This is a genomic window from Acinetobacter sp. ANC 4973 (assembly GCF_002135275.1).
GTDB lineage: Bacteria > Pseudomonadota > Gammaproteobacteria > Pseudomonadales > Moraxellaceae > Acinetobacter > Acinetobacter kyonggiensis.
On record NZ_NEGM01000004.1, the window covers coordinates 230,687 to 276,273 of the forward strand.

Annotated in this window: 47 protein-coding genes and 6 tRNA genes (1 of these 53 cut by a window edge); 24 read left to right on the forward strand and 29 right to left on the reverse strand. The window is 39.9% G+C overall.

The annotated features are described in order from the left end of the window. The 11 genes from gspD to B9T30_RS07145 all read right to left on the reverse strand — a co-directional run. Nucleotides 1-197, reverse strand: partial view of a type II secretion system secretin GspD gene (gene gspD / locus B9T30_RS07095; protein ID WP_086184358.1) — the 5' end (the start) only. It extends 2,074 nt beyond the left edge of the window; 197 of the gene's 2,271 nt are visible here — the first part of the coding sequence; the start codon lies at nt 195-197; the stop codon falls past the left edge of the window. Between the two features lie 43 nt (nt 198-240). After that, a complete protein-coding gene (locus B9T30_RS07100; RefSeq protein WP_086184359.1) occupies nt 241-1,080 on the reverse strand; it encodes a type II secretion system protein N in 840 nt (279 codons plus the stop codon). After that, entirely contained in the window at nt 1,080-1,823 is a 744-nt protein-coding gene (gspN, locus tag B9T30_RS07105; RefSeq protein ID WP_086184360.1) for a type II secretion system protein N, read from the reverse strand. The genes B9T30_RS07100 and gspN overlap by 1 nt, the downstream gene beginning before the upstream one ends. 172 nt (nt 1,824-1,995) lie before the next feature. Beyond that, nucleotides 1,996-2,322: an H-NS family nucleoid-associated regulatory protein gene (locus B9T30_RS07110; RefSeq protein WP_004650666.1), complete on the reverse strand. Its 327-nt coding sequence runs from the start codon at nt 2,320-2,322 to the stop codon at nt 1,996-1,998. A 150-nt stretch (nt 2,323-2,472) separates the two neighbouring features. Beyond that, complete coding sequence (locus tag B9T30_RS07115; RefSeq protein WP_086184361.1) at nt 2,473-2,901, reverse strand: acyl-CoA thioesterase; 429 nt, start codon at nt 2,899-2,901, stop codon at nt 2,473-2,475. Nucleotides 2,902-2,913: 12 nt separating this feature from the next. Next, entirely contained in the window at nt 2,914-4,107 is a 1,194-nt protein-coding gene (locus tag B9T30_RS07120) for a hypothetical protein (protein ID WP_086184362.1), read from the reverse strand. 7 nt (nt 4,108-4,114) lie between these two features. Then, nucleotides 4,115-4,948 (reverse strand): hypothetical protein, encoded by an 834-nt coding sequence (locus B9T30_RS07125; protein ID WP_086184363.1) that lies wholly within the window; start codon nt 4,946-4,948, stop codon nt 4,115-4,117. Next, nucleotides 4,945-5,724: a uroporphyrinogen-III synthase gene (locus B9T30_RS07130; protein ID WP_086184364.1), complete on the reverse strand. Its 780-nt coding sequence runs from the start codon at nt 5,722-5,724 to the stop codon at nt 4,945-4,947. The genes B9T30_RS07125 and B9T30_RS07130 overlap by 4 nt, the downstream gene beginning before the upstream one ends. A 1-nt stretch (nt 5,725) precedes the next feature. Further along, complete coding sequence (gene hemC / locus B9T30_RS07135; RefSeq protein WP_086184365.1) at nt 5,726-6,643, reverse strand: hydroxymethylbilane synthase; 918 nt, start codon at nt 6,641-6,643, stop codon at nt 5,726-5,728. Between the two features lie 107 nt (nt 6,644-6,750). Next, entirely contained in the window at nt 6,751-7,491 is a 741-nt protein-coding gene (locus B9T30_RS07140) for a LytR/AlgR family response regulator transcription factor (protein ID WP_086165252.1), read from the reverse strand. A gap of 53 nt (nt 7,492-7,544) precedes the next feature. After that, a complete protein-coding gene (locus tag B9T30_RS07145; protein ID WP_086184366.1) occupies nt 7,545-8,699 on the reverse strand; it encodes a sensor histidine kinase in 1,155 nt (384 codons plus the stop codon). Between B9T30_RS07145 and argH the strand changes: the two genes are divergently transcribed. Both argH and B9T30_RS07155 read left to right on the forward strand, forming a co-directional pair. Next, nucleotides 8,690-10,120, forward strand: coding sequence for an argininosuccinate lyase (gene argH / locus B9T30_RS07150; RefSeq protein WP_086184367.1), 1,431 nt, complete (start codon nt 8,690-8,692; stop codon nt 10,118-10,120). The genes B9T30_RS07145 and argH overlap by 10 nt on opposite strands. Nucleotides 10,121-10,133: 13 nt before the next feature. After that, nucleotides 10,134-10,406 (forward strand): oxidative damage protection protein, encoded by a 273-nt coding sequence (locus tag B9T30_RS07155; protein WP_004650676.1) that lies wholly within the window; start codon nt 10,134-10,136, stop codon nt 10,404-10,406. Between the two features lie 502 nt (nt 10,407-10,908). On the opposite strand, the gene pgsA is transcribed toward B9T30_RS07155, so the two are convergent. From pgsA to B9T30_RS07175, 4 genes are all read right to left on the reverse strand, one after another. Then, a complete protein-coding gene (gene pgsA / locus B9T30_RS07160) occupies nt 10,909-11,496 on the reverse strand; it encodes a CDP-diacylglycerol--glycerol-3-phosphate 3-phosphatidyltransferase (RefSeq protein ID WP_004650677.1) in 588 nt (195 codons plus the stop codon). A 108-nt stretch (nt 11,497-11,604) separates the two neighbouring features. Further along, nucleotides 11,605-12,399, reverse strand: coding sequence for a thioesterase family protein (locus B9T30_RS07165; RefSeq protein WP_086184368.1), 795 nt, complete (start codon nt 12,397-12,399; stop codon nt 11,605-11,607). 104 nt (nt 12,400-12,503) lie between these two features. After that, nucleotides 12,504-14,309 (reverse strand): excinuclease ABC subunit UvrC, encoded by a 1,806-nt coding sequence (gene uvrC, locus B9T30_RS07170; protein ID WP_086184369.1) that lies wholly within the window; start codon nt 14,307-14,309, stop codon nt 12,504-12,506. 332 nt (nt 14,310-14,641) lie between these two features. After that, on the reverse strand, nt 14,642-15,055 hold the full coding sequence (locus B9T30_RS07175; RefSeq protein WP_086184370.1) for a PH domain-containing protein: 414 nt from the start codon (nt 15,053-15,055) through the stop codon (nt 14,642-14,644). 501 nt (nt 15,056-15,556) lie between these two features. Between B9T30_RS07175 and fadB the strand changes: the two genes are divergently transcribed. The 5 genes from fadB to B9T30_RS07200 all read left to right on the forward strand — a co-directional run bounded on the left by fadB (nt 15,557) and on the right by B9T30_RS07200 (nt 21,449). Next, a complete protein-coding gene (fadB, locus tag B9T30_RS07180) occupies nt 15,557-17,710 on the forward strand; it encodes a fatty acid oxidation complex subunit alpha FadB (protein WP_086184371.1) in 2,154 nt (717 codons plus the stop codon). Nucleotides 17,711-17,722: 12 nt separating this feature from the next. Next, a complete protein-coding gene (gene fadA, locus B9T30_RS07185) occupies nt 17,723-18,895 on the forward strand; it encodes an acetyl-CoA C-acyltransferase FadA (protein WP_086165259.1) in 1,173 nt (390 codons plus the stop codon). 169 nt (nt 18,896-19,064) lie between these two features. Continuing rightward, entirely contained in the window at nt 19,065-19,688 is a 624-nt protein-coding gene (locus B9T30_RS07190) for a PH domain-containing protein (RefSeq protein ID WP_086184372.1), read from the forward strand. A 181-nt stretch (nt 19,689-19,869) separates the two neighbouring features. Continuing rightward, the gene (locus B9T30_RS07195) at nt 19,870-20,568 is read left to right on the forward strand and encodes a hypothetical protein (RefSeq protein WP_086184373.1); all 699 of its coding nucleotides are present in this window, start codon (nt 19,870-19,872) and stop codon (nt 20,566-20,568) included. A 434-nt stretch (nt 20,569-21,002) separates the two neighbouring features. After that, on the forward strand, nt 21,003-21,449 hold the full coding sequence (locus tag B9T30_RS07200) for a hypothetical protein (protein WP_086184374.1): 447 nt from the start codon (nt 21,003-21,005) through the stop codon (nt 21,447-21,449). 156 nt (nt 21,450-21,605) lie between these two features. Here B9T30_RS07200 and B9T30_RS07205 read toward each other — a convergent pair whose 3' ends face one another. From B9T30_RS07205 to B9T30_RS07225, 5 genes are all read right to left on the reverse strand, one after another. After that, on the reverse strand, nt 21,606-22,064 hold the full coding sequence (locus B9T30_RS07205) for a hypothetical protein (protein ID WP_086184402.1): 459 nt from the start codon (nt 22,062-22,064) through the stop codon (nt 21,606-21,608). 270 nt (nt 22,065-22,334) lie between these two features. Continuing rightward, nucleotides 22,335-23,069 carry a class I SAM-dependent methyltransferase gene (locus B9T30_RS07210; RefSeq protein WP_086184403.1) on the reverse strand — a complete coding sequence of 245 codons (735 nt, stop codon included), beginning with the start codon at nt 23,067-23,069 and terminating at the stop codon, nt 22,335-22,337. A gap of 128 nt (nt 23,070-23,197) precedes the next feature. Continuing rightward, nucleotides 23,198-23,273: transfer RNA gene (locus B9T30_RS07215), tRNA-Phe, on the reverse strand. 135 nt (nt 23,274-23,408) lie between these two features. Next, nucleotides 23,409-23,484, reverse strand: a tRNA-Phe gene (locus B9T30_RS07220). A gap of 198 nt (nt 23,485-23,682) precedes the next feature. Then, nucleotides 23,683-24,060 carry a GNAT family N-acetyltransferase gene (locus tag B9T30_RS07225; protein WP_086184375.1) on the reverse strand — a complete coding sequence of 126 codons (378 nt, stop codon included), beginning with the start codon at nt 24,058-24,060 and terminating at the stop codon, nt 23,683-23,685. Nucleotides 24,061-24,156: 96 nt separating this feature from the next. On the opposite strand from B9T30_RS07225, the gene hisB reads away from it, so the two are divergent. The 5 genes from hisB to hisA all read left to right on the forward strand — a co-directional run bounded on the left by hisB (nt 24,157) and on the right by hisA (nt 27,608). Further along, complete coding sequence (hisB, locus tag B9T30_RS07230; protein ID WP_086184376.1) at nt 24,157-24,750, forward strand: imidazoleglycerol-phosphate dehydratase HisB; 594 nt, start codon at nt 24,157-24,159, stop codon at nt 24,748-24,750. Next, complete coding sequence (hisH, locus tag B9T30_RS07235) at nt 24,750-25,367, forward strand: imidazole glycerol phosphate synthase subunit HisH (RefSeq protein WP_086184377.1); 618 nt, start codon at nt 24,750-24,752, stop codon at nt 25,365-25,367. Before hisB ends, hisH begins: the two co-directional genes overlap by 1 nt. Before the next feature lie 134 nt (nt 25,368-25,501). Further along, nucleotides 25,502-26,020 carry a DUF805 domain-containing protein gene (locus tag B9T30_RS07240; protein ID WP_086184378.1) on the forward strand — a complete coding sequence of 173 codons (519 nt, stop codon included), beginning with the start codon at nt 25,502-25,504 and terminating at the stop codon, nt 26,018-26,020. Between the two features lie 106 nt (nt 26,021-26,126). Beyond that, nucleotides 26,127-26,807 (forward strand): 3'-5' exonuclease, encoded by a 681-nt coding sequence (locus tag B9T30_RS07245; RefSeq protein WP_086184379.1) that lies wholly within the window; start codon nt 26,127-26,129, stop codon nt 26,805-26,807. A 69-nt stretch (nt 26,808-26,876) separates the two neighbouring features. Beyond that, nucleotides 26,877-27,608 (forward strand): 1-(5-phosphoribosyl)-5-[(5-phosphoribosylamino)methylideneamino]imidazole-4-carboxamide isomerase, encoded by a 732-nt coding sequence (hisA, locus tag B9T30_RS07250; RefSeq protein ID WP_086165269.1) that lies wholly within the window; start codon nt 26,877-26,879, stop codon nt 27,606-27,608. A gap of 51 nt (nt 27,609-27,659) precedes the next feature. On the opposite strand, the gene B9T30_RS07255 is transcribed toward hisA, so the two are convergent. Further along, a complete protein-coding gene (locus B9T30_RS07255) occupies nt 27,660-28,211 on the reverse strand; it encodes a helix-turn-helix domain-containing protein (RefSeq protein WP_086184380.1) in 552 nt (183 codons plus the stop codon). Between the two features lie 88 nt (nt 28,212-28,299). Between B9T30_RS07255 and B9T30_RS07260 the strand changes: the two genes are divergently transcribed. After that, nucleotides 28,300-29,205: a DMT family transporter gene (locus B9T30_RS07260; protein ID WP_086184381.1), complete on the forward strand. Its 906-nt coding sequence runs from the start codon at nt 28,300-28,302 to the stop codon at nt 29,203-29,205. A gap of 31 nt (nt 29,206-29,236) precedes the next feature. Here the strand turns inward: B9T30_RS07260 and B9T30_RS07265 are convergent, their stop codons facing one another. The 3 genes from B9T30_RS07265 to B9T30_RS07275 are packed head-to-tail and all read right to left on the reverse strand — an operon-like array spanning nt 29,237 to nt 31,251. Beyond that, the gene (locus B9T30_RS07265) at nt 29,237-29,629 is read right to left on the reverse strand and encodes a DUF4870 family protein (protein WP_086184404.1); all 393 of its coding nucleotides are present in this window, start codon (nt 29,627-29,629) and stop codon (nt 29,237-29,239) included. A 30-nt stretch (nt 29,630-29,659) separates the two neighbouring features. Then, entirely contained in the window at nt 29,660-30,286 is a 627-nt protein-coding gene (locus tag B9T30_RS07270; protein ID WP_086184382.1) for a DUF1294 domain-containing protein, read from the reverse strand. A gap of 14 nt (nt 30,287-30,300) precedes the next feature. Continuing rightward, nucleotides 30,301-31,251, reverse strand: coding sequence for a homoserine kinase (locus B9T30_RS07275; RefSeq protein ID WP_086184383.1), 951 nt, complete (start codon nt 31,249-31,251; stop codon nt 30,301-30,303). A gap of 110 nt (nt 31,252-31,361) precedes the next feature. On the opposite strand from B9T30_RS07275, the gene hisF reads away from it, so the two are divergent. Next, complete coding sequence (hisF, locus tag B9T30_RS07280; protein ID WP_319830012.1) at nt 31,362-32,123, forward strand: imidazole glycerol phosphate synthase subunit HisF; 762 nt, start codon at nt 31,362-31,364, stop codon at nt 32,121-32,123. 366 nt (nt 32,124-32,489) lie between these two features. On the opposite strand, the gene B9T30_RS07285 is transcribed toward hisF, so the two are convergent. Next, nucleotides 32,490-33,107 carry a sterol desaturase family protein gene (locus B9T30_RS07285; protein ID WP_086184384.1) on the reverse strand — a complete coding sequence of 206 codons (618 nt, stop codon included), beginning with the start codon at nt 33,105-33,107 and terminating at the stop codon, nt 32,490-32,492. Nucleotides 33,108-33,210: 103 nt separating this feature from the next. Between B9T30_RS07285 and B9T30_RS07290 the strand changes: the two genes are divergently transcribed. Further along, nucleotides 33,211-34,209, forward strand: coding sequence for an AraC family transcriptional regulator (locus tag B9T30_RS07290; protein ID WP_086184385.1), 999 nt, complete (start codon nt 33,211-33,213; stop codon nt 34,207-34,209). A 133-nt stretch (nt 34,210-34,342) separates the two neighbouring features. After that, complete coding sequence (gene aqpZ / locus B9T30_RS07295) at nt 34,343-35,032, forward strand: aquaporin Z (RefSeq protein ID WP_086184386.1); 690 nt, start codon at nt 34,343-34,345, stop codon at nt 35,030-35,032. 534 nt (nt 35,033-35,566) lie between these two features. Here the strand turns inward: aqpZ and B9T30_RS07300 are convergent. Then, entirely contained in the window at nt 35,567-36,202 is a 636-nt protein-coding gene (locus tag B9T30_RS07300) for a peroxiredoxin (RefSeq protein WP_086184387.1), read from the reverse strand. A 339-nt stretch (nt 36,203-36,541) separates the two neighbouring features. Between B9T30_RS07300 and secA the strand changes: the two genes are divergently transcribed. The 8 genes from secA to B9T30_RS07340 all read left to right on the forward strand — a co-directional run bounded on the left by secA (nt 36,542) and on the right by B9T30_RS07340 (nt 42,948). Beyond that, the gene (gene secA / locus B9T30_RS07305; protein ID WP_086184388.1) at nt 36,542-39,268 is read left to right on the forward strand and encodes a preprotein translocase subunit SecA; all 2,727 of its coding nucleotides are present in this window, start codon (nt 36,542-36,544) and stop codon (nt 39,266-39,268) included. Between the two features lie 181 nt (nt 39,269-39,449). Continuing rightward, entirely contained in the window at nt 39,450-39,806 is a 357-nt protein-coding gene (locus B9T30_RS07310) for a hypothetical protein (RefSeq protein ID WP_086184389.1), read from the forward strand. A gap of 157 nt (nt 39,807-39,963) precedes the next feature. Beyond that, on the forward strand, nt 39,964-41,184 hold the full coding sequence (argJ, locus tag B9T30_RS07315; protein WP_086184390.1) for a bifunctional glutamate N-acetyltransferase/amino-acid acetyltransferase ArgJ: 1,221 nt from the start codon (nt 39,964-39,966) through the stop codon (nt 41,182-41,184). Nucleotides 41,185-41,334: 150 nt separating this feature from the next. Beyond that, nucleotides 41,335-42,402 carry a quinolinate synthase NadA gene (nadA, locus tag B9T30_RS07320; RefSeq protein WP_086184391.1) on the forward strand — a complete coding sequence of 356 codons (1,068 nt, stop codon included), beginning with the start codon at nt 41,335-41,337 and terminating at the stop codon, nt 42,400-42,402. Nucleotides 42,403-42,552: 150 nt separating this feature from the next. Further along, nucleotides 42,553-42,629: transfer RNA gene (locus B9T30_RS07325), tRNA-Pro, on the forward strand. A 46-nt stretch (nt 42,630-42,675) separates the two neighbouring features. Further along, a tRNA-Arg gene (locus B9T30_RS07330) sits at nt 42,676-42,752 on the forward strand. 40 nt (nt 42,753-42,792) lie between these two features. After that, nucleotides 42,793-42,868 (forward strand) — tRNA-His (locus B9T30_RS07335). Between the two features lie 3 nt (nt 42,869-42,871). Next, nucleotides 42,872-42,948, forward strand: a tRNA-Pro gene (locus B9T30_RS07340). Nucleotides 42,949-43,070: 122 nt separating this feature from the next. Here the strand turns inward: B9T30_RS07340 and B9T30_RS07345 are convergent. Genes B9T30_RS07345 through B9T30_RS07355 form a run of 3 tightly spaced genes read right to left on the reverse strand, consistent with a single transcriptional unit; the run spans nt 43,071 to nt 45,290 of the window. After that, complete coding sequence (locus B9T30_RS07345) at nt 43,071-43,550, reverse strand: OmpA family protein (protein WP_086184392.1); 480 nt, start codon at nt 43,548-43,550, stop codon at nt 43,071-43,073. 10 nt (nt 43,551-43,560) lie between these two features. Continuing rightward, nucleotides 43,561-44,784 carry a sensor domain-containing diguanylate cyclase gene (locus tag B9T30_RS07350; RefSeq protein ID WP_086184393.1) on the reverse strand — a complete coding sequence of 408 codons (1,224 nt, stop codon included), beginning with the start codon at nt 44,782-44,784 and terminating at the stop codon, nt 43,561-43,563. Then, complete coding sequence (locus B9T30_RS07355) at nt 44,784-45,290, reverse strand: YfiR family protein (RefSeq protein WP_086184394.1); 507 nt, start codon at nt 45,288-45,290, stop codon at nt 44,784-44,786. The genes B9T30_RS07350 and B9T30_RS07355 overlap by 1 nt, the downstream gene beginning before the upstream one ends. Between the last annotated feature and the right edge of the window lie 297 nt (nt 45,291-45,587).

Here is a 45,587-nt window from a genome sequence, read left to right on the forward strand (position 1 = left end):
ACATTGCCACGTACACGCGGATCAACAGCAAAGTTTTTTCCTGTAATATCAGCAACTTCATTAATAAATGCTGTTAAATCAGCGTCACGCAAATTAATTTTCCATGTTTGTGCATAGCTTGCCGTGCTCACCATAGCCATAAGCGGTGCAGCAGCGAATAAAGCCCAAACTGGACGATGATGATTAAATAAAGCCATAAAATTTCGTGCTTCCTAATCCTATAATGTGACGATGCATCACTTAAAAACTCTGTTGTATGGTCATCACCTGATCACCACGCTTTATTTCTATTTTAACTTGACCTTCACGTCGAGCCTGTTCCAACAATTGAGCATCACTTTGCCCCTGACCGACAGCCTGTCCATTTAAAGACATAATCCGATCACCGGGTTGTAAGCCCAGTTTGCTGCGTAATGCGGCAGGTGTTCTTGAAGTCACTTCATAGCCCTCACCTGCGGCATTCACCCCCATATCTTTTAAATATTGTTCCCGATCTTGCTGTATTTTTTGTACTGCTTGCCCTAATGCATTCTGTTCCTGACTCTGCTGCATTTGTGTCACTTGATTATGAGCAGATGATGGATTTTCTACAGGCTGAACAATTGATTGATCCAAACCATTTTCAATGCCTTTGAACTTTAACTCGCGGGTTGTGCCATTATTTTGGCGCAACAACACTCGATCCCAATACACTTGCGCAAGTTGGTAAGAGGTGTTGGCAATGTTTTCCCCCACCCGATAGCGATCCGCGACTTCATTCATCTTAATCACCGCAGAGGAAAACTGACTCGGGTAACCCACCATCACACCTTGCAAGACCAGATTGATGCTTTCATCGGCAGCCGCTGTTGCGCCCACTTCTTGAAATAATGCAAATGAAGCAATATTCGGGACTTGAGCTTGTTGCGAACCCAAGGGAATACGTTCGACTTGCATCACCTGAGGCGGCGCGACAAGCAACCAAAAAATACTCGCCAATTTCCAGCACAAATATAGAATAAGCAAAAGTAAAAGTATCGGAGCTGCCCGATCGGCCTGCTTCCAATTTAATTGTTGAATTTTTTCAATCCACTCACTCATTAGAAACCACCTTTAAATAAAGGCTGTCTCGAACTAATGACATAAGTGTCTAAACCTGCTTTCCCTTCATACGAAGGAATATTCATCAATAAACGCTGCGTCAATTGCACATCCAACATCAAGTTTTGATCAACAGCCAATGCCATCAGCTTTTGATCGCGCTGATCACGAATATCAAACATCAGTTTATTGTTTTCATCTGATAGCTTTCCTTTCAATGACGGTATATTCATTCGATCTTGACGTTGAGCATAGCTATAAATCAGCTCACCACCCGCCCATTGCAACTGACCGTCAGCCTGTGTAAAGCCCTGCTGTTTGTTAAAATTAAATTCAATATTTTGCAGTTGAATGGTATTGGTCGGCCACTGCCAATCCACCATATTTTTCAAAGTTTCAGGTGCAATTTGTCCATTCAAATCATGAATTGTTATTTTTTTGCCAAAACCATAACCGACTACACCATCAAGTTGTGTATGCCCACTATGGACTTCTAGCTGTGCCCCTAAACGCAACAAAAACAGATCCAATGGTCGTGTTTTCCAACTCAACGATCCTCGTAAATTACCTTGATGCCAATCTGCTTGTCCTTGCCAAATATTACCACTTACATTTTGCAAGACTTGGTTGTTTTTATAAAATTTTGAAATGAGCCAAGCCGCTGGTATTTGGAGTAATACAAAAATAAAAAAGACCAGGATAGCAAAGATCCACCACGCCATATATTTGGGTTTTTTTATCATCCCAGCACGACCAACATATCAATTATTCTTCCTTGAGCCACTATATTATCTTTCTACACACATTATGCATACTTTTTCCACAACGCCAATTCTAAGATATAAAAAAACCAAGCATAAATGCTTGGTTTTTTCAGTCTAATCCGCTTGGATGACATTCTTATGAATTTTGCAATTAGATCAGAAAGTCTTCCAATTTTGCACCATTTTCTAATTCAGCAACCAACCAACGCGGTTGTTTACCACGACCCGTCCAAGTATCCACAGGATTCTGTTTGCTACGATAACGTGGCTCGACAGACTTACGTGTACTTTTCTTGCGTTTAGTTGCACCAAACTCTAAAAGCTGCTCAATCGTCAAACCAACTTTATCTGCAATAGCTAAAATTTGCTGATAAGCATCTTCAATCGCTTGATCTTTTTTAGAAGCAATTAATGCTTCCGCTTCAACCTGTAAATGTTTTAACTCTTCAACAGATAAATTACTAATGTCTGGCATCATATTAACTCCAACTAGATTTTATATTTATTTATACAACGCCGACATAATATTTTTATTGCCTAAGATATACAATATAAAAATTTAAATTATCAACAATATTTAAACAGATTCCATACTTCTATATTTTAATTACTACATTTCTAAATATTTTTAAATTTGATGATTAACCATTAATTCAATTTTTGTCACTTTCTGCCGAATTATTTCAGGGATAGACATTTTAAGCATATTTTCTTTATCCACACAAACCATCACCGCTTCGCCTAATGCAACAATAGCCTGCTGCTGCTCACTCCATAATAAATAACTCATTCGAAGCGCACTATTACGCATTTCTTCTACACGTGCACCAATTTTAAGTTGATCTGGATAAAAGACTGGACGAATATATTTGCACTGATTTGATGCAACCACTGTATAAACATCATGTTGAAAAATATTAAGTTCATCCATATAACGAATGCGAGCACTTTCTATATAACGATAATACAGCACATTATTTACATGACCAAAAGCATCCATATCACCCCATGCGACTGACTGTATATGAATAATGGGATAATCTGACAGCATTAACATTAACTCTACTCGCTATATTTTAATTTCTACAAAATTTGCATTATTTTCAAATATTAAATTTAACTGTTTGATCAAATCATCCTGACCTTTTAAGGTAGACTTCACCCGTAAATAATTCATCATTACGTTATCTGGATATAATTCAAGCATTTTATTCGCTTCTTCTTCTCGCGCTGTCGCCGTATATATATGCCATTTCGCAAAGGAAAATACAGGTAAAGAAGGATATTTATTTTCCCAATATTCAATCCGCTGCTCAACCTTTAAATAATCAGGGTTTTGCTTTAATAATTGCTGTTGGAACCATAAATAAAAAACGTCTTGGTTAAATTGTTCATCTAATAAATGTAATGCCAAATCTTCATGTTGYCAAGCAGAAKACGGCATACGAGATAATACTTTTAACCATAACGTCTTTATCTCATAATTTCGATTATAAATTTGATCTGCTAAGTCTAAATAACGCTGTTGTAAGTTTTGTAAACTTTCCATATCTGCTTGATCAAAATCAAGTAATAACTGTTGTAGCCATGCTTGTTTGGTTTCGGTGCCTAAATGTCCATATTTAGTCGAACGCAAATACATCCATGGAAATTGAAGGGCAAACTTCCCCCATAGTGCTGTTAAACGTAAATCATAGGCACTTTTTACATCGTTTAACCAAGGTGAAAGTTCATGCTGATTTAAAAACTCAAGATGGGTTAAGGCTTGTTCACTGTCATTTTGCGCAAGGTAAATTTCAATCCGTTGAATTTCAGCCAATTCAAATGCCATGGCATTGGTTTGATTTAATTGTGCAAGTGCTTGTGGATATTGTTGCTGCATCCAATAGAGTCGTGAATCAATAATCCCTTTTAATAAACCCGATTGAGAAAAAACACCTTGAATAAATGCATGTTGGTCTTGAGCAGCTTCTAATAACCAAACCACCGCTAATTGCTCATAAGGATGCAAATTTTTAAAATTAAAAATGGTTTCTAATTTACGTTGCTCTCGGGTTAAATAACGCTTAATAAACAACCAAAATAATTGCGTCATTAAAGACAGCACAGCGAGAGAAATAAAAATGATCCAAATATTGGTTTGAATTTGCCATTCACGCCAATATAAATAGACATAACCTGCACCATAACCGTAACTTAAAACACTCAGTACTGCGATTATAATTAAACTAATAAAAGCATATGCAAGTAAAACCTGTTTCATTAATTTCTTACCCCAATAATGCACGCGTATTTAAAATTGGCGTAGGAATAACCGTAAATCCTTTTATTTTTTGGATATTTTGAATCAGTTGTCGTGACTTCTGATCGGGTAGCTGATTCAGTAGTTCAATCATTTGTAGCAGCGATTTTTGGTATTCTAGATACTGACCTTGTTGCAAAGCCTGCTGTGCAATTAATAATCGCAATTGCACTTCTTTTAAGATTAAAGGTCTTTGCATTAAAGCCACGGCGGGTTGCTTCGCAGGTTCAATCACAATCCAACGCTGCCAAAAATATTTATTTTGTGGTTGGCTTGCATTTAATTGTGGCGTCTTGATTTCTTGTGTTAATGCTTGATCAAGCTGACGCATAACCACATCGAGTTTTTCTTGCTGAGCAACTCGAGCACTCACAAATTGCTGAATCACCTGTTGATCTTTCTGAATCACCTGATGCAAACTTTGCTTCAATGACGGTGCCAAAGCATATTGCTCTAGATTACGATCGAGCTGCATGAGTTTATCTAAGGCATCATTAAATTTTTGCTGTTGCAACATAAATTCAATTAAATCCAGTTGCTGCTTCACAACAAAAATCGGATCTATGCTTGAAGGTTGTATTGTTGTTACATCAGGTTGATTTGGACTGACCGACGCATCTTTAACATTGACATGACGTTGTAAAGCCACGAGCTGGTCATTTAAATTTGCATTGCTTTGTTCAATACGGTGCAGACTATTGCTGAGTTCTGTCTGTTGTGCAGTAATTTCAAATACGTCATAACTTAATTTTAAAATCCAGAGCAGACCTAAAACGAGTAATAAAATGAAAATTTTCTTCATGTGTTCCCTTGCACAACTGCAATCTGCTGCAAAATTGAATCTGTTTTTAAATCAGATAATCGCGTGACATTAAAACATGCTTGATGATTTTTTTTATAATCTGAAACAACTTGATACAAGCGCTGCCCCAAAACCAAGTAATGCCCTTTGGCAATAATCTCATCTTTAGCTTGCACTAGATCAATCCAATTGATCCAGCTCGCTTCACTACTCACCACCATATAATATTGTTTTTCTTGTGCCAATTTAGCCAATAAATGAGGGAAATTCTGTTGGGTCAATATAGGGCAACGACGCTGATATAACACAAAATTGAGAATATTTATGCCTTGCTGTTTCAAATGATCCATCATAAACAGACGACCGCCTTCACCACGCCAAAAAGCAATACCCGTCCCCGCACTCAAGGTTTGTAAAATGGGCAGCTGTAACATTCCCTCTGATGTTTCCACCAAAGGAACTTCTGCCGTAATCCCATATTTAGCTAAAGCTTGCGCTGTCTTGTCCCCAACGGCAATCCACTGGATATGCTGAATAGCCTCAAGTGATAAAGAAGCTTTGCTTAAATAAGCCATCCCAATTTCAACCGCTGTTGGGCTGACCACAACAATCACCTGAGTAGCAGGCAATCGTTGATAAAGATCTGATAGGCTGTCTGACCAAGGCTGGGCCACCAATTCCAATAAAGGTAAATCCAACACTTCAATTTGAGCCATGCGTAATGCATGACTCAAATTTTCAGCACGATCTTGGGGACGTGTATTAATAAACAACATCTTAATAGAACGCTTTAAGCAAATCGCCTGCGCCTTGTTCAAGTAACTTTTGAGCCAGCGTTTCACCCAACTGTTCAGCTTGCTCAGGAGTGCCCTTAAGTGCAACTTTCAATAAAGTTGCACCATCAACACTACCGACACGACCTTCAATGTGGAGTTGACCTTGACTTAAAGCGGCATAACCTGCAATGGGCACTTGGCAACCGCCTTCCAAATACGCATTGAAAGCACGTTCTGCACGGACGCAAATATCGGTCTCATCATGTAACAGCGGCAAAATAAGATCCAGTACCGCTTGATCCGCAGCACGACATTCCAAGCCCAATGCACCTTGTCCGACGGCAGGTAAACTAATCTCAACTTGTAAGGTATGACGAATACGATCTGCCAAACCGAGGCGCTTTAAACCCGCACTGGCCAAAATAATGGCATCATACAAACCTGCATCTAATTTAGATAAACGCGTACCCACATTACCGCGCAAGTCAACAATTTCAAGATCTGGGCGCTGTTTTAAAATCTGGCATTTACGACGCAGACTTGAAGTACCGACTTTTGCCCCATGCGGTAATTCAGCAAAACTGTGATATGTATTTGAAACAAAAGCATCCAACGGATCTTCTCGTTCACAGATCACAGCAAGCGTTAATCCTTCAGGCAATGCCATAGGCACATCTTTCATAGAATGAACAGCTAAGTCAGCACGACCATCAAGCAATGCTTCTTCTAACTCTTTCACAAATAAACCTTTGCCACCAATTTTGGCCAAAGGCGTATCTAAGATTTTGTCACCTTGCGTCACGAAGGTCACCAACTCAACTTTAAGATCAGCATGCATTGCCTCTAAACGGGCACGAATATGTTCGGCTTGCCATAATGCAAGCGGGCTTTGTCGAGTTGCAATCTTCAAAATTTTCATAAATTTTAGAAACAGTCAATAAATGCGTTGTTCTAAACTTAACGTGCTGACTTAAAAATGCAAGTAAATTTGCGCACTTGTTGTCAGCAAAATCATGAACATCAGCTTTACATTTTCTGTATTCGCTCTCTTAAATGCGGCAAATGACGCCTGCTCACGGCCAAACGCTCCTCCAGTTCACGACAACGAACTTGATACTGTCCTGAACTAATCACTTCGAGTCCATCCAAAAACTGTACTGAAACCAAGGCATTTCGATGAATACGAATAAATTGATCGCCAAATTCATTTTCTAAGTCTTTTAAGGTTTCATCAATCAGTAAATTGCCATTCTTATGCCGTACCGTGACATATTTTTGATCTGCTAAAAAATAATAAATATTTTCCACAGGTACTAACTCTACACCTCGGTAGGTTTTCGCCACGATTTGATGGCGTTTTATGTTTAATTCGTCCATATCTTCTTTTTGTTTTAACGTGCTCATTTGTGCTTGAGTCAGTTTTGTTAAATGATCTAAAACCTGTTGCAATTCCTGCTGCATCACGGGTTTTAATAAGTAGCCCTCTGCATGTGACTTAAATGCATCTAAAGCATGTTCGTCATAAGCAGTACAAAAGATAATGGCGGGCATAAAATCAAGCTGACGCAAATACTGTGCACAACTCAAGCCATCCATTTCAGGCATTTGAATATCTAAAAGTACGACATCTGGCTCGTGAAATTGAGCCAGATCAAGCGCCTGCTGACCATGTGTGGCTGTTGCAACGACTTGATGCCCTAGTTGAGTGACTAAACGTGATAAGCGCTCTACTGCGAGAGGTTCATCATCACAAATTAGGATGTCCATTTCTCCTCCTTTCCCAGTCAACATCATTTTTTTTATAGGTTAACTATGATTTCTTATTTATATCGATATTGCACAACTGTGGTAAATATCCCCTTCCCTGCATAGGTCTGAAAGACCACACCGCGTCCATAATAAGCTTGTAAACGCTGTTTTACATTATCAACTGCAATTCCATTTCCTTGTCGTAATGTTATTTTATCCTGTGTGTAAGGGTTAGTAATGACTATATTGACTTGATTTTGCAATATTTCGACCAATATACTTATCGTACTCTTTGTTAAGAATTTTTCAACTCCATGAAAAATACTATTTTCAACTAAAGGTTGTAAAGTTAATAACGGAATTTGTATATGAGAAAAGAGAACTTCCTCATCATATTTCCATTCTACTTGCAATCGATCACCTAATCGAATCTGTTCAATGGCTAAATAACGCTGACACAGTTCAATCTCATCTCTTAATCTGACCAGTTTAAGCTCTTGAAAACTTGCACGAAATAACCGTGATAAATTCAATAACATTTGCTCCGCTTTATCGGGGTCGATGCTAATTAAACTAATCACACTATTCAAACTGTTAAACAGAAAATGTGGATGGATACGGGCTTGCATGGCTTGAACACGTGCATTGAGTTCACTATTTTGTTGTCGTGCCCATTGCTCGCGCAAATACAAATAGCGAAAACAAAATGTCCCAATCAGCACCCCATAGCCCAAATGTAACATCACACCATCAAATAAAATATCTGCTGTTAAATGATGCAAGTGAAAATTTTGTCCGAAATAAATCAAGCCATTGAGTGCAACAGTGGTCAGCAACAAAATAACTTGCAACAGAATAAAGCCAGTACATAACGCTTGTGCAAAACTTAAATGCTGAAATTTTTGCTGAAATCGTTCAATCAATGCGACAAAACACAGTAAAATCCAATTGATAAACAACATATATTGCAGCAATCGGTCTACACTTAAAGCACCCCATGATTGCGCTTCTGCTAAAGCTAAAATCATCGCCAAAATATTACTGGCAATAAATAATTCGATTAAATGTTGCCAACGCCCGATTTTCGTAAAAAAATAGGCATATGTCTTATTTCCCTTTGTATGAGCAAAAGTTTGGTCATCTTGTCCTTCGGCAAGTGAACCTGAATTTGTTATACTGTTCTTAGTTCTAATGCTTTTTATCTTATTGAGCCGACATGACCACATCTTCTAATTCCTCAAATCCGTCACAAACCCAAACTTCGGGTATGTGGGGCGGTCGTTTCTCTGAAGCTACTGACGCTTTTGTTGCTGAATTTACAGCATCTGTACAATTTGACCAACGCTTTTATAAACAAGATATTGCAGGTTCTATTGCACATGCAACCATGCTCGCAAAAGTGGGCGTACTGACTGAGCAAGAACGTGACGACATCATCACCGGCTTAACTGCAATTCAAGCAGACATTGAAGCAGGTAACTTTGAATGGCGCATTGATCTAGAAGATGTACACATGAACATTGAGTCGCGTTTGACTCAACGTATTGGGATCACAGGTAAGAAATTACATACCGGTCGTAGCCGTAACGACCAAGTCGCAACAGATATTCGTTTATACGTGCGTGACGAAATTGATGCGATTTTAACATTACTGGAAAAATTACAAAAAGGAATTTTGGGCTTAGCAGCTAAAAATACCCAAACCATTATGCCGGGCTTCACCCATTTACAAACAGCACAGCCTGTGACTTTTGGTCATCACTTAATGGCATGGTTTGAAATGTTAGTGCGTGATTCTGAGCGTTTGATTGACTGTCGTAAACGTGTCAATCGCTTACCTTTAGGTTCTGCTGCGCTTGCAGGCACAACCTATCCGATTGAACGTGAATACACTGCGGAACTGTTAGGTTTTGAAGCCGTGTGTGAAAACTCGCTGGATGCGGTTTCTGATCGTGACTTTGGCATTGAATTCAATGCGGCTGCATCGCTTATCATGATGCACTTGTCGCGTATGTCGGAAGAAATGATTCTTTGGACTTCTGCACAGTTCAAATTTGTCAATATTCCTGACCGTTTCTGCACAGGCTCTTCCATTATGCCGCAGAAGAAAAACCCAGATGTTCCAGAACTCATTCGAGGTAAAACAGGTCGCGTCTATGGCGACTTAATGAGTCTTTTAACCCTGATGAAAGGTCAGCCTTTGGCGTATAACAAAGACAACCAAGAAGATAAAGAACCCTTGTTTGATGCGATTGATACTGTTCGTGGTTCACTAATGGCATTTGCAGACATGATTCCTGCGCTTGTACCCAACATTGAAATTATGCGTGAAGCTGCACTGCGTGGTTTCTCGACCGCAACCGATCTGGCCGATTATTTGGTTAAGAATGGCGTGGCATTTCGTGATGCCCATGAAATTGTCGGTAAAGCGGTCGCACTGGGTGTTCAAGAGTCTAAAGATTTATCTGAACTTACACTTGAACAATTACAACAATTCTCAGATTTAATTTCTGAAGATGTCTTTGAAAAAGCCCTCACGCTAGAAGCTTCTGTCAATGCACGTAATCACATTGGCGGGACTGCACCTGCTCAAGTGGAAGCGGCGATTGCACGTGCTTATACTCGCTTAGAAAAACTTTACGCTTAAGGAAGAATGAGAGATGTCTCGACAGGTTTTTTGCCGTAAATATCAAACAGAAATGGAAGGCTTAGACTTTGCACCTTTTCCGGGTGCAAAAGGTCAAGAATTTTTTGAAACTGTATCTAAACAAGCTTGGCAAGAATGGCTAAAGCACCAAACGACGTTAATCAATGAAAAACGTTTAAATGTGTTTGAAGCAGATGCGAAGAAGTTTTTAGAAGAACAACGCGAAAAATTCTTTAGCAATGATGAGTCTGTGGAAAAAGCTGAAGGTTGGACTGCCGAAAAATAAGGTATGGCCTTATTTTTCTGTAAGACTAGCACGCTACACTGGCTTTGATTCTTAAAGTGTCTACAATTTAAGACTTAAAGCGATATTCATATCGCTTTGAATAAAAAGCTCCATTTAAATGGGGCTTTTTTGCTCTCTATTTGCACGAAATTCCGTTTTTAAGCGCAACAGTTCACTGGTTAGAACCCGAAAAGCATGGCGATGTTTCAGTCATTTTTTAACATTTAGAAATAACTGTAAACCAAAACTACATTTCTAAATAAAACGATACATTACAACACAATAACCTACATGACTCTAGAAACTCATTCCCTTATACTCAATCCCAAGAAGATGGTTAAACATCTTATAAAAATACAAGTATTTTCGATTTCAATTCTAGATTTCCCCCAAAATCTAGAATTTTTTTTGTCTCGGATTTTTTTGATGATTTTTAAAACCAATCCATTGAAATAAAAAACGCCTTCATAGAGGCGTTTTGACTAAATTCTTCAAGCGCAACTTAAGGCTGTTTAAGGTAAGGCCACGCGGCTTTTAAATAAATAAACATTGACCACAAAGTTAGAATCACAGCGGTATAGAGTAAAAGATAAGCTAAAGTTTCAAGCGGTTGCCAATTTAACAGGAACACTGAAATTGCAATCATCTGAAAAGCCGTTTTATATTTACCCACAGTCGATACTGCAACACTGGTACGTGCACCCAGTTCAGCCATCCATTCACGTAAAGCAGAAACCGTAATTTCACGTGAAATAATCACAATCGCGGCAAATGCCATCGAAATACTGGGTTGCCATTGCACCAAAACAATCAGTGCAGCTGCGACCATAAGCTTATCTGCCACAGGGTCAAGAAACCGACCAAATGCAGAGGTTTGATTGAGTGAGCGTGCCAAGTACCCGTCGAACCAATCTGTTATAGCTGCAACCACAAAAATAGCCGTTAAAATCATGTGACGAGTCATGTTACTGTCTTGCTCAGCAGCACCGATTATTGGTGGCCAATAAGCCACCAACAAAAAAACGGGTATTAAAGCTATACGCGCCAAAGTCAAGATATTTGGAATATTCAGGATTCGACCTGTAGTCATAGACACCGCCAATGTTCCCCTTTATGTACGATGAAAAACCACACATATTCTGAGAATTGATTCATCGTTAATTCAGACTCACTTTATACGAATTGCTATACAGTGTCACTAGGCAAACACGGTAACTGTCTGCCTAGAAATTGCAATCAATCTATTTTCCGCATCCCACAGATGTGCATATTCGGTGGAATAACCTTCTGCCGCATAGTCAGTAAATACTTTATATTTAAACCAATCGTATAATTGGTGCTGTACTGGATGAACATAAGTCACATGCCATGTCAGGGAACTGGCAGGTGCCAGTGTTTGAAACATCGGCAATACCCCCGGTGGCCAGATATCCAGTAAGGTCATCAGTTCTGCAACCGTCAAGTGATCATTTTCATGCTGCGCTGGATTAAAACGGAACCAGCCACCAAAATCAGGTTTCGCACTGGCAGTACAAGGATAATTGCCTTCTGCCCAGCACACATCAAATTGTTGATAACACTGTGGCATCGCGGCCTGCTGAGGAAGTTTAGCGAGGCTTTGTGGCTCTGGATAGATAGGCGCTGTTCGCTCTTGTTTTACTTGAATGCTTGATTCACGCTGTGTACCAAAACTGGCAATTAAAATACTTTGTACCGCATCATCTTGCCATAAACGCACTTCAATGGTGGTGACTGACTTGCCTTGTCTTAAAATTTCAGCCGTGAGTCGTGCCTTACGTTCTTGTACTGGACCAACAAAGGTGACACTGGTACTGAGTAAGCGTTTTGCTGGATCAGCGATGGTCACCAAAGCCTTTTGCATCATCATCCCTGCCACTAAACCACCATAAATAGTGCGTCCTTGTAACCAACCTTGCGGGATATTGACCCACTCATCTTGTTCAATTTCTGTGAATAATTGGCGCAATGACATGCTTTGTCCTTTATCGTTTTTGCTTTACGCTATCTTTCACTGATTTTGTAGTGTTGTGAATGATCAATGACTCATGCGTCAGTGAGCATTTTTGCTAATCGGCCCTAAATGGCTTCATGCAGAATTTTATAAATGGTTCTCGCCATGACTTCCCCCAGTCCAGATACCAGCATGAGCTCTTTTTCTGAAGCTTTCAGCACGCCTTGAATGCCACCAAAATGAGTCAATAAATCACGGCGACGTTTTGGCCCTAATCCTGGAATGGCTTCTAAAACCGAGCCACCGCGTTTTTTATCGCGTTTGGCACGATGTTTGGTAATGGCAAAACGATGGGCTTCATCACGCACCTGTTGAATCAAATGCAGTGCTTTATGGTCTTCTGCTAATTGAATTTTTGTGCCATCGGTGAAATGCAGCGTTTCCAACCCCGGTTTGCGCCCTTCACCTTTAGATACCCCCACCATAAATGCATCTAATCCAAGTTCTTGCATCACTTGCATGGCCATGTGCAATTGACCTTTACCACCATCAATCAAAAGTAAATCGGGCAACATGGCTTTTTTATAACGACGCGTCAGGGCTTGGCGCATGGCAGCATAGTCATCACCGCCAGTAATATCTTCGATGGAAAATTGACGATAATCACGTTTTCGCGCACCGCCAGTATCAAATACCACACAAGAGGCAATGGTGGCTTCGCCCATGGTATGTGAAATATCAAAACATTCTATCCGATCAATCGGTCGCCCCACCACTTGCTCAAGCTGATGAAAACGCTCATTCAATTCAAAATGGTTGGCCAGTTGCCCTTTAATCGCATGCTGAACATTCATATTTGCCAGCTCAAGCCACTCAGCACGGGTTTCTCGTACCTTGTGCTTAATCTGCACCTTTTTATCAAATGCCTGTTGTAGTGCTTGCTCTAATTCTTTGCTGTTTGGCAATTCGGTATTAACAATCAACTCATTGGGAACTTCATCTGCCACTTGAAAATAAAAGTTCGCCATAAAATCCGATAACATTTGTCCTAAATCATCGCCCAACATATCAGGGAAATAGCTTTTCCCACCGAGCATTTTGCCATTGCGGACATACATAATCTGCACACAGGTCACCCCTGCATGATAGGCAATCGCCAGAATATCGGCTTCCCCTTTGACTGTATAAATCGCTTGTTGTGACTGCACATCACGTAGCAATGCCATACGATCACGGTAAAATACTGCTTTTTCAAACTCCAAAGCTTCAGCAGCAGCTTCCATTTTGGCAATCAACTCTTGATTGAGTTCTTTAGTATCACCCTGTAAAAATCGTATCGAATTTTGAACATCTTGCTGATAATCTTCAGGCGAAATCAAACCCACGCACGGCGCGGTACAGCGTTTAATTTGATACTGCAAACATGGACGTTTACGCTGGGAAAAATAGCTGTTTTCACATTGGCGCACGTTAAAGAGTTTTTGTAAAACCAACAAGGTATCACGGGCATTGTATGCACTTGGGTACGGGCCAAAAAATTTACCTTGCTGATGTTTGCCCTTCCCCCGCCCACTGGCAATTCTTGGATATGGCTTGTCACTGGAAATAAAAATATAAACGTAGGATTTATCATCGCGCAACATAATATTGTACGGTGGTCGATGCAGCTTAATTAGATTTTGTTCAAGCAATAAGGCTTCAGTTTCGGAACGAACAATCAGCGTTTCAATGTCATAAATACGGGCCACCAACGCCTGTGTTTTGGGATGCTCGATGGTTTTTACAAAGTAGCTCGACACGCGGTTTTTCAGATTTTTTGCTTTGCCGACATACAGCAATTCACCATCTTTACCGAGCATGCGATAAACACCGGGCAAGGTCGTCATATGGGCTAAAATCTTTTCAATATTGTCACGTGCGTTTTCGTTCACGACAAACCTATAATCTAAATAGACATGACATGATGTGATGCTTTTACAGGCTTTTTCAAGCTTTAAATCGGTAAATCTAGTTTTACTGAAGGGAAATAAAAATATTTAACTTTATCAAAATGATGATCTATATTTTGCTACACGACATTTGACCCATCAATGACCTGCTGAATAAAAACCAATATGCAATGTGGATTGCATCCACTTAAAAGAGCATGACTGAACCTTTTTTATCATGCACTTTTTGAGATTGAACTTGCCAATCAACACATAATGCACCGTTCATTCCATTCAACACATCCAACTCAACGCTAAAAATTGCGCTGCAAAAACTATTGCAGTGTGATATTGAGTGCTTGGCAAAAGGCCTCTTTATTTCGCGGTGAAAGCAAAATAAATTTTGTTTGCCCATCTTTTAAATAATCAATCCGTAAACGATCTAAAGACAACGCTGGCGATGAAATGGAAAAATCTGTTTTTGTCACTTTTTGAATATTGGATAGCGGAATTTTCCATTTAAAAAATAAACAGGTAATGACCAATGTGTCTTTATCAATCACATATCGGGTATTCAGCACAGGCCACCAAATCAACACAATCGTTAACGCATAGACCACCGCAAATAATAGGTTTTGACTGAGCGTCCCCTTTGCATACATGGTCAACACTAGCTGTAGCAACAGACCAGACATCGCAATAAAAAAAGCTAAAATCCACCAATCTATTTTTGAACGAAACTTTTGCATAGGGCTTCCTTGGTTAGGCTTATATCTTACACAAAGCAAAGTCGATGAAACATAAAAGACCTATTTATTTTATGGATTTAAATTTTTTCTTTAAATTGTAATCTGGAAAATGCACGTACACCAAGCTTGATCCTACAGCGAAACATGCATCACGCCATGCTCTTTCAAAAAGGCAATTGACTTTTTTGACTAAAAACCAAGATAAAAACAGCTTGAAATTAAACTCAATCACCCAATATATAACAGGCTTAAAAAGTAAAAAATGTGAACTGAAACAAAAGTTTTATAACATTGCAATAAAATATATCTAAAAATGAACTGTTAAACATATGGGATTATTGAAAAAAAATTGATGACCCTTGCGTCACGGCTTGATACAACTTGTTATGTTCTTTTTAGATATAGTTATCGTAAGATTAGCGAAGTTTAATGTACGTGAAAACTGCGTACATACTTCAAAACATCAACTTAAGAAGTCCTCCAAAATAAAGGAGATCAGGCATGATCCACGCTGGCAATGCCATTACCGTCCAAATGCTTTCGGACGGAATTGCAGAATTCCGCTTTGACTTACAAGGTGAGTCGGTCAACAAATTTAACCGTGCAACCATTGAAGATTTTAAAGCCGCTATTGAGGCTGTAAAAGCCAATAGCGACGTTAAAGGTTTAATCGTGACAAGCGGTAAATCAACATTTATCGTTGGTGCAGACATCACTGAATTTGGTGAGAACTTTGCTCAGGGCGAAAAAGCAATTGTGGAATGGGCAATGCCTGTTCACGACATCTTCAATGCTTTTGAAGATTTAGAGCTTCCTAAAGTTGCTGCAATCAATGGTATGGCATTGGGTGGCGGTTTTGAGATGTGCTTAGTCTGTGACTACCGTGTCATGTCTGATGCCGCTCAAGTCGGTCTGCCTGAAATCAAACTCGGGATCTACCCTGGTTTCGGTGGTACGGTTCGTTTAAGCCGTGTCATTGGTATTGACAATGCAGTTGAATGGATGGCGATGGCTAATCCTAAAAAACCTGCTGCAGCACTAAAAGATGGTGCGGTTGATGCGGTTGTTGCTGCTGACAAACTTAAAGACGCTGCTATTGACTTGGTTAAACAAGCGCTTGCTGGTCGCGTAGACTGGAAAGCAAAACGCCAAGAAAAACTTGATCCTGTGAAGTTAAGCCCAATCGAACAAATGATGGCGTTTAACTCTTCTAAAGGTATGGTGCTTGCAAAAGCAAACCCAGCTCAATACCCGGCACCAAAATTATTATTGGATTCTTTACAAGCAGGTGCAAGCCTTCCACGTAACGAAGCCTTAAAAATTGAAGCTGAAGGTTTCGCTAAAGCTGCGGTAACACCACAAGCAGGCGCATTGATTGGTTTATTCATCAATGACCAAATTGTGAAAAAAACCTCGAAAAAACATGAAAAAGGTGCGCATCCTGTCAACCAAGCTGCGGTATTGGGCGCGGGTATTATGGGTGGCGGTATTGCTTACCAAGCGGCAAGCAAAGGCACACCAATCATCATGAAAGATATTGGTAATCCACAACTTGCACTAGGTATGTCTGAAGCGAACAAATTGTTGACCAAACAAGTTGAACGCAAAAAAATGACTGCTGCAAAAATGGGTGAAACCCTTGCACGCATTCGTCCAACTTTAAGCTTAGATGAGTTTAAAGAAGTGGATATCGTGATTGAAGCGGTAACTGAAAATCCGAAAATCAAAGCGGCTGTGCTTGCGGACACTGAAAAATCAGTGCGTGAAAACACCATCATTGCATCAAATACGTCGACCATTTCAATCACACGTTTGGCAGAAAGCCTACAACGTCCTGAAAACTTTGTCGGTATGCACTTCTTTAACCCAGTTCACATGATGCCTTTGGTTGAAGTGATCCGTGGTGAGAAAACGTCTGATGAAGCGATTGCGACGACTGTTGTTCTTGCTCAGAAAATGGGTAAAACACCAATCGTAGTCAACGACTGCCCAGGCTTCCTTGTAAACCGTGTATTGTTCCCTTACTTCGGTGCATTTGACCTTCTTCTTAAAGATGGTGCTGACTTCCAACAAGTCGACAAAGTCATGGAAAAATTCGGCTGGCCAATGGGTCCTGCTTATCTTATTGACGTTGTCGGTATTGATACAGGTGTTCATGGTGCTGAAGTCATGGCGGAAGGTTTCCCTGACCGCATGAAGCCTGACTACAAAGGCGCGATTGAAATCATGTACGAAAACAAACGTCTTGGTCAAAAGAATGACGTTGGTTTCTACAAGTACGAACTTGATCGTAAAGGCAAGAAAGCCAAAAAAGTTGATCCAACAGCTTATGAGCTTGTTGCATCTATGGCGACTACTGAAAAACACGAGTTTGATGCACAAGAAATCATTGATCGTATGATGCTGACTTTCTGTAACGAAACTGTTCGTTGCTTAGAAGACAACATTGTAGCGACTGCTTCTGAAGCGGATATGGCAATGATCATGGGTGTAGGTTTCCCTCCATTCCGTGGTGGTCCATGCCGTTACATCGACCAAACGGGTGTAGCTGAATACGTAGCACTTTGCGACAAATATGCACACTTAGGTAAAGCTTATGAAGCGCCACAAATGTTGCGTGACATGGCTGCTAACAACAAAAAATTCTACGGTTAAGGAGCAACGTGAATGGCTACTTTAAATCCACGTGACGTTGTCATCGTTGATGGCGTACGTTCAGCAATGGGTAAAACCAAAAACGGTATGTTCCGCAATGTACGTGCTGACAGCTTATCTGCTGAATTGGTTCGTGCTTTAGTTGCTCGTAACCAGTTTGATGTCAACGAAGTTGAAGACCTAATCTGGGGTTGTGTTAACCAAACCTTAGAACAAGGCATGAACATTGGTCGTAACATTGCGTTATTGGCTGACTTACCAAAAACTGTTGCAGGTCAAACTGTTAACCGTCTTTGTGGTTCATCTATGCAGTCTATTCATACTGCTGCGGCTCAAATTGCGACTAATCAAGGTGATGTTTTCATCATCGGTGGTGTAGAGCATATGGGTCACGTTGGTATGATGCACGGCATCGACCTGAATCCTGAAGCATCTAAACATTATGCAAAAGCGTCGAACATGATGGGCTTAACCGCTGAAATGTTAGGTCGCATGAATGGCATTTCGCGTGAAGAACAAGATGCGTTTGGTGTTGAATCACACCGCCGTGCTTGGGCTGCTACACAAGAAGGTCGTTTCAATAATGAAATCGTGGGTGTTGAAGGTCATGATCAAAATGGCTTCAAAATCCTATGCGACATCGACGAAGTTATTCGTCCAGACGCTAACCTTGAGTCATTCAAATCGTTACGTCCTGTATTTGATCCGAAAGGCGGTACGGTAACTGCGGCAACATCTTCAGCTTTGTCTGATGGTGCTTCTGCAATGTTACTGATGTCTGCTGAACGCGCTCAAGCATTAGGTCTTAAGCCACGTGCTGTAATTCGCTCTATGGCGGTTGCAGGTTGTGATGCTGCGATCATGGGTTATGGCCCAGTTCCAGCAACGCAAAAAGCACTTAAACGTGCTGGCTTAAGCATTAGCGATATTCAAACATTTGAATTGAATGAAGCTTTTGCTGCACAAGGCTTGTCTGTCATGAAAGGCTTAGGCATTTATGAAAAACAAGACCTGATCAACTTAAACGGTGGCGCAATTGCTCTTGGTCACCCATTGGGTTGTTCTGGTGCACGTATCACCACGACATTGCTTAACGTAATGGAACAACAAGATACGCAAATTGGTCTTGCGACTATGTGTATCGGTTTGGGTCAAGGTATCGCGACCATTATCGAACGTGTTTAATTCTTAAATCGTTTGAGATAAAAATCCTCGCTTTGGCGGGGATTTTTTTATTGCATAAAATGAAGTCTCGATCTTTTATTGAAAAGCTTTAAATTCAAAAACATGAACTAGACAGAACAACATGTAGCAAATTATTATCACGATTTCAACAAATAATAAGGTTCTAACAATGTTTAAAAATATGGCAGCCGATTTAATGGGAACAAGCGATATCGGTAAAATTATTGAACCGAGAGATTATGATAAGACTGATATAGATGACTATATTTTCCATGAAGACAATGAAAAAATATTTTTTCTAATCAAAGCTAAAACAGATGAATATTGTTTTACCAATACTGCTTTTATTCATCTTGATGGTACTAGTGCGGTGAGTAAAAAACGGACTTTAAATCGCTATCCATATAAACATTATCAGATCAGTCGAGTGTTACTTGAAACGGCCGGTACGATTGATCGGGACGTTGAACTCAAGTTCCAACTTGGAACAGCAACTTATTCAATTGATATTGAAAAATCACAAATTGAGAAAGTCCGTGATTTATATAAGGCACTATTTAGTATTGGCGAAGCATGCAAAGAAATTGAACGTCAAACATCAACACTGATGCAAACCCAACAAGCCGTGAATAATATGTTTTCTCTGCGTGAGCTGCCTGAACAAGTTGTACTTAACTTACCCGACATTATTTGCCAAACCACACTTCAAGTTGAAGAAAATCTGACTAAACGTCGTAAACAAATTGAAAACTATGATTTTTCTACAATTTTTGAACGCTATCTCAAACAATAAATAGCATTATAGAATTACCGTCAAATTGAAAAAATACAGTCTCAATCTGATTTAAACATTTGGAATATTTAATATTTTTTGTAAACATCCTCGCTTTTGTGGGGATTGTTTATTATTGTTCTATCAAGATTTTTATAAGTATTTATTACTATTTAATATTCAAAATACTGGGAGTAAATGGATGTTTATATCACTCGCAAAGACAACGATTAGTTTAGGGATCATTGGAACCATACTCACAGGCTGCGCAACCAAAACCCTCATCACCAAAGACACTCAAACCTATACCAGAACCAGCAAAGTTACGCTCGTTGAAGATACTGTGGTCGCTTTTGGCAAACCAGCTCAAACAACAACCAATTTACCGCAAAATAGTTTGGTCATTGCTGGACAAAAAAATAGCTATATTCTGACTCAAGGTGGTGCACAGTTTGTCAACTTAATCAGTAAACTTGACCCCAGCAATATCCAAATAACCAAAGAGCTACAATTTTTCTCTGAAAAAAATGATGGTCATTTTTCAGGAATCTTGCCTTTATCTTATGTCAAGTTACAAGAAGATATTAGCAAAAAGGATTTAGCATTTTTTATCGAAAATGGTGCAGAGGAATGTTCAACTTCAAGTGATAGACGCATGAATGCTCAACGCTTTTGCTTTAATTTAAAATTAGCAGGCGTGGTCTACCCTGTTGCGAACAATATTGCTTCGCTCAAGGCATTAAGCAAACCTTATCAAGTGACGATCTATACCAACAATCAAGAAAGCTATAAATCAAGTTCAAAAATGAATCCCTTAGAAAAATTGGTTTTACTGCCATTTGCGGTTGCCATTGATGTTATTTCTTTACCTTTTCAAGCGGCTGAAAAGATTTTTGATTAACTCAATTTAGGGCAGAATATTTTAGACATGATCAAATGTGTTTAATGCTCAAATCGTTTGAAATACCCCGCTAAGTGCGGGGATTTTTATTATGATTTAAAGACCTTTAAAGGTACGGTGAATTTCCCCTTTCCTTCACAAGTGATAGAAATTTTTTCATCTAAAGCAAACATTAGCGTCTCAAATTTTTCAAAACCATGCTTATTATGTTCTTGTGATTTCTCAGTATAACTTTGAATAAATTAACATCAGGTCATCGCAAACAATTAATAGCATGTAACCATTGCGCAACATCCTGTTATAACTCTGTAATTTTAGTGGAATATTCACACAATTAGAGGTGACTTATTCAGCATATGTCCAAACTTAAAAACAATAAGCGCTACCATACATCACTTCAAATATTCCACATTATTTATTCAGGATTGTGACTCATGAATGCTCTTCAAACTGCTATGGCACTGGTTTTCGTTGCAGCTACGACTTCAGCGATGGCGACTACACCTGTAGAAGCAACTCCAGCTGCAAAAGTTGCCACTATTCAAGCACAAGTTAAAGCAGATGCAGTTCAAACGACAACTGTTGCAAAGAAACAAGCCAAAACCACAGCGACTGCTGTTACAAACAAAGCGACTGAAGTGAAAGATGCGACTGCGCAAAAAATTGTTGCTGCAAAAGATGCAAGCATTACTCAAACTGCTGAAGTAAAAGATGCTGCTGTCGCACAAGCAACTGAAGCAAAAGACACTGTTGCTGCTGAAACAGAGGAAGTAAAACAAGCTGTAACTGAACAAGTTGCTCAAGCTGAAGAAAAAGTTGAAGCGGTAAAAACTGAAGAGAAAAAATCATTCTTCTCTTGGTTTAAAAAGAAAGCTGCGTAATTTCGGCTTAAAATCAAAGTATTGATAAAAAAGGATGCTATTCATTAGCATCCTTTTTTTAAATCAAAATATTCGTGTTTATGTAGATGGCAGCGCATCGTGCTATTCAGGGCAGTTACCGCTGGTTGGGACAGATGACCAATCTCATTTCACCCATCAACGATTGATCACACCAAATGAAAATTGCTCTCGACTAATTTGTACATTGGTTGCATTACGGTCTATACCAAAAGGTGCGAGCATAATATACAAACCTTCTCGGGGATCAGGAGATTGCAAACCTTTTGCAATTGCCAAAACATGTTGCTGCAATGCCAGTGGCAAGCTGTTTAAATCGGGTATTGGCCCCTCAGGCACAAGCTCTAAAGTGGTCACAATGGTTGGATCAACCACAAAGTTTTGAGTATCTAGCTGTATTTTCATGACTCTATGCTGCAAAGCTTTGACTTCTTGAGGATCTTCCTGATATTGAATCACCCCTGTTTCAGCTCTTAACTCAGGTTCTGCTAAAGTTCTTAACATCGGCAGTTCAACCGTATCGGCAAAAGTCGCAGAGATAGGAAAACTGACAGCAAGTGTAACAATCACAAAAGACGCATATTTTAGGAGATTCATGGTAGCTCTACTCAAAAAAATAAAAGTAAATAAACAACCTTCAACACCTGTAATTATATAATAAACCATCGAATGAATGACTTTTGTTCTGATCAATGGTTTTAGACAAATTCCAACTTTTGTTAAAAAATACTTTAATTTTTCCTCTTTAACGAGATCAAATCCTGCATCAAAAACACAACATTAAATTCACTAAAATTTTAAAAAATCATAATGTTAAATTCGTTGTACGACATGAATATCTTGTCTATAAAGCAACTCACTAAGACTTTATTTTTTCACTGTTCCTACACGTAGCAGTACAGGAAATGTTACATCTAAGTGTTCAGGTGCAGCTTTTAAGGCAGTTGAAATCAATTGAAGTGGATCATCAGAATGCTGCTCTTGATAATGTTTTAGTGCTGACCATGTATTTAAATAACTCAGCAATTGTTGCGCTGTCCATTGATAGTGTAAAGATAGCGCTGGTACAGCCTTTTCTTGAAAAGGAAATGGGATGGTTTGATAGAGTTCATCAATATAACGGCGCTCACTGTCCCAATAACCCTTTAAGGTTTCAAAATACAACTGTTGAATCAAATGATTCAGCGCAGCATCTTGCAGCTGAATTAAGCCATAGCCAATAGCCGCCACCACACCTTGCGGTTTAAGCACGCGTTTCACTTCAAGATAAAATGCCTCAAAGTCAAACCAATGTATAGCTTGAGCCACCGTGACCAAATCTATAGATTGCGTGGGAATACTGGTCTGCTCTGCCGCTTGCACTTGATAGCTGACATTGTCGAAATAAGGCGCATGTTGTAACTGGGCATCGCTGATATCGGTTGCCACCACATGATCGAAATACGGTGCTAATAGTTGGGTGAATTGTCCAGAACCCGCGCCACAATCCCATGCAAAGCTATTTTCAGGCACATGCTGTAAAATTTCTTTTAAAATCTGTATGGAATAATTTGGACGGGCTTGTTTATAAAGCAGACTATGCTGAGAAAAGAGATCTTTCATTGTTTTAATGTTCAAATCAATTTTTATAAAATGACTATACTCAGAAAAATAACCCACTGTCATGCAACTTGTCTAACAATTTTAAGCATAAAAAAACCCTCAAACATTGTTTGAGGGTTTTTTGAATATGGTGGCGAGACCCAGGTTCGAACTGGGGACACACGGATTTTCAATCCGTTGCTCTACCGACTGAGCTATCACGCCAATGCCGTGTATTAAGCCGTATCTCAGGACATTAGTCAATATAATTCATCACATTTTTATTTGATTGAATATTTTTTACCCAAAAAAAATCCCTGATGGGATCAGGGATTGAAATCTTTAAATAGATTTTAAATATGGTGGCGAGACCCAGGTTCGAACTGGGGACACACGGATTTTCAATCCGTTGCTCTACCGACTGAGCTATCACGCCAATGTCGCGTATTAAACAGTTTAAGTGTTTTTCAGTCAAGTTACTTTTGTGCTTTTTAAAACAACCGTTTATTTTTACAGCAAATTCATCCTGATTTGATTATTTTTTATTTAATACTCACTCTGTCATTTAACCTTTGACACTTTTTAACCCATAAAAAAACAGCTCAATGGCTGCTTTTTTATCATTCAATCCAGCTTAAATTTTTTCTAAATTGGCTAAGCAACGATGAATTGCGCCACACCCAGGTTCAAAGACTTTAACGCCTTTGGCTTCTTCCATACGACAAACTTCACTCACCAGCCTTTCCGCAACACCACGCCCACGGTTAGCAGGATGAACCACGATATTTTCCAAGGTCTTACTTTCCCCTTGTCCAGTGCACCAAATTGCCCCAATCACTTTAGTATTAAATTCTGCTGTGTAAACTAAGGTATACTGAGCCAAGTTTTGCTCTAGTTGTTCAATGGCATCCTGCCCATCACTAAATTCTGGGCTGGTGTCATACAGTCGCTCAAGCTGGCTGCGCACTTCGTCATTTTCTAGTGAAGTATAAGCATGTACGGTAATAGGCATTGATTAACCCTCCTGAGCAATCTAATATGCGGTGATTTCGTCACCGCGAAAAAACATTTTACATCATCATTTTTGACGTTTTTGAGGAACGTGTCTATGACGCAGCGTATCAGTGAAGTGGTAAGAAACACGAACGAAACCAAAATTCGAGTTCGTGTGAATCTTGATGGTACGGGTCAAGGCACCCTCAATACAGGTATTCCATTTTTAGACCATATGATTGATCAAATCAAGCGACACGGCTTATTCGATATCGACATTCACTGTGATGGTGATTTAGATATCGACGATCATCATACCGTAGAAGACTGTGGTATCACGCTTGGTCAAGCATTTGCACAAGCCTTGGGTGACAAAAAAGGCTTACGTCGTTATGGTCATTTTTATGCACCACTGGATGAAGCTTTAAGTCGTGTCGTGGTCGATTTATCTGGTCGTCCCGGCTTATGGATGGATATTCCATTCACTCGCGCACGTATTGGCACCTTTGATGTTGATCTATTCTCTGAATTTTTTCAAGGCTTTGTGAATCATGCGCTGATGACATTACACATTGACAACTTGAAAGGTAAAAATAGTCATCACCAAATTGAATGTGTATTTAAAGCCTTTGCACGCGCACTGCGTATGGCCTGTGAAATTGACCCACGTGCAGAAAACACGGTTGCTTCAACCAAAGGAAGCTTGTAATGACCCGTATTGCCCTTCTTGATTATGGCATGGGAAATTTACACTCTGCCGCCAAAGCCTTAGAACATGTTGGTGCAACTGTAGATGTGACCAATGATCCCAAACTGATTGCCCAAGCGGATAAAATTGTCTTTCCCGGGGTCGGTGCAATGCGTGACTGTATGCAAGGCATGCATGAAGCAGGTATTGATGACGTGGTACGCAATGCTGTATTCAACAAACCTGTGCTGGCGATTTGTGTTGGTATGCAAGCGTTAATGCAACACTCTGAGGAAAATGGCGGTGCAGATGCACTGGGTATTTTTGAAGGTAGCGTCAAACGTTTTCCCGATGTGGCCGGTTTAAAAGTACCCCATATGGGCTGGAACCAAGTGCATCAGGCAGACCCAAGCCATCCCATGTGGAAAGACATTGAGCAAGATGCACGTTTCTACTTCGTACATAGTTTCTATGTTGAACCGAAAAATGCCGATCTTGTGGCTGCAACCTGTGATTACGGTCTAGAATTCTGTACCGCAATTCATCAAGAAAACTTGTTCGCGACTCAATTCCATCCAGAAAAAAGTCATACCGCAGGTTTACAATTATTGAAAAACTTCGTGGAATGGGCTATTTAATTTTATTCTCGCAAAAAAGCCCGCATGATGCGGGCTTTTTTTATTGATGCACTATCTGCTGTTTAATCTTGGTTAAAAACCGATTATTATTTGACTGCTTGTTAAAATACCAACTAAAAAACTGGAACATAATAATGAATAATACTGTAAATGACTCTGTGCTGAATGCTGCTGGGCGCTTTAGTCGCTTTTCTTACCTTGGATGGAATGGCCTATTATTGCTTGTCATGATGCTTCTAGGCATTATCGTTGCCATAGCGCTCCCTAGTTCTGCTCCAGACACGAATCAAGACATGCCTGTCTTTGCCATGATTATTTTAGGCATACTGTATATTGCCCTCATTTACTTTAGTTTTATTTTCGCTGTTCGCCGCCTACATGACCGCAATCACAGCGGCTGGCTGTCTTTACTGATGCTAGTGCCTTTAGTGAATATTGGTATGGCGCTATATTTAACTTTTGCCAAAGGCGATGCGTATGCAAACCAGTTTGGTTTGCCAAGAGTAACGCGAACATGGGAAAAAGTTTTGGGTTGGATTTATGTGTTAATTTTCCCTATCGGCATTTTAGCCGCCATTGCGATACCCGCTTATCAAGACTATGTGCAGCGTGCTCATCAAGGGCAAATCGAAATACAGCAAAAAGCTGAGTAAAGCGATACATCAAACACAGCTCTAAAGTCTGCACTTGTGTAGGCTTTATTTTTGCCATTACGCTTAAAACACGTTAGTCTTCAAAAAAACTTAAGTTTTATTGCTAATGAATAATTTCAGCCTTCATCAAGTTTTACCCAGCAAAGAACAAATTCAACAATTACCTGTATTTCAAAATCTTCCATTACAACAAATTCAGGTGATTCACTCGCTGCAACAATGTCATGCCATTGAACAAGAACTCAAAACTTGTACCCTCTTCGGTTTTGACACCGAATCTAAACCGACCTTTAACAAAGGTGAAGTTTCAACTGGCCCCCATCTCATTCAATTGGCAAGTCGTGATCAAGCCTATTTATTCCAAATTAATCCTTCAATACTTGAGTTCCTAAAAGCGATTTTTGAAAATAAAAATCAAATGAAAGTCGGCTTTGGTTTAAAAAACGATGCTCACTTATTCCGTAAAAAAGGCATTGAACTGCATAATGTAATTGAATTATCTAAATGTTTTTCAGCATTTGGCTTTAGCAACCCAATGGGGCTTAAAAATGCTATGGCGCTTTTATTTCAAGTCAACTTCCCCAAAAGTAAAAAAATAAGTACGTCCAACTGGGCACGAAAAATACTGACCCCACATCAAATTGAATATGCAGCTGCCGATGCTTATGCGCCTGTACTGGTTTTTGAAGAATTATTACGTTTGGATCTATTGCCCAAAAGCATTCCCAGTCATTTATTAAAATTAAGCATGCAGCGGAACACAATAAAAGCTGAAACTGATGCTTAGAAAATTGGCAATATTTTGCTAAGATTGCAGATAATACATTCTTTATAAGATTTGGCTAGGAGCGCAAGCATGCTGATCATTCCAGCAATTGACCTGAAAGATGGCAAATGTGTCCGTTTAAAACAAGGTCGTATGGAAGACGATACCGTATTTTCTGATGATCCCGTTGCAACGGCACAGCATTGGGTCAATGAAGGCGCGCGTCGCTTACATTTGGTCGATTTAAACGGTGCTTTCGCAGGTACGCCAATTCATAAACCTGTGGTTGAAGCAATTGCACGCGCACAGCCTGAACTCCCTATCCAGATTGGTGGTGGCATTCGCTCACTTGAAACCATCGAACACTATTTAGATGCCGGTGTATCTTTTGTGATTATTGGTACTAAAGCCGTTCAAGACCCTGCATTTGTTGAAGAAGCATGTAAGAAATTTGCAGGTCACATCATTGTCGGTATCGATGCCATGAATGGTATGGTTGCAACAGATGGCTGGGCCAATGTGACTGACGTTAAAGCCACTGATTTGGCAAAACGTTTTGCCGATGCTGGGGTATCGAGCATTGTTTATACTGACATCGCACGTGATGGCATGATGCAAGGCGTGAACATTGAGCAAACGGTCAATTTGGCAACCTACTCAGGCTTACCTGTGATTGCATCTGGTGGCGTCACCAACCTAGATGATGTCCGCAACTTAAAAGGTCAACCAGGTATTTTAGGTGCTATTACAGGCCGTGCCATTTACGAAGGCACATTGAATCTTCGTGAAGCGCAATCCTTATGGGATAACGAAGCTCTCTAAGTTTACAGATGCTAAAAAGAGGTCTTCGGACCTCTTTTTGATGCTTCAAATTTAGTACACCACATTACGAATAAATTTCACTGTTTGATCACTTAGGTTCTGATAACAGTATTTTACTGCGCTGGAATACACCAGTGAATCTCCTGCTTGCAAAACCTTTGACGTACCCGCCACATCCAGTGTGAGCTGCCCTTCAATGACATACAGCATTTCATGCCAGCCTTGTGGATCAGGTTCTGCTTGATACTGCTCTTTGGGTTCCAGCGACCACACCCAAAGCTCAACGACTTGTTTTGCTGGTATAGATGTCATCAGCTTAGCAAAACTTTCTTTGCTTTTGCCTTGCCATGCCAATTCATTAATCACGGCGTGATCCTGCTGACTCAGGGGACTGACTAATGTGGCAAAATCGACCCCTAGCCCACTCGCAATTAAACTCAGTTTGGCGAGACTAATATTATCCTGACCCGATTCAATGCCAGCAATCATACGTCGACTCACCCCAGCTAAATCAGCCAACTGTTGCTGGCTTAAGTGCTTCAAATCTCGAAAATAGCGTACATTATGACTGACATGTTGTAAGACTTGGCTGGGTTGACTCATATTTTTTTACTCAAAACCAATGCGCACTATATTGCACAAAAGATAAAAATGAAGCAAGATACGTGCAATATATTGCACAAACATTCAAATGAACACTGCACTCGCCCAACATAACAAAGCACCTCAAGTGGCTTTAATCCTGATCACCCTCATTTGGGGAGGGACATTTTTAGCCGTACAATATGCACTCAATTATAGTTCTCCAATGTTTTTTGTCGGCTGTCGTTTTTTAGCAGCAACGATTATGATCGGATTACTGTCCCGATCTCATTTAAAAAGCTTCAGCAAACAAGACCTGTATGCAGGCAGCTTAATTGGGTTCACCATTATGCTGGGTTACGGCAGCCAAACCATTGGCTTACAAAGTATCAGTAGCAGTGAATCGGCTTTTTTAACTGCGCTGTATGTGCCCTTAGTCCCCATTTTACTGTGGTTGATTTTCCGTAAACGTCCTCATGTGATGACATGGATGGGGGTATCGTTTGCCTTTATCGGTTTAGTCTTTCTCACTGGTAATGGTCTACAGCAAATTTCACTTAATTTTGGGCAAATTTTGACGCTGTTAGGTTCAATTGCCATTGCACTGGAAATTATCCTGATCAGTTATTTTGCAGGAAAGGTGAATATTCAACGTGTTACGGTCATTCAACTGGCCATAGCATCCTTACTGGCTTTTGCATCCATGCCTTTGGTGGGTGAACAGCATTTACCTTCATTTTCTTGGACTTTGGTTGCAGTCACAGTTGGATTAGGCTTAGCCAGCGCACTAATTCAATTGACCATGAACTGGGCTCAGCGTTCTGTTGCGCCCTCTCAAGCCGCAATTATTTATGCAGGGGAACCCGTTTGGGCAGCACTCTTTGGACGAATTGCAGGAGAACGTTTGCCTGCCATGGCTTTATTGGGTGGATTATTGGTGGTGATCGGAGTGATTTTAAGTGAATGGAAGCCTAAATTTTTGAAGAAAATACGGAACAAAAAAGAGTTCCAATAGAACTCTTTTTTGTTTAAACATTCAAATCAAACTACTGATACATCGCTTGATTATCATTTAATCGAATCATACCGCGAATGGCACGATAGACAATCCAAATCCAAGAAATCCCAACCACTAGAATACAGAAGGTGGTTGCAATAAGGGCAACACCTGCGAAAAGATCGGCATTTTCACCAGTAAAAAACAAGAAAAAGAAGGGAATAAAAGCAATAATATTCCAAAATAAATACCACCAAAAGGTGCGAATTTGCCAAGTAAAGTGACTTGCAAAAATAGAACCACGGACATCATTGCGTTTGACATAATTAATAATCAATGCCACTACCGCCAACAATCCACCAGAAAAAATAGCAATAATATAAAGGATATAGAGCACTAAAGTCAGCGTACGATTAGCATCTTTATCAATAGAATAATTCATTGTTATACCTTTTAAAGTCGTCATTCTCTTTTAAAACTTTAGGACATTTAAAGGAGAAATGAGCCATAGAATCAAAAGAATGTTTAAAGCTATGGTACAAAAATAAATCTTTCTAAACGGTTGTTTTTCTGTTTTATGTCGCAATTTTTCTTGTGCCAACCACGCTGTAGGCCAGCCGCCAAGAAAAGATAAAATATGTAAAGTCTGTTCAGGTACACGGCGATTGCCCTGTAGCGCTGCTTCTTTATCTTGTGCATACATCCAATAAGTCATGGCGTTGATAATACTAATAAACAACAATACCATTCCATTAAGTAATCCAGCGATGCTAAAAACGGCCAGTGCCAAGATATAAGCAATACACGCGATTTGCATCGCTTTTAATTTTTGTTGTTGCTGTCCATTTGCTTTTTTCAGTTTAGTGACTTTTTCCTGCATTTGTGAGGCTTTAAGGTAGGTTACTTGTTGCGCACGGAAACGTCCCTGTCCATCCAATAAGACTTTGTATTCCAGTGCACAGCCCACGATAGGTCGTGGCCCTTGACGCGCAAAATCTTTAATATGTAAAAATACGCGATCTTTCGTCGCCTCATTCGGTTGAATAAAGCCATAGCCTTTTTCATCAAACCATTCGACTAAGCGACCCTGATCACGCATGTTCACTTCCCTATTTAAGCCGTAACAAACTTTAGTCGTTCTATAAGCATATTACGCATCTCTTGTGGGTTTTTCTGCAAAATATCACCCCCAGTTCGTCCCTGTTGTGTATTTTTTTGTGCGACTTGTAAACGCATAAGCCAGAAACGTGCAGCAGCGATTGCCAAATAAATTTCCAAGCATGCTTTTTCATCATCGGTTAATGGACGCACCGTTTCATAAGCTGCTAAAAAAGCCTGCGCTTTGACTTCATTTAAATGAACTTCAGGATATTCGGTACAGAAGTCATTTAAAGTAATGGCAATATCAAACAGAAACTCATCTTTATTGAGTTCGTAGAAATCTAGAATCCCGTTGAGTTGATTACCATTAAATAAAGTATTATCCCGAAATAAGTCGGAATGAATAAAACCTGTCGGACGATTTGGATAGACCGCAGTCAGTGCATCATACAAACCAAGGACTTCACTCAATAAAATAGCATCCGCAGGATTTAAAGTCGGTTTTAATTCTTTAGCGACTTGTAACCAATAATCATGGTTGCGATACTCTGCCCGTTCAAGTGGAAAGTCTTGTAAAGCGACATGTATTTTTGCCTGTGCAATGGCAATGGCTTCTGCCTGTTCTAAAGTTGACGGCATCGGGTGTTCACCCATCATGCGTGGCGCAATTTGCGCAGGCTTGTCTTTCAGGCTATGAATCGCTTTACCCGCATAATTTAAAGGTACGGGTACTGCCAAACCATGTTGAGCTAAATGCTCAAGTACAGGAACCAACTCTGCTGCACCTTGCTCATCCATTTCTTCAAATACAGTCAGTACATACTGCATGGCATTTTTAGCAACCAAAAAATAGTTTGTATTTTGAATACCGCCTTGAATGGGAATCAGATCAACGACCTCTAATCCATAAGGTGCTGCAAAAGTCTGAACTTCCTGTAAAGTCAAAGTGGTATAAACCGACATAGAAAACCTGCAAAAAAACTTACATAATTTTGCTAGAATACCCGCTCCCACTACCAAGGTGTAGCACCTTCGTGGCGAAGTTTCATAATCGACTGTTATTTTTGGAAAAAATTATGCTTGCTAAACGTATTATTCCTTGCCTTGACGTAGATAATGGTCGAGTAGTGAAAGGCGTTCAATTCCTTGATATTCGTGATGCAGGTGACCCAGTTGAAGTTGCGCGCCGTTATAATGAACAAGGTGCAGATGAAATTACCTTCTTAGACATTACCGCAACATCGGGTGGTCGTGACACCACTTACCGTACTGTTGAACGTATGGCTGAAAGCGTATTCGTGCCGTTAACCGTGGGTGGTGGTGTTCGTAAAGTCGAAGATATTCGCTTATTGTTAAATGCTGGCGCAGATAAAGTCAGCATTAATTCCGCTGCGGTGTTTAACCCAGAATTTGTTCAAGAAGCATCTCAACGCTTTGGCGCGCAATGTATTGTGGTGGCCATTGATGCGAAAAAAACGGGCGAGAATAAATGGGAAATTTTCACCCATGGCGGTCGTAAAGCAACGGGAATTGATGCCATTGAATGGGCTGTAAAAATGGCTGACTTTGGCGCAGGCGAACTGCTGATTACCTCGATGGATGCTGATGGCACCAAAGCGGGTTATGATCTTAAATTGATGCGTCAAATCAATGATCGTGTCACCATTCCAACTATTGCATCAGGTGGTGTCGGATGTTTACAGCATTTGGCTGATGGTATTTTACAAGGTGGTGCAGATGCCGTTTTAGCTGCCTCTATTTTCCACTTTGGTCAACACACCATTCCTGAAGCAAAACAATATCTTGCAGCTCAAGGCATTGAAATGCGTCTTTAAGCTTTTACTGTTTTACTGATCTAAAAGGAGTGTTTTAACAACACTCCTTTTTATTTTAAGCATGATCAAAATTTTACGATAAAAAAAAAGGAGCCTTTAAGACTCCCTATAAACTCAAAAAACGACAGCGCGTGGTTTCTTGCAATCTCTAAACCATACCATAAAGCATATATACCCTAACCAACTCAAGGACATTACAACTTTGCAGTGCTGCAAATATAGATCAAAAAATCAACACAATATTGACCATTCATGCCAAAAATATTGACAAATCGCGACAACAACACCCAAATGGACTGAAGAATTCACTAAATATCAATGGATAGAATCAACACCATTAAACGCAAAATTTAAGAAAACTTATTTTTATACCTCTACCTTAAGCTCCAATTTAGCCACTTTTTCTACCCATTTAGCTGGGAAATAACGTTCTGCTACAAAATTGAGTCCTTTTGCAATCGGTTGCGGAAGTGCAATACCCAACGGATTTTGTTCTTGTAAATTTTCTGAAGAAATGACCCGTGTACCCAAAATATAATCAAACCACGGTTTGGTCACACACCAATTGGCATCCTGATTCGAATTCATATGATGGTCATAGTGCCACGGGATTTTTTTCATTGCCCAATCTGGCTCTAAATGGGCACGACGATGAATATAATAATAATTACATGCACTATAGACCGCAGCCGCAGCCATCCCCTTCGATACTGGATAAAACAATACACTGCTCACACCAGCCACCACGGCTAAAGAAACAATTTCATTTTTAGTTCGCCAATTTGAAATACCTTGCACATAACCATCATCATGAAAGTCTTGTTTACGCACTTCACGATGGTGTTCCCAATGTGACTTCATACTGTCTGGTACTGGGCTATAACGTGGTTTTCCACTACGATGCGTACCATGCAAAATATACTTATGCGCAACCCATTCAAAGCCATTGGCCACCACGAGCCCAACCAAGAAACCTTTCCACATTTTATTTTCTCCTCTTTCTTATTGAATATACTGAAGGAAATGTGCTAAATATTGACTGTGAAATAAAACTTCATTGACAAATTACGACAACAAAAAGATTAAAATGCAGCAATTTAAGGATTACACAGGCTCGGTTTACGGTGGACTTGGACATTTACTTTATGCTTATAGCCAAGCTCAAGGCTTAGCTATTTCTGAAAAACTGCAACAAGTTCAAAATTTAGAACGCTTTGACTATAGTCTTTGGCGCGACTTACTGACAGACATAGAACAGCATGTTCAAGTCCCTGCACTGGGTTTAAGTATTGCTGAATATGTACAACCGAAACATCTGGGGATCATTGCTTATATTGCACTGTCTTGTAATACCTTAGGTGAGGCTTTGTATCGTTATCATGACTTTCATCGTCTGCTTTACGATGGTAGCCCTTTGCAGGTCAATATACAGGGAAACTATTTAGCCATTAATTGGGGGGAAATTCCCTTCAACCTTACCACTCAAGTGACCAATGAAATTGCGATTGCATTAATGCTGCAATTTCTTCGCCTTTTTATGGAATTTGAAACGGTTCATATCCATGAAGTTCATTTCACCCATCCAGCTCCGAAGAATGTTGCTTTATATGAGCAATATTTTGGTTGCAAAGTCCGCTTCTCCCAAGCCATCGCTCAAATTATTTTACCCATTCAAGAGCTGGCAAAACCTTTTCGTCAAGGAGATCAAACCTTACAGCAGTTGCTGATGCAGCAAGCACAAGCCTTATTAGAAAAACTGCCTCATTGCACACAGCTCGATCAGCGTATTCAGCAGGCCATTTTAATGGGCTTACAAAAAAACCTGTATCAGATTCAACCTATCGCCAACCAGTTAAATATGTCGGTACGACAACTCCAGCGCCATTTACAGCAACAAGGCACAACCTATCAACAACGTATGCAAGAAGTTCGGCATCTATTGGCAGAACAATATTTAAAAGATCCACATTTAGGTCTACAAGAAATCGCGTTATTGCTCAGTTACTCGGAACAAAGTGCTTTTCAACGTGCTTTTAAACAGTGGACAGGTTCGACCCCTCAACAATGGCGCAAACAACAAGATTAAAAATATCGCATGATGGTCATGCTCGTGTCATGTTTATTCATCATGTTGTGATGAATAAAGACTCAATTTTTCGATAAATATAAAATATTGCATCGAATTATTCAAAAATATATAACAAAATCTGGAGCATAAAATGCATAAATATCTTGCTGAATTAATTGGAACATTTTGGTTAGTCTTTGGTGGATGTGGCAGTGCCATTCTTGCAGCAGCATTCCCCGAACTCGGTATTGGCTTTACAGGTGTGGCACTTGCCTTTGGTTTAACCGTCCTTACAGGTGCTTACGCTTTAGGTCATATTTCAGGTGGGCACTTCAATCCTGCTGTTAGTGTTGGCTTATGGTTCGGAGGGCGTTTCGATGCCAAAGACCTCATTCCCTATATTATTTCCCAGTTGATTGGCGCAACTTTAGCAGCACTGGTTTTATATCTTATTGTACAAGGTCAAGCTGGATTTACCGGTACAGGTGGTTTTGCCAGCAATGGATTTGGTGACTTATCGCCAGGAAAATATTCAATGACTTCAGCTTTAATTATTGAAGTGGTCTTAACTGCTTTTTTCCTGATTATTATTTTAGGTTCAACAGATAAACGTGCACCAGCAGGGTTTGCACCTATCGCGATTGGTCTGGCTTTAACGCTGATTCACTTAATCAGTATTCCTGTCACCAATACCTCTGTTAATCCAGCGCGAAGTACTGGTGTGGCATTCTTTGCAGACACAGCGGCTTTAAGTCAACTTTGGTTATTCTGGGTAGCCCCTATTTTTGGTGCGATGATTGGTGCACTCATTTATCGTATGCTGGCACCTCAACCAGACTAATCGTATCCTACATAAAAAAGCTCATTAGATATGTAATGCCAATCAGTTAAGGGTTTTAGAAATAAAGTCCTTAGTTTTTAGTTGTTCATGACGGAGTCTTATATTTTTAAATCAAATACTTGGAGCTCATCTATTACTTTGGATAAGCCCAAAGTAATCAAAGGCATTTGTCATCCGCAAAACTCGCCAAATACCTTTTATTGATTAATAAATCGCAGAAACCTTACTTTTTTAAAATAGTTTTGCCTCGAACAGTTGCGGATGACGTTTCCGCGTGTCGAATAACATTATGAATTTAAAAAATAAAAAGCCAGTCAATTTCTTAACTGACTGGCATTAGTCATTAGACAGGCTGTAGAACAATCAGGATTTGGCTCGTCATGTAAATCCTGTATGTGTTGCATGTGATGTTGGCTTTATTTTCTTTACTCCGTACTTCGCTTGTCTTGCGACAAAATAAGACAGTGTCTTATTTTTTAACTCGAAGCATAGCTTCTCGTCTTGCGTTCGGGCAAGACAGTGCCTTGCTGATCCTCACTCAGGTTGTGGGGTTAAACGCAAATATGGTTTAACCGCTGTATAGCCTTTAGGGAAGCGTTGTTTGATTTCATCTTCATCCTTCAGTGAAGGCACAATCACCACATCATCACCGTGTTGCCAATTGGCAGGTGTGGCAACTTTATGCTGATCTGTCAGTTGTAGCGAGTCTACGACACGTAAAATTTCATGGAAATTACGTCCTGTTGATGCTGGATAGGTAATGATTAAACGAACTTTTTTATTTGGATCAATAATCACTAAAGAACGTACAGTAAGCGTTTCACTGGCATTTGGGTGAATGAAATCGTATAGGGTTGAAACTTTACGGTCTTGATCGGCAAGAATGGGGAAATTTACCGTGGTACTTTGAGTTTCATTAATGTCGTTAATCCAACCGTGATGCGATTCAACATCATCGACAGACAGGGCGATGGCTTTCACTCCGCGTTTGCTAAATTCATCTTTCAGTTTTGCAGTAAATCCAAGTTCAGTGGTACATACAGGGGTATAATCAGCGGGATGGGAAAATAAAATCCCCCAATGATCACCCAAATACTCATAAAAATTAATCAAGCCTTCACTCGAGTCTTGCTCAAAATTCGGTGCAGTATCGCCTAAACGTAATGTCATTTTTATCGCCTCAAATTATTTGTTATGAACTTTGCTGAGATCGAATATGGCGCATTTCTTTTGCCAAGGAAAATAGCATTTTTATATTTCTTTATGCATATATGGAATATAGCAGCTGGATTTGATTTGTAAAAACTGTATAAATGACGAATTCTATGACTATATTGGTTGTTTAAAATTTGTTACATTGATTTCCCTTGGCTGTCACGTGCTAGAACGAGTGCGCAGAATTTTTTTATTGGTTTTGTCTAAAGCCCTTGTACTTCAAATTTCTAGCACCATAATAACGACTGAGAAAAAATTTATTCATTTGACAAGCAAGATTTAGAGAGTCTATTCATGTTGGCAAGTCTGATCGGAGGCATCTTCGGTACCAAAAATGAGCGCGAACTCAAACGCATGCGTAAAATCGTAGATAAGATTAATGCGCTCGAGCCGACGATATCTGCACTAAGCGATGCAGACTTATCTGCTAAAACTGAAGAATTCAAACAACGATATAACAAAGGCGAAAGTCTGGATAAATTATTGCCAGAAGCATTTGCTGTTTGTCGTGAAGCGGCAAAGCGAATCATGGGGATGCGCCACTACGATGTACAGTTGATTGGTGGTATTACTCTTCACGAAGGTAAAGTTGCAGAAATGCGTACCGGTGAAGGTAAAACCCTGATGGGAACTTTAGCGTGTTATCTGAATGCGATTAGCAGTCAAGGCGTACATGTCATTACGGTGAATGACTATTTGGCACAACGTGATGCCGAGCTAAACCGCCCATTATTTGAATTCTTAGGCTTAAGCATTGGTATTATTTACTCGATGCAGAATCCGACAGAAAAAGCTGAAGCCTATCGTGCTGATATTACCTATGGTACCAATAACGAATTTGGCTTTGACTACCTTCGTGACAACATGGTGTTCTCACTGGCTGAGAAAAAACAGCGTGGTCTTAGCTATGCCATTATCGATGAGGTCGACTCGATCTTAATTGATGAAGCACGTACACCCTTGATTATCTCGGGTCAAAGTGATGACTCTTCACAATTGTATGCTGCAATTAATAGTATTCCACCTAAACTTCGTGCACAGAAAGAAGAAAAAGTTGCCGATGGTGGACACTTCTGGATTGATGAAAAACAACGTTCAGTTGAAATGACTGAAGTTGGTTTTGAAACAGTGGAAGATGAACTGATTGGTATGGGTTTGTTGGCAGAAGGAGAAAGTCTTTATTCTGCTGCAAACTTAAACTTGGTTCATCATGTGACTGCGGCAATTCGTGCGCACTATCTATACCAACGCAATGTTCAATACATCATTCATGATGGTGAAGTGATTATTGTCGACGAGAACACTGGTCGTACTATGCCGGGTCGCCGTTGGTCAGAAGGTTTGCACCAAGCAGTTGAGGCCAAAGAAGGTTTAGAAATTCAACCTGAAAACCAGACATTGGCAACCACGACGTTCCAGAACTATTTCCGTCTTTATAAAAAGCTTTCTGGTATGACGGGTACAGCCGATACTGAAGCTGCGGAAATGAAAGAAATTTATGGTTTAGATGTGGTATTAATTCCAACACATCGACCAATGATCCGTAATGATATGAACGATTTAATTTATTTAAATCGTAATGGTAAATACGATGCCATCATTCAAGAAATTCAAAATATTCATGAAGCGGGTGTTGCGCCAATCTTGATTGGTACAGCGACCATTGAAGCCTCGGAAATTTTGTCTGATAAATTAAAAGAAGCAGGCATTATTCACGAAGTATTGAATGCGAAACAACATGAGCGTGAAGCCGATATTATTGCGCAAGCAGGTTCACCCAATGCGGTGACCATTGCCACCAATATGGCGGGTCGTGGTACTGATATTTTGCTCGGTGGTAACTGGAAAGCCAAACTGGCCAAAATTGAAAATTATACGGTTGAAGATGAAGCACGCTTAAAAGCCGAATGGGAACAACACCATGAGATGGTGCTCAGTTCTGGCGGTTTACATATTATTGGTTCAGAACGTCACGAATCACGTCGTATTGATAACCAGTTGCGTGGTCGTGCAGGTCGTCAAGGTGACCCAGGTGTTTCACGTTTCTACTTGTCATTAGAAGATGACTTGATGCGTATCTTCGCGGGTGATCGTGTTGTCAGCATGATGCGTGCAATGGGCTTACAAGAAGACGAAGCCATTGAACATAAAATGGTGTCACGTTCAATTGAAAATGCGCAACGTAAAGTAGAGGCACGTAACTTTGACATTCGTAAGAACTTGTTGAAATACGATGATGTGAATAATGAACAACGCAAGATCATTTATTCACAACGTGATGACGTACTTGCTGAAAGTACTTTGCAAGATTACATTGAAGAAATGCATCACGAAGTGATGAAAGGTGTAATTGAAAATTATATTCCACCTGAATCAATTCATGATCAATGGGATATTGCAGGTCTAGAACGTGCCTTACGTGATGACCTCGGTATTGATTTACCTGTGAACCAATGGTTGGAAGAAGATCGTCGTTTAGATGAAGAAGCCTTGGTTGCACGTATTTCTGATGAAATTGTGACTCGCTATCGTAATCGCCGTGAACAAATGGGTGCTGAATCTGCGGCCATGCTCGAACGCCACTTTATGCTCAGTGCTTTGGATCGTCATTGGAAAGACCATTTGGCAGCCATGGATTACTTGCGTCAAGGGATTCATTTGCGTGGTTACGCACAAAAGAACCCAGAACAAGAGTATAAAAAAGAAGCATTTAACTTGTTCGTGAACATGCTGGCTGTGATTAAATCTGATGTGATTACCGATCTTTCACGTGTGCATGTGCCTACAGCTGAAGAACTCGCTGAAATGGAAGCACAGAAACAGGCACAAGCTGAAGCAATGAAATTGAGTCTTTCCCATGCCGAAGTGGATGGTTTGACAGGTGATATCACATTGTCAGAAGACAACACTTTCCAATTCAGCGCTGTTGATGAACACAATATCATTCCACCTTCAAGCCGTAATGCCGCTTGCCCATGTGGTTCAGGTCTAAAATACAAGCAATGTCACGGTAAAATTTAATTTTACCTTGATTACACAGCCACTTTAATGATTGCTCTGCTGGATTAAGCGACAATAATAAAGTGGCTTTTTTAATTCAATTTGGATATGCAATTTAGTTTTTCAATATGTGAATATGTTTGCAGAGAGCGAAATTAAATGGTATTTAGTTGCATATCTAACTCTGAAAAGCGGAAAGACAATGAAAAAAGTATTACAAACATTGATGATTGCAGCTTTAGCGCTTCCTACTTTGACTTTTGCAAATACGGCTCAAACCACCACTGTGGATAAAGTGCAAGCTGCTCGTGGGGCAACCACCGCTCAAGCAGTGGTTAAAGATGACAACATCACAGTAATGAGCCCGCGTACAGGGATTCGTTATACTTTTGCGAATCCGAATCAACGTCCAGTTATCTTAAAGACTACAGCAGTAACTGCTGCTAATGCAGCAAATGTAAATCGTATTGTGGCTTCTAATCCAGCATTATCCACAGCGAGTCAAGAAAAAGCGAAACAGGCATTATTGTCAGAATCTGCACAATTAGCTTCAAACTAAGTGCAGTTTCTTTTTTAGACCAGTCTTCGGACTGGTTTTTTTATGCTTTGAAAGTGCAATTCAATAAAAAATAAATCAAACAAAGTGTTCTGCTCGATTTTTTATTGAATTTCTACTAAGCTGTCATTTTATCACGCACTTATTTGGAAGTTTAAAAATGGCGGTGGGCGACGTAACAATGCCACAAATGCATGTGGTTAAAGGTGTAAAAATTGGTTCAGCTGAAGCTTATGTACGCTATCAGAACCGACGTGACCTTGTCATTTTTGAATTTGCAGAAGGTTCAAATGTTGCGGGTGTATTTACTCAAAATGCATTTTGTGCCGCGCCAGTCCATGTATGTAAAGCACATCTTCAGCTTGGTAATCCACGTTATTTAGTGATTAACACGGGCAATGCCAATGCGGGTACAGGCAAAATTGGGATGGCGAATGCTGAAGCAACCTGTGCAAAATTGGCTGAGCTTGCAGGTGTATCTGCAACCGAAATTCTGCCTTTTTCAACAGGTGTGATTGGTGAGCAGCTTCCTTTAGCGCGTTTATTGACGGGTTTACAACCTGCACTCAATACACTGAAAGATGATGCTTGGTTCGATGCCGCAACGGGCATTATGACGACAGATACTTTGCCTAAAGGTACATCTGAACAATTTGAGTTGGATGGTATCCTCTATACCATGACTGGTATTTCTAAAGGCGCAGGCATGATTCGTCCAAATATGGCGACCATGTTGGGTTATGTAGCAACCGATGTCCCGATTAGTCGTGAATTGGTACAACAACTATTAAAAACCACGGTGAATGTTTCATTTAATCGTATTACGATTGATGGTGACACCTCAACCAATGACTCCTGTATTTTTGTTGCTACAGGTCAAGCGGGCGGCACAGAAATTACATCAGTAGCTGATGCTCGTTATACGGTGGTTCTTGATGTTCTCACCCGCGTGATGAAGCGTCTAGCACAACTGATTGTACGTGATGGGGAAGGTGCGACTAAATTTATGACTGTTGCCGTGGAAGGTGGAGCAGATACGCAAGAATGTTGTGATATTGCTTATAGCATTGCGCATTCACCCTTGGTTAAAACGGCTTTCTTTGCATCCGATCCTAACTGGGGACGTATCCTTGCAGCGATTGGTTACGCGGGTGTTAAAAATTTAGACGTTGAAAAAATCCAAGTTTGGTTGGATGATGTACAAATCTGTAAAGATGGTGGTGCAGCAGCGGACTATACGGAAGAAGCTGGTGCACGTGTTATGTCTCAAGCTGAAATGACCATTCGTGTCGATTTAGGGCGAGGACAGGCAAAAGATACGGTCTATACTTGTGATCTTTCTTATGACTATGTCAAGATCAATGCGGATTACCGTTCTTAAGTCTGGTTGAATGAAAGGTCTCCGTTGTGAGGCTTTTTTGTAATGTAAAGTTTTTAATGCTTGATCAAAAAAGCATGATGCCATTTTGATCAGTGAATTGAGTGTATTGCTTGTAAGTGAACAGGCACTAAGGATAGAGAAGACGTTTTTATGAATGATGCGACCAATTTAATTGCCAATGAGGCTAAATCGATTGTGCAGGCGCATTTAGATCGTTTAGGCGAGCCTAAAGATATTCATTTGAGTGATGAGGTCAAACAGGAAAAATTTGCGCAAATTCTTGCAGAACTCAAAAAATGCGATGCTGTCCTTGTTGCACATTACTATTGCGATCCTGAAGTTCAAGAGTTGGCTGAACTGTCGGGTGGTTGTGTTTCAGACTCATTAGAAATGGCGCGTTTTGGCCGTGATCATGAGGCTTCAACCTTGGTGGTTGCTGGTGTGAAATTTATGGGGGAGACCTCAAAAATTCTTTCTCCAGAAAAAACGGTGCTTATGCCAACTTTAGAAGCTACCTGTTCTTTAGATTTGGGTTGTCCTGTAGAGGAGTTCACAGCATTCTGTGATGCACATCCTGATTATACTGTTGTGGTTTATGCCAATACTTCTGCTGCGGTTAAAGCACGCGCGGATTGGGTGGTTACTTCAAGCTGTGCGGTTGAAATTATTGAACATCTAGATAGCTTGGGTGAAAAGATTATTTGGGCGCCAGATCAACATCTGGGGCGCTATATTCAAAAGAAAACTGGTGCGGACATGTTGCTTTGGGACGGTGCTTGCATTGTGCATGAAGAATTCCGTGCGCGTGGCATTGCTAATATGAAAGCATTGTATCCAGATGCAGCAGTATTGGTGCATCCAGAGTCTCCAGAGTCGGTGGTCGATGTTGCCGATGCTGTCGGTAGTACTTCTCAACTGATTAAAGCCGCACAGACTTTACCAAATGAGCGTTTAATCGTCGCAACGGATCGTGGCATCTTCTACAAAATGCAACAAGCGGTGCCGCATAAGATTTTGATTGAAGCACCAACAGCAGGTGAGGGGGCAACTTGTCGCTCTTGTGCACATTGTCCTTGGATGGCAATGAATGAATTGGATGGGATTTTAGCAGTTTTACAAAACTCTGATCAAGAAATACACGTTGACCCAGTGCTGGCAGCACGGGCTAAATTGCCGCTAGATCGCATGTTGAACTTCAGTGCGAGTTTAAAACGCTAATATTTGTATATAAAATGTCTAACATGCTTGATAAATATACATTTGAAGCGATTTTTTGATTTTTTTTGAATATAGGTGTTGACGTTATTAAGCGTCACGCCTAGAATGCACACCGTACCGCACGATGTGTAGTACGAAGCTAAGATGAATCGGAGCATGGCGCAGCTTGGTAGCGCACCTGGTTTGGGACCAGGGGGTCGTAGGTTCGAATCCTACTGCTCCGACCAATTCTTCAAGGCGAAGGTTTAATGATATTTTGGTATCATAGGTCATGCGCCTGTAGCTCAGTAGGATAGAGCATCCGCCTTCTAAGCGGATGGTCACAGGTTCGAATCCTGTCAGGCGCACCATTTGGTAGCTTGATATTTTAGAATCTAAAATGTTGTAACGGTGGATGTAGCTCAGTTGGTAGAGCCCCGGATTGTGATTCCGGTTGTCGTGGGTTCGAGCCCCATCATTCACCCCAATTCGGAGCATGGCGCAGCTTGGTAGCGCACCTGGTTTGGGACCAGGGGGTCGTAGGTTCGAATCCTACTGCTCCGACCATCTTTAAAAAGATGATATAAATAATCCGCTTAAATGCGGTTTTTTTATGCCTAAAATTTGTAGAGTTTAATGTGAAAAAATAAAACCCTCTTGAATGGGAGGGTTTTTGTATAAAAAAATAATTACGGAATAATAATGATATTCACACGACGGTTGATTGCTCGATTTTCATTGGAATTGTTTTGCACTAAAGGTTGGCTTGGGCCACGTCCAAAAGTTTGAATATTTTGTTGCTTATAGCCAGCTTGAATAAAAACATCAGCAACATTTTGCGCGCGTTTTTCTGAGAGTGTTTGGTTATAACTTTCATTACCAATATCATCAGTATGCCCAATGATTTTTAATTTATCTAAATCATATTTTTGCAATTGTGAAGATAGTCGGTTGAGTGATGCTTTGTGTGATTCTTGAATTTCTGTGCTGTCAAAACCAAACAAGAGTTTTTCGGGGAGTGCGAGTGTCCAGCCTTCATTTGTTAGTGAGAATCCCTCTTTTTTTAACATATGTACTTGTTTGTAGTTGAGCTGACCGAGATTCATACATGCTGTTAAAAAAGTACAGAATAAAATAGTGAAAGTTGTCTTGATTATTTTGACATGCATCTGCTTGGGCCTATGTGTTATTTAGGTTAGGGGAGATAAACCAGTGGTGCGGTAACGTTTTTGCGCGATACATTGCACTGTCGGCTTGAGTAATGAGTTCTTCTGGAGATGTTGCATTTTTTGCAAAAGCAATCCCAATACTGAAGCTGAAATGAATTTCAGATTTTTCGAAAATAAGCGGTGCTTTACTGCAACTTAGCAAATGTTCACAAATGCTGGCTAATTGTTGAGGTTGTTGAATATTGTGGACAATAATCGCAAATTCATCTCCACCAAGGCGAGTAATAAAATCATTTTGCCGTAAGTTGGATTTTAATCGCTTTGCCATTTCTTGCAGTACTGCATCACCCGCTAAATGGCCATATTGGTCATTAATGTCTTTAAAGTTATTGTTATCAATAAAAAATAAAGCAATATGTTCTCGGTGTTTAGAGTCGAATAAATTGAATAAAGTTTGATAAAAATAATGTCGGTTGGGAAGTTGGGTGAGTTCGTCGTGATGTGCTTGATGGCTGAGTTTAATATTTTCGGTTTGTAACTGTTGGCTTGACGTATGAATTTTTTCTAACAACTCATTGAAAGCAATATTAAGCTCTTGAAATTCTTGTATATCTGAGTCTGCTAAGCGTAATTGATAGTTTTTTTCTTCACTAATCATCTGTGCTGTTTCGACAATTGGCTGTAGTGACTTCATCAGGTGTTGATAGAGGGTGCTGACAGACCAGAAAAGAACAGCAAGCATCATGAGAAAGCCTAATGCTAAACCCAATAGTAGTTTGTAAAAGAAACTCACTAAAGCGGATGAATTACCATAAACAATTAATTTGCCATAATTTTCTTGGTCATGTTGTATGTTGATGGTTGCGGGTTGATTGAAGAAAAGGTGATCTAAAATGACCTGACTTGAGAAGGTTGGGTTTTCAGTATGTTTGATCTGTGCAAGTGCGTTATTTTGATTGTCTAAAACTTGAATCGAGCGAATGGGATATTGTTCTGAATATTCTGCAAGGATTTGTGTAATTGTAATTTGGTCTTTAAAAACAACCGCGGGTTGAATACGTTCACCAAGAGCTTCCGACAAGATATGTAAGTTACGATTGGCGTAAGTCTCCATAGTATAAGTGGAAATTACCGCAAAAATTATGGTGCAACTTGTAAAAGTAAGGATAAAGATGGTGAGTTGTGAGCGTTTAAATAGCTGCTGTAGCGAGGTAATGCTGTTTATTTTTTTCATTATTGCTGCTCACTTGGCTTTGCTAAAAGTAAAACGCGCGGATCAATATGAACTTTAGATTGACTTAGACTTTCTAAATTGATTTTAAAGCTTAAATACTTATTTTTTTTATAAAGGCAAAAAGCACTTCCTATCTCGCAATTAAGATTATTTGTACTAATGGATAGTGCGGGATAGCGCACAGCTGTATTGAGAAGATGTTGTTCTTCTTGGGCTGTGAGTGAGGAAAAGATGATTGCTTGGCAAGAGGTGCTTGCCAACTCATTGGTGTTGATTGAGTAAATTTGATATTGCAGATTGTTTTGTTGGTTGTGGATTTTAAATTGAGTGGCAAGTGCTTCATTGCTAATGATGCAAATATTGGATGGGGTACTTAATTTTGAATAACTTAGAATTGAAAAAGTTGTTGCAGCAATACCGTTATTTTGATGAGGAGCGGCATAGCTTGGGCTGATGTATGACAATGCTAGTAAAAATAGGATAATTTTTTGTTTTAGTGAAGGCATTTTGAAGGGGTTTTAAGCTGGGATATATAGTAAGAATGAGTTTAACTAAAAAAAGAGTATAAAAATAGTGATAAAAACGGACATTAAGTAATCAAAAAAAAGCTTTTTTGTAGAATAAACACTCATCCGATAAAGAAAGTTAAAAAAAGGGGTTGCATGGGAAATTTTTTCCCCTATAATGCGTATCCATCGGCGGTGATGTTAAATAAAACCTCTGGTAAATCAATGAGTTGGTTGGATTGTTAAGATTTCGAATGAGATTTTAAGATTAGATTTAAACTTGGGTTTGTCGGAAAA

Coding starts and splice junctions, on each gene's coding strand:
- nadA (WP_086184391.1), top strand. CDS start 41,335: ATGAATGATGCGACCAATTTAATTGCCAATGAGGCTAAATCGATTGTG.
- B9T30_RS07275 (WP_086184383.1), bottom strand. CDS start 31,251: ATGTCGGTTTATACCACTTTGACTTTACAGGAAGTTCAGACTTTTGCA.
- B9T30_RS07290 (WP_086184385.1), top strand. CDS start 33,211: ATGCAGCAATTTAAGGATTACACAGGCTCGGTTTACGGTGGACTTGGA.
- B9T30_RS07300 (WP_086184387.1), bottom strand. CDS start 36,202: ATGACATTACGTTTAGGCGATACTGCACCGAATTTTGAGCAAGACTCG.
- B9T30_RS07115 (WP_086184361.1), bottom strand. CDS start 2,901: ATGTTAATGCTGTCAGATTATCCCATTATTCATATACAGTCAGTCGCA.
- B9T30_RS07205 (WP_086184402.1), bottom strand. CDS start 22,064: ATGAATCTCCTAAAATATGCGTCTTTTGTGATTGTTACACTTGCTGTC.
- B9T30_RS07285 (WP_086184384.1), bottom strand. CDS start 33,107: ATGTGGAAAGGTTTCTTGGTTGGGCTCGTGGTGGCCAATGGCTTTGAA.
- B9T30_RS07245 (WP_086184379.1), top strand. CDS start 26,127: ATGAATAATTTCAGCCTTCATCAAGTTTTACCCAGCAAAGAACAAATT.
- hisH (WP_086184377.1), top strand. CDS start 24,750: ATGACCCGTATTGCCCTTCTTGATTATGGCATGGGAAATTTACACTCT.
- B9T30_RS07350 (WP_086184393.1), bottom strand. CDS start 44,784: ATGAAAAAAATAAACAGCATTACCTCGCTACAGCAGCTATTTAAACGC.
- B9T30_RS07100 (WP_086184359.1), bottom strand. CDS start 1,080: ATGAGTGAGTGGATTGAAAAAATTCAACAATTAAATTGGAAGCAGGCC.
- B9T30_RS07195 (WP_086184373.1), top strand. CDS start 19,870: ATGTTTATATCACTCGCAAAGACAACGATTAGTTTAGGGATCATTGGA.
- fadA (WP_086165259.1), top strand. CDS start 17,723: ATGGCTACTTTAAATCCACGTGACGTTGTCATCGTTGATGGCGTACGT.
- fadB (WP_086184371.1), top strand. CDS start 15,557: ATGATCCACGCTGGCAATGCCATTACCGTCCAAATGCTTTCGGACGGA.
- gspN (WP_086184360.1), bottom strand. CDS start 1,823: ATGATAAAAAAACCCAAATATATGGCGTGGTGGATCTTTGCTATCCTG.
- B9T30_RS07110 (WP_004650666.1), bottom strand. CDS start 2,322: ATGATGCCAGACATTAGTAATTTATCTGTTGAAGAGTTAAAACATTTA.
- hisA (WP_086165269.1), top strand. CDS start 26,877: ATGCTGATCATTCCAGCAATTGACCTGAAAGATGGCAAATGTGTCCGT.
- B9T30_RS07355 (WP_086184394.1), bottom strand. CDS start 45,290: ATGCCTTCACTAAAACAAAAAATTATCCTATTTTTACTAGCATTGTCA.
- aqpZ (WP_086184386.1), top strand. CDS start 34,343: ATGCATAAATATCTTGCTGAATTAATTGGAACATTTTGGTTAGTCTTT.
- pgsA (WP_004650677.1), bottom strand. CDS start 11,496: ATGACTACAGGTCGAATCCTGAATATTCCAAATATCTTGACTTTGGCG.
- B9T30_RS07240 (WP_086184378.1), top strand. CDS start 25,502: ATGAATAATACTGTAAATGACTCTGTGCTGAATGCTGCTGGGCGCTTT.
- B9T30_RS07270 (WP_086184382.1), bottom strand. CDS start 30,286: ATGCGTGATCAGGGTCGCTTAGTCGAATGGTTTGATGAAAAAGGCTAT.
- hisB (WP_086184376.1), top strand. CDS start 24,157: ATGACGCAGCGTATCAGTGAAGTGGTAAGAAACACGAACGAAACCAAA.
- secA (WP_086184388.1), top strand. CDS start 36,542: ATGTTGGCAAGTCTGATCGGAGGCATCTTCGGTACCAAAAATGAGCGC.
- B9T30_RS07165 (WP_086184368.1), bottom strand. CDS start 12,399: ATGTCATTGCGCCAATTATTCACAGAAATTGAACAAGATGAGTGGGTC.
- B9T30_RS07210 (WP_086184403.1), bottom strand. CDS start 23,069: ATGAAAGATCTCTTTTCTCAGCATAGTCTGCTTTATAAACAAGCCCGT.
- B9T30_RS07155 (WP_004650676.1), top strand. CDS start 10,134: ATGTCTCGACAGGTTTTTTGCCGTAAATATCAAACAGAAATGGAAGGC.
- B9T30_RS07130 (WP_086184364.1), bottom strand. CDS start 5,724: ATGTTGTTTATTAATACACGTCCCCAAGATCGTGCTGAAAATTTGAGT.
- argH (WP_086184367.1), top strand. CDS start 8,690: ATGACCACATCTTCTAATTCCTCAAATCCGTCACAAACCCAAACTTCG.
- hemC (WP_086184365.1), bottom strand. CDS start 6,643: ATGAAAATTTTGAAGATTGCAACTCGACAAAGCCCGCTTGCATTATGG.
- B9T30_RS07225 (WP_086184375.1), bottom strand. CDS start 24,060: ATGCCTATTACCGTACATGCTTATACTTCACTAGAAAATGACGAAGTG.
- B9T30_RS07260 (WP_086184381.1), top strand. CDS start 28,300: ATGAACACTGCACTCGCCCAACATAACAAAGCACCTCAAGTGGCTTTA.
- B9T30_RS07190 (WP_086184372.1), top strand. CDS start 19,065: ATGTTTAAAAATATGGCAGCCGATTTAATGGGAACAAGCGATATCGGT.
- argJ (WP_086184390.1), top strand. CDS start 39,964: ATGGCGGTGGGCGACGTAACAATGCCACAAATGCATGTGGTTAAAGGT.
- B9T30_RS07125 (WP_086184363.1), bottom strand. CDS start 4,948: ATGAAGAAAATTTTCATTTTATTACTCGTTTTAGGTCTGCTCTGGATT.
- B9T30_RS07265 (WP_086184404.1), bottom strand. CDS start 29,629: ATGAATTATTCTATTGATAAAGATGCTAATCGTACGCTGACTTTAGTG.
- B9T30_RS07175 (WP_086184370.1), bottom strand. CDS start 15,055: ATGCAAAAGTTTCGTTCAAAAATAGATTGGTGGATTTTAGCTTTTTTT.
- B9T30_RS07310 (WP_086184389.1), top strand. CDS start 39,450: ATGAAAAAAGTATTACAAACATTGATGATTGCAGCTTTAGCGCTTCCT.
- B9T30_RS07345 (WP_086184392.1), bottom strand. CDS start 43,550: ATGCATGTCAAAATAATCAAGACAACTTTCACTATTTTATTCTGTACT.
- B9T30_RS07140 (WP_086165252.1), bottom strand. CDS start 7,491: ATGGACATCCTAATTTGTGATGATGAACCTCTCGCAGTAGAGCGCTTA.
- B9T30_RS07255 (WP_086184380.1), bottom strand. CDS start 28,211: ATGAGTCAACCCAGCCAAGTCTTACAACATGTCAGTCATAATGTACGC.
- B9T30_RS07200 (WP_086184374.1), top strand. CDS start 21,003: ATGAATGCTCTTCAAACTGCTATGGCACTGGTTTTCGTTGCAGCTACG.
- B9T30_RS07145 (WP_086184366.1), bottom strand. CDS start 8,699: ATGTGGTCATGTCGGCTCAATAAGATAAAAAGCATTAGAACTAAGAAC.